Annotated in this window: 42 protein-coding genes; 29 read left to right on the forward strand and 13 right to left on the reverse strand. The window is 43.0% G+C overall.

Features of this window, described 5'->3' with window-relative positions; genetic code table 11:
- Window positions 1-135: 135 nt before the first annotated feature.
- On the reverse strand, window positions 136-1,569 hold the full coding sequence (locus FS666_RS09465) for a L,D-transpeptidase family protein (RefSeq protein WP_144460737.1): 1,434 nt from the start codon (window positions 1,567-1,569) through the stop codon (window positions 136-138).
- Window positions 1,570-1,814: 245 nt separating this feature from the next.
- On the opposite strand from FS666_RS09465, the gene FS666_RS09470 reads away from it, so the two are divergent.
- The 3 genes from FS666_RS09470 to FS666_RS09480 all read left to right on the forward strand — a co-directional run bounded on the left by FS666_RS09470 (window position 1,815) and on the right by FS666_RS09480 (window position 3,911).
- On the forward strand, window positions 1,815-2,705 hold the full coding sequence (locus tag FS666_RS09470; RefSeq protein ID WP_144460738.1) for a hypothetical protein: 891 nt from the start codon (window positions 1,815-1,817) through the stop codon (window positions 2,703-2,705).
- A gap of 178 nt (window positions 2,706-2,883) precedes the next feature.
- A complete protein-coding gene (locus tag FS666_RS09475; protein ID WP_144460739.1) occupies window positions 2,884-3,369 on the forward strand; it encodes a hypothetical protein in 486 nt (161 codons plus the stop codon).
- 26 nt (window positions 3,370-3,395) lie between these two features.
- Window positions 3,396-3,911 carry a hypothetical protein gene (locus FS666_RS09480; RefSeq protein WP_144460740.1) on the forward strand — a complete coding sequence of 172 codons (516 nt, stop codon included), beginning with the start codon at window positions 3,396-3,398 and terminating at the stop codon, window positions 3,909-3,911.
- A gap of 62 nt (window positions 3,912-3,973) precedes the next feature.
- Here the strand turns inward: FS666_RS09480 and FS666_RS09485 are convergent, their stop codons facing one another.
- The 3 genes from FS666_RS09485 to ahpC form a co-directional block, all read right to left on the reverse strand.
- Window positions 3,974-4,513 carry an ECF transporter S component gene (locus FS666_RS09485; RefSeq protein ID WP_144460741.1) on the reverse strand — a complete coding sequence of 180 codons (540 nt, stop codon included), beginning with the start codon at window positions 4,511-4,513 and terminating at the stop codon, window positions 3,974-3,976.
- A gap of 338 nt (window positions 4,514-4,851) precedes the next feature.
- Window positions 4,852-6,381, reverse strand: a complete 1,530-nt coding sequence (ahpF, locus tag FS666_RS09490) for an alkyl hydroperoxide reductase subunit F (RefSeq protein WP_144460742.1) — start codon at window positions 6,379-6,381, stop codon at window positions 4,852-4,854.
- A 12-nt stretch (window positions 6,382-6,393) separates the two neighbouring features.
- The gene (ahpC, locus tag FS666_RS09495) at window positions 6,394-6,957 is read right to left on the reverse strand and encodes an alkyl hydroperoxide reductase subunit C (RefSeq protein ID WP_144460743.1); all 564 of its coding nucleotides are present in this window, start codon (window positions 6,955-6,957) and stop codon (window positions 6,394-6,396) included.
- A 420-nt stretch (window positions 6,958-7,377) separates the two neighbouring features.
- Here ahpC and FS666_RS09500 point away from each other — a divergent pair, with 420 nt between their 5' ends.
- A complete protein-coding gene (locus FS666_RS09500) occupies window positions 7,378-8,553 on the forward strand; it encodes a DUF4317 domain-containing protein (RefSeq protein ID WP_144460744.1) in 1,176 nt (391 codons plus the stop codon).
- Between the two features lie 622 nt (window positions 8,554-9,175).
- Window positions 9,176-10,201: an NADP-dependent oxidoreductase gene (locus tag FS666_RS09505; protein ID WP_144460745.1), complete on the forward strand. Its 1,026-nt coding sequence runs from the start codon at window positions 9,176-9,178 to the stop codon at window positions 10,199-10,201.
- Between the two features lie 177 nt (window positions 10,202-10,378).
- Here FS666_RS09505 and FS666_RS09510 read toward each other — a convergent pair whose 3' ends face one another.
- From FS666_RS09510 to FS666_RS09520, 3 genes are read right to left on the reverse strand one after another with little or no spacing between them, the layout of a single operon-like run.
- A complete protein-coding gene (locus FS666_RS09510) occupies window positions 10,379-12,604 on the reverse strand; it encodes a carboxypeptidase regulatory-like domain-containing protein (protein WP_144460746.1) in 2,226 nt (741 codons plus the stop codon).
- A complete protein-coding gene (locus FS666_RS09515; protein WP_120071516.1) occupies window positions 12,594-12,926 on the reverse strand; it encodes a hypothetical protein in 333 nt (110 codons plus the stop codon). The genes FS666_RS09510 and FS666_RS09515 overlap by 11 nt, the downstream gene beginning before the upstream one ends.
- Window positions 12,901-13,467: a sigma-70 family RNA polymerase sigma factor gene (locus tag FS666_RS09520; RefSeq protein WP_144460747.1), complete on the reverse strand. Its 567-nt coding sequence runs from the start codon at window positions 13,465-13,467 to the stop codon at window positions 12,901-12,903. Before FS666_RS09520 ends, FS666_RS09515 begins: the two co-directional genes overlap by 26 nt.
- A 349-nt stretch (window positions 13,468-13,816) precedes the next feature.
- Here FS666_RS09520 and FS666_RS09525 point away from each other — a divergent pair, with 349 nt between their 5' ends.
- A complete protein-coding gene (locus FS666_RS09525; RefSeq protein WP_144460748.1) occupies window positions 13,817-14,392 on the forward strand; it encodes a TetR/AcrR family transcriptional regulator in 576 nt (191 codons plus the stop codon).
- 110 nt (window positions 14,393-14,502) lie between these two features.
- A complete protein-coding gene (locus FS666_RS09530) occupies window positions 14,503-16,965 on the forward strand; it encodes a YhgE/Pip domain-containing protein (protein ID WP_144460749.1) in 2,463 nt (820 codons plus the stop codon).
- Between the two features lie 179 nt (window positions 16,966-17,144).
- Here the strand turns inward: FS666_RS09530 and FS666_RS09535 are convergent, their stop codons facing one another.
- Window positions 17,145-17,933 (reverse strand): HAD family hydrolase, encoded by a 789-nt coding sequence (locus tag FS666_RS09535; protein WP_120071507.1) that lies wholly within the window; start codon window positions 17,931-17,933, stop codon window positions 17,145-17,147.
- Between the two features lie 336 nt (window positions 17,934-18,269).
- Here FS666_RS09535 and FS666_RS09540 point away from each other — a divergent pair, with 336 nt between their 5' ends.
- From FS666_RS09540 to FS666_RS09585, 10 genes are all read left to right on the forward strand, one after another.
- Window positions 18,270-19,706, forward strand: a complete 1,437-nt coding sequence (locus FS666_RS09540; RefSeq protein ID WP_144460750.1) for a sodium:solute symporter family protein — start codon at window positions 18,270-18,272, stop codon at window positions 19,704-19,706.
- A 206-nt stretch (window positions 19,707-19,912) separates the two neighbouring features.
- Entirely contained in the window at window positions 19,913-21,097 is a 1,185-nt protein-coding gene (locus tag FS666_RS09545; RefSeq protein WP_186306520.1) for an NAD(P)/FAD-dependent oxidoreductase, read from the forward strand.
- A complete protein-coding gene (locus FS666_RS09550; protein WP_244943886.1) occupies window positions 21,082-21,387 on the forward strand; it encodes a (2Fe-2S)-binding protein in 306 nt (101 codons plus the stop codon). The genes FS666_RS09545 and FS666_RS09550 overlap by 16 nt, the downstream gene beginning before the upstream one ends.
- Window positions 21,377-22,588: an NAD(P)/FAD-dependent oxidoreductase gene (locus FS666_RS09555; protein ID WP_144460753.1), complete on the forward strand. Its 1,212-nt coding sequence runs from the start codon at window positions 21,377-21,379 to the stop codon at window positions 22,586-22,588. The genes FS666_RS09550 and FS666_RS09555 overlap by 11 nt, the downstream gene beginning before the upstream one ends.
- Window positions 22,585-22,839 (forward strand): (2Fe-2S)-binding protein, encoded by a 255-nt coding sequence (locus FS666_RS09560; protein ID WP_144460754.1) that lies wholly within the window; start codon window positions 22,585-22,587, stop codon window positions 22,837-22,839. Before FS666_RS09555 ends, FS666_RS09560 begins: the two co-directional genes overlap by 4 nt.
- Window positions 22,840-22,862: 23 nt before the next feature.
- Window positions 22,863-24,182, forward strand: coding sequence for a diaminopimelate decarboxylase (gene lysA / locus FS666_RS09565; protein WP_144460755.1), 1,320 nt, complete (start codon window positions 22,863-22,865; stop codon window positions 24,180-24,182).
- An 85-nt stretch (window positions 24,183-24,267) separates the two neighbouring features.
- Window positions 24,268-25,983: a sigma-54 interaction domain-containing protein gene (locus FS666_RS09570; RefSeq protein WP_186306521.1), complete on the forward strand. Its 1,716-nt coding sequence runs from the start codon at window positions 24,268-24,270 to the stop codon at window positions 25,981-25,983.
- Between the two features lie 30 nt (window positions 25,984-26,013).
- Window positions 26,014-26,895: a dipicolinic acid synthetase subunit A gene (gene dpaA, locus FS666_RS09575; RefSeq protein WP_244943887.1), complete on the forward strand. Its 882-nt coding sequence runs from the start codon at window positions 26,014-26,016 to the stop codon at window positions 26,893-26,895.
- A 491-nt stretch (window positions 26,896-27,386) separates the two neighbouring features.
- A complete protein-coding gene (locus FS666_RS09580) occupies window positions 27,387-28,040 on the forward strand; it encodes a helix-turn-helix domain-containing protein (protein ID WP_120071505.1) in 654 nt (217 codons plus the stop codon).
- Complete coding sequence (locus tag FS666_RS09585; protein WP_164876300.1) at window positions 28,027-28,593, forward strand: PIN domain-containing protein; 567 nt, start codon at window positions 28,027-28,029, stop codon at window positions 28,591-28,593. Before FS666_RS09580 ends, FS666_RS09585 begins: the two co-directional genes overlap by 14 nt.
- Before the next feature lie 36 nt (window positions 28,594-28,629).
- On the opposite strand, the gene FS666_RS09590 is transcribed toward FS666_RS09585, so the two are convergent.
- From FS666_RS09590 to FS666_RS09600, 3 genes are all read right to left on the reverse strand, one after another.
- Entirely contained in the window at window positions 28,630-29,052 is a 423-nt protein-coding gene (locus FS666_RS09590) for a hypothetical protein (protein ID WP_120071501.1), read from the reverse strand.
- Window positions 29,049-29,258, reverse strand: a complete 210-nt coding sequence (locus FS666_RS09595; RefSeq protein WP_120071499.1) for a helix-turn-helix transcriptional regulator — start codon at window positions 29,256-29,258, stop codon at window positions 29,049-29,051. The genes FS666_RS09590 and FS666_RS09595 overlap by 4 nt, the downstream gene beginning before the upstream one ends.
- Window positions 29,259-29,421: 163 nt before the next feature.
- Window positions 29,422-30,246, reverse strand: coding sequence for a TetR/AcrR family transcriptional regulator (locus FS666_RS09600; RefSeq protein WP_120071497.1), 825 nt, complete (start codon window positions 30,244-30,246; stop codon window positions 29,422-29,424).
- 98 nt (window positions 30,247-30,344) lie between these two features.
- On the opposite strand from FS666_RS09600, the gene FS666_RS09605 reads away from it, so the two are divergent.
- From FS666_RS09605 to FS666_RS09615, 3 genes are all read left to right on the forward strand, one after another.
- A complete protein-coding gene (locus tag FS666_RS09605) occupies window positions 30,345-33,428 on the forward strand; it encodes an efflux RND transporter permease subunit (protein ID WP_120071494.1) in 3,084 nt (1,027 codons plus the stop codon).
- Window positions 33,429-33,700: 272 nt separating this feature from the next.
- Window positions 33,701-34,279, forward strand: a complete 579-nt coding sequence (locus FS666_RS09610) for a uracil-DNA glycosylase (protein WP_120071492.1) — start codon at window positions 33,701-33,703, stop codon at window positions 34,277-34,279.
- Window positions 34,280-34,494: 215 nt separating this feature from the next.
- On the forward strand, window positions 34,495-35,952 hold the full coding sequence (locus FS666_RS09615; RefSeq protein ID WP_120071490.1) for a protein adenylyltransferase SelO: 1,458 nt from the start codon (window positions 34,495-34,497) through the stop codon (window positions 35,950-35,952).
- A gap of 102 nt (window positions 35,953-36,054) precedes the next feature.
- Here FS666_RS09615 and pgeF read toward each other — a convergent pair whose 3' ends face one another.
- A complete protein-coding gene (gene pgeF / locus FS666_RS09620) occupies window positions 36,055-36,819 on the reverse strand; it encodes a peptidoglycan editing factor PgeF (RefSeq protein ID WP_144460758.1) in 765 nt (254 codons plus the stop codon).
- 181 nt (window positions 36,820-37,000) lie between these two features.
- Between pgeF and FS666_RS09625 the strand changes: the two genes are divergently transcribed.
- The 4 genes from FS666_RS09625 (at window position 37,001) to FS666_RS09640 (ending at window position 40,806) form a co-directional block, all read left to right on the forward strand.
- Window positions 37,001-39,097, forward strand: coding sequence for a GAF domain-containing protein (locus tag FS666_RS09625; RefSeq protein ID WP_144460759.1), 2,097 nt, complete (start codon window positions 37,001-37,003; stop codon window positions 39,095-39,097).
- Between the two features lie 31 nt (window positions 39,098-39,128).
- Window positions 39,129-39,509, forward strand: coding sequence for a VOC family protein (locus FS666_RS09630; protein ID WP_120071582.1), 381 nt, complete (start codon window positions 39,129-39,131; stop codon window positions 39,507-39,509).
- Window positions 39,510-39,729: 220 nt separating this feature from the next.
- A complete protein-coding gene (locus FS666_RS09635) occupies window positions 39,730-40,206 on the forward strand; it encodes a hypothetical protein (protein ID WP_120071484.1) in 477 nt (158 codons plus the stop codon).
- A 105-nt stretch (window positions 40,207-40,311) separates the two neighbouring features.
- Complete coding sequence (locus tag FS666_RS09640; protein WP_306463592.1) at window positions 40,312-40,806, forward strand: metallophosphoesterase family protein; 495 nt, start codon at window positions 40,312-40,314, stop codon at window positions 40,804-40,806.
- An 87-nt stretch (window positions 40,807-40,893) separates the two neighbouring features.
- Here FS666_RS09640 and FS666_RS09645 read toward each other — a convergent pair whose 3' ends face one another.
- Window positions 40,894-42,525, reverse strand: coding sequence for an FMN-binding glutamate synthase family protein (locus tag FS666_RS09645; RefSeq protein ID WP_144460760.1), 1,632 nt, complete (start codon window positions 42,523-42,525; stop codon window positions 40,894-40,896).
- Between the two features lie 162 nt (window positions 42,526-42,687).
- Here FS666_RS09645 and FS666_RS09650 point away from each other — a divergent pair, with 162 nt between their 5' ends.
- The 5 genes from FS666_RS09650 to FS666_RS09670 all read left to right on the forward strand — a co-directional run bounded on the left by FS666_RS09650 (window position 42,688) and on the right by FS666_RS09670 (window position 49,651).
- Window positions 42,688-44,520, forward strand: a complete 1,833-nt coding sequence (locus FS666_RS09650; RefSeq protein WP_244943888.1) for a DUF4153 domain-containing protein — start codon at window positions 42,688-42,690, stop codon at window positions 44,518-44,520.
- A gap of 111 nt (window positions 44,521-44,631) precedes the next feature.
- Window positions 44,632-45,681 carry an LLM class flavin-dependent oxidoreductase gene (locus FS666_RS09655; RefSeq protein WP_144460761.1) on the forward strand — a complete coding sequence of 350 codons (1,050 nt, stop codon included), beginning with the start codon at window positions 44,632-44,634 and terminating at the stop codon, window positions 45,679-45,681.
- 389 nt (window positions 45,682-46,070) lie between these two features.
- Window positions 46,071-46,277, forward strand: coding sequence for a copper chaperone CopZ (gene copZ, locus FS666_RS09660; RefSeq protein WP_144460762.1), 207 nt, complete (start codon window positions 46,071-46,073; stop codon window positions 46,275-46,277).
- Window positions 46,278-46,388: 111 nt separating this feature from the next.
- Window positions 46,389-48,806, forward strand: coding sequence for a heavy metal translocating P-type ATPase (locus tag FS666_RS09665; protein WP_144460763.1), 2,418 nt, complete (start codon window positions 46,389-46,391; stop codon window positions 48,804-48,806).
- 14 nt (window positions 48,807-48,820) lie between these two features.
- Window positions 48,821-49,651 (forward strand): DUF8832 domain-containing protein, encoded by an 831-nt coding sequence (locus FS666_RS09670; RefSeq protein WP_144460764.1) that lies wholly within the window; start codon window positions 48,821-48,823, stop codon window positions 49,649-49,651.
- Window positions 49,652-49,921 lie beyond the last annotated feature (270 nt).

The following is a 49,921-nucleotide window of genomic DNA, read 5'->3' on the forward strand; positions in this document are numbered from 1 at the left end:
CGCTGGGCGCTGGAGCTGGACAAAGAAAGGCTTCTTTTGAAAAAAATTTTCATATCAGCTTATACTTTCTTTTACTTTAAAAGAAAAGGGCGGTTTCTGCACTTCCTTCCAAGGCAGTGCAGGAACCGTCCTTATTTAATAGACAACAACCGGATCGTAAGTGCTGAGATTGTCGTACACAATTTTCATTACATCAGGAGGCGTGTTGACGCATCCGGCCGAACCTTCCGTAAGATAGGCATTACTTGCCCAGTTTTTTCGCCAGTCAGCATCGTGAAATCCTTGTCCGTCGTTTGTGAATGGAACCCAGTATTTTACATCAACAGAGTAATTGGGATTGCCTACTGCGCTTCCCCTAAGTGTATAGGGAGAGGCTTTGTAAAGAACATACCAAACACCTGGATGAGTTCCTTCATTGGTGCTCATTTTGCCGGTCACGACATTCGTAGTGACTGCCAACTTTCCATTTTTATAAATCCAAATGCGCTGTTCTGCAATGGATACTTCAGCGTATGTGTCCCCAATCCCGTTGTTTGTTGTTGTTTCATAGCCGATCGCATCATAGTCCCAGCCATTCCCATAAATATTGGAAGCAGAAATAGATTCCTTCCCTTTTTCAAAAGCCTTCACGAGCATTGCCGTTTCTTTCTCGGCATCGATTGCCCAGCCATAGCCCTGGCCTCTTACTGAGATGACCTTTCCAGAATGGGTTTTGAATTTAAAATCTTTATTCAATGTTGATTGGGCGCTGTTAATTTCGTCTATTTTTTTCTGAATGTCACTTTCAGTGATAGAAACCTTCCCGTCATTTGAGATGGAGGCCTTTTTAACCAATTCATCCGCTTTTAAAGTGTACACTTTGTCCTGCACTTTATAGTCGATGGTTCGCTGCATGAAATCCTGCAGCTTTTTCTCATTTTCTTTTATAATCGGGCTGTCCTCTTTGATTGGCTGTATGAAAACAGGCTTCAAGTGGATATCGCTTGTGTAGACTTGTTTATCATAATCTTTTAATAAAGCGGCGATATCATATTGTTCTCCATCAATACTTTCAGAGATGACAATTTTGTCTTGTTCCCACTTCACCTGGGCATCTTGGGGTGCTTTTAAACTCTTATTCAATGATTGGAGCTTTTCTTCTACTTGTTTTTTCATCGTTTCGCTTCGAAACTGATCCGTCTTTTTGGGTGCCAGGGAATAATTTTTCTCCTTTGTGGAAGGAAAAAACGTCCACTGGCTTTTCAATAATTTTTTAACTTCGGACATATCTTGATCTGTGAATGCCATCTGCGTATCTTTTTCATCCAAAATCAGTTCTTTTCCTATATAGACCCTGTTTTTTAAAGTGGATGTTTTTAATTTATCCATCACCTGATCAGCGGTGAGGCCGCCGACTTTGATGCCGTTAATCATAATGTTCGGATTGAACCGGGTAGCCTGATAATAGCTCAATCCCGCAAATATTAAAGCGATAATAATGATAGTGCCAATGATAATAAAATTGCGCTTTGCGGGTTTTTTGGATCGATTGCCCCGCCCAACATCAATTGGTTCATTTACCGCACTCATAAACATTCCCTCCGTTACTGGTAATCCGGCAATTGGTCATATTACAATTCTATTACAATTATACTACAATATGTTTGGCGAGGAGTTTGTCACATTTTGTAAGGTGTGAAATTTTTAAAAACCTTTAATGAAAGTTGCATAAGGAAAAGAGGATTTTAATGCAGGTTTGATAAAATTAAGCTATCCATATGTTTAAAATAAAATTGATTTCATGAAAAAATATACCTAAGATCAAGGAGACCAATATGAACTATCTTGGAAAGTACTCGCAAATGCCGCCGACATTTGAAAAATTAAAAAAGTTAGAGCTGATTCTTGAAAAAGAAGGATATTTCCTTGAAAGGGATTTAGGCCTTATCTTTCAGTCCGACTACTTTGCATATGATGTTACCCCCTATGATGTCATTACATTTGCAAGTACTGGTTGTGATGGAATACATTTCGGATTGTTAACTGACTTTGGAACAGTATCTGATTTAGAGGATGCTTTTGTTGTATGCATCAGTCCCATGGATTTCGGTTCACATATAAAGATTGTTGCCAGAAATATAAGGGAGTTTGTTGGTTTAATCTGTACAATGAAAGATGCAGTAACGGTTTCCAACTTTAATCATATGAAAGAAGAGGAAGAGTATCTGCGTTTGCTCAAAAAACTAAAACAAGAAGACAGTGAAAATGAGGAATACATAGAGAGAGCTAATTATGTAGCAGAAAAGATAAAATCCGCTATCGGATGTGAAATAATTGAGGATGTATATCATTATGTAGAAAGAAAAGTATTGGCAGAAAGAGAGAAACAAATAATTATATCAACCCTTGACGGTATAGGAATAATAACCTTTGAAAATGTTAATAGCAGCCATACTATCTACAAACTTGAAGAGGATGTGAATATTGACCTGAATGAAATAAAATCTTTTTTTAATAATGCAACGACAGAAAGCAAGCTGGCTTTCATACGAGATGCCCAATTTACTCTCTTGATCTCAAATGAAATAGAGTTAAAAGAATTAGTCATGAATGAAATGATTCAATTAGGTTTAAATGATGAAGTGGATAGATTAAGGAATATAGACCAGAGTAATCTCCCAGAGAGTAATAGTTTTTCTACGAGTGCTTTTTTGGAATTAGACTAGATTATTAATGTTCTTTGGTGATATATAGAGAGCCGCTCCAGCGATGGACTTACGGCTTTTCTTGTTTATGTCGAAACAGATTTTCCCCCGGGATTTTCCGAAATTAATCATAAGGACAGAGCAGGCTCGAATATTTTACTTTGAGGGAAGTTCTGTAAAAAGGGGAGTTTTTTAAAAAATGGGGAGATCTCAGTGGAGTGGTTACCTTGATGCTATAGATGCTGCTTTAGACCAAGGAATGGCAGCGAAGGAAGTGGTTTGCTCCATTACGACTGGTTTTCGCCAGATTCCTTCGCTGCGGAATGCTCCGGGGTTGAATCCGTATCATGCGACTGTGGCTGATATTGGCTACGGTTTTGATGCAGTCAGAGGGACGATTAAACGGCTTCGCAGTGGCGAAACGATTTCCCTTGGAAAAGAGATGCTTGTTTTTGACCTGGATACATTGCGAATTAGCGAAAAACAAATGAGCCCTAATTTTGAGCTGGTAGCAAAAGAAGCGACATTGGAAACTCAATATTTAATCGACCAAAGCCGGCTTTTAAACAGGCAGATTGCCCAAAAAATTCATGAGGCAAATCGGTACGGCAAGGCTCTTTTGGGAACGGAATGGAATGTGATTCTGAAACGCATCCAAAATGTTCAGGCCATTCCGCGGCTTTAGCAGATTATTGAAAGGGTGAGAAGGGCATGCCGCATCAAACTTCCGTTCATATGAATGCAGAGGAACAACAGCGCTTATTGGAATGGTGGGGAGCGACTGAGCGGGGAACAGCAGTGGTGAAGCGGCTGGTTTCATATATTACGGAACTCAGGTTGAATCCTGAATCAAGCCACGCTGATGGGATGGTTTTATTTTACCGTGCTGCATCGGAGGTTTCCTATGGTTATGCCGGGATGAGGGGCTGTATCCGCCGTGCTTTCACACCTGAATATTCCGGGTTTCTTCGGAATAATATTGTCAGGTGCCACAGTTTTGCGCGAAAATATTCTGTTGATACGAAGGTTCTTCTGGAACGGGTCGCCAAGCAAATCAGTGGGGCAGAGGCGCTGCAGATTGTAGAAAGAATCCGGGAAACACTTATTGAAAATGATGCGGCTCTAACAGAAATAGAGAACAAAGCGGATGCATTTTTTGGCAAAGAAACCTTTGAAAAATTGCAAACCAGCCTGAAGAAATCTATTACCTTGCCTCCTTCCCAATAAAAAACTCAAAAAATCAGCTATAACCGTAACATAACGTCCGGTTATAGCTGATTTTACATTCTCTATTTAAAAGCAGGTATTTTTTTCAATACGATACAAATCGGAATGGCGACAGCGATGCCGATGACACTTTGCACGATATCCCCGGGAATGGAGGTTAATGGTACGATCCAGTTGCCATATATTAAGCTTTCCCAAAGATAATAGCCGGCGATCATCGGAGGTACTGAAATGATGATTCCCAATAGGTTGTATGCGATGCTGTTTCCTTTGCGGCCACCCGCCCAGGCAATTTTTCCAACGATATAGCCCTGTAATGCGCGTGTTAAAAAGGTGATGGGCGACCACAATGCCCAGCCTGAGACAAGGTCAAACAAACCCATGCCGACAGACCCGGCGAACGCGCCTTTTTTGGGGCCAAATACGATGGCTGAAATAAAAAGCATGGCCGAACCAAGATGAACCAGGCCTCCATTTATCGAAATAGGCAGTTTAATATTTAAGAGCATGGTGGACACAAATACGAGTGCCGTCAACATGGCTGTCAGGATGAGATCAAAAGTTTTAGTTTTAGAGCTGGAATAGCTTGCTGTTCTTTCCATCTTGCAGACCTTCTTTCATGATATATAAGTTAATAAAATAATTGCTCCTGGTTGTCTGTTTCTTTGGATTTATTAATAATTTAGCAAAGAAGTGATCTCTTTGAAAGTGTCACTTTTACAAAAAGTGTGAGGGTCAGTTTGTGTTGAGGGTCAATATTGTAGAGAAAAGAAAATCACTATCCTGCCGGTTGGGAGGATAGTGATTTTCTGAAATAAAGATTTATATCAAATAAGTCGGGTGCCATGGTTTAACAGTTTTGTGATGGTAGGTTGATTTCTGTTTCATTGGAAGGATTCCAATTTTCGGCAGTCCTGTTAGACCGAAGGCACTGCTTATATTAATTTCGAACAAGATAATCAAATGCACCCAAAGCAGCTGTAGCACCTGATCCCATGGAAATGATGATTTGCTTATAGGCACTGTCGGTGCAGTCACCCGCAGCAAATACACCAGGCAGTGTAGTGGCACCTTTTTTGTCCACCACAATTTCTCCCATTTTTGTGCGTTCAATTGTATCGTCCAGCCAATCGGTGTTTGGCACAAGGCCGATCTGGACGAATACACCTTGCAATTCTATGTGATGCTCTTCTCCGGTTTCGCGGTCAACGTAGGTGATGCCATTTACTTTGTCGGTACCGGTAATTTCCTTGGTTTGTGCGTTTTTGATCACTGTCACATTTGGAAGGCTGTAAAGGCGGTCTTGCAAGACAGAGTCAGCTTTCAACTCTGGAGCAAATTCAAGGACCGTTACATGCTTCACAATACCTGCGAGATCAATGGCCGCTTCAATACCGGAATTACCTCCGCCAATGACGGCTACGTCTTTTCCTTCAAATAATGGGCCATCACAGTGAGGGCAGTAGGCGACACCTTTGTTTTTGAATTCCGCTTCGCCCGGAACGCCGACATTGCGCCAGCGGGCGCCTGTTGAAAGGATCACCGTTTTGCTCTTAAGAACAGCTCCGTTCTCCAGTTCAATCTCAATGAGATCTTTCTTTTGCAGGCCTGTCGCGCGCTGTGAGCTCATAATATCCACATCATACTGCTTCACATGCTCCTCAAGGCTTGCCGCAAGCTTAGGACCTTCCGTGCGCTTCACGCTGATAAAGTTCTCAATGCCGACAGTGTCCATAATCTGGCCGCCAAAGCGTTCAGCCACTACACCTGTCCGAATGCCTTTGCGTGCGGCATAGACGGCTGCACTGGCGCCGGCAGGACCGCCGCCGACAACGAGGACATCAAAAGGTTCCTTAGCGGAAAGCTCGGCAGGATCTACACTGCTGCCCAACTTCGCAAGGATTTCTTCAAGGCTCATACGGCCGCTGCCAAATTCCTCTCCATTTAGGAAGACTGTTGGAACAGCCATGACGCCTTTGCTTTCCACTTCTTCTTTAAAAGCAGCACCGTCTATCATTGTGTGGCTGATGTCAGGATTCAGAACGCTCATCACGTTCAGTGCCTGAACAACATCAGGACAGTTGTTGCAGCTCAGGCTCACGTAAGTTTCAAAGTGATAATCGCCTTGCAGGCTCTTCACTTGGTCGATGACATCCTGTTCGACTTTTGGAGCCCGTCCACTCACCTGAAGCAAAGCCAAAACGAAGGAAGTGAATTCATGACCGAGAGGGATACCGGCGAAAGTGATCCCGGTATCTTCTCCCATGCGATTGACACTGAAGCTTGGCGTCCTGTCCAAGGTTGTTTTTTCTACTTTTATTTTGGAAGACATCTCTGTCAACTCATCCATCAAAGCCAGCATATCTTTTGATACATCATCGGCTCCTGCACTGACTTTTAACAGTACGTCGCCTTCCATCAATTGTAGATATTGTCTAAGTTGTTCCTTAATATCTGCATCCAGTATCATTGATAGCACTCCTTAAATTTTACCTACAAGGTCAAGGCTTGGTTTAAGAGTTTCAGAGCCTTCTTTCCATTTTGCAGGGCAAACTTCGCCAGGATTGTTGCGTACATATTGTGCAGCTTTAATTTTGTCGATAAGAGTACTTGCGTCACGGCCGATGCCTTCAGCGTTGATTTCAACTGCTTGGATGACGCCGTCCGGGTCGATGATAAACGTACCGCGGTCTGCGCGGCCTTCTTCTGGAACAAACACTTCGAACATTTGAGAAAGTTTGTGTGCAGGGTCGCCAATCATCGTATAAGTAATTTTGCCGATGGCATCAGATGTATCGTGCCATGCTTTATGTGTAAAATGGGAATCTCTTGAAACAGAGAAAACTTCCACTCCAAGTTCCTGAAGGGCAGGATATTGATCTTGCAAGTCTTCAAGTTCAGTTGGGCAGACGAAAGTGAAGTCTGCTGGGTAGAAACAAACGACGCTCCAATGGCCTTTGAAATCTTCATCGGTGACATCGAGAAACTCACCGTTTTTGTAGGCTTGTGCTGTGAATGGTTCTACTTCTTTTCCAATTAGGGACATAATGAAAATTCCTCCTTGATGTATTTTTATAGATAGCAAGTTTATGGGCGCTATCTATATTGTTTTCTTTTTTACAATGATTATTATATAGGACAAATTATTAATGTCAAGGAATAAATTAAAATTATTTTAATTAGATATAGGTTATCGATTATGAAAACGCAATCATATAAATGGCCAGAAAGATCAAGTTTTAGGTGCCTTTAGAGAATATAACGGCTGTTCACCTGATTGCCTGAAAGCAATCTTATCATCCGTAAATGAGATTTTATACCTTTAAATGAAAAGAGAAACTACTTCTAGCAAATTATAAAGTTGGCTTTCGACATTGTTGTTATAATAAGAGAGTGTCAAAACTAAAAGGGGACTATTTCATACAAATAGACCTTTCGACAAAATGCGGGGAGTGACAGGCACTGTATGAATAAGAAGGACATAGCCAATATTCGTAAACAATTCAAGCTTGATAATGATTTGTTGACTATCACCAATATTTTTAATGTCTACATAAGGAAAGAGAGCAGCGACATTTATCATCAGGAAAGCCGTCCGTTTCCGATGTTGGACAGGGAACAGCAAGAGTTGTTCATGAATAACTTTAAGAAGGTGCTGACAGGCCAGCTTGATGTGAAGTTATTTGAAGTGAAGTTTCAGGACCAGGCGGAGGATCACACTCGTATTATTCTTCATGAAGGTTTGCAAGCAGATGATGTAGAAGAATGGAAAGAGCAAATGCTTCTTCTCGTTGATAAAATGTTTAAGGATGTTCAGTACGAGAAGGACATGGTCGTCACTTTCATTCGCGGAGAATATTTTAAACCGACAAAAAGAAGTAGTGAGGAAGCGGAAGAGAGCGATCGGGATGAGGTGTATTCGCATCCTTTTATTCTCTGCAGCATCAACCAGACGGAGCAGCCGAAAAGATCTTTGGTGTTTGATTATGTTGAGAAGGAATTCAAATCGAGCGTTGAGGTTGATTCGATTATCAATCTTGCATCTCCTGTCGCAGGATTTTTATTCCCAAGTTTTACAGATAATTCCGCTGATGTAAACCGAGTGTTGTACTCGGCGGGCAAAGCGAATAAACCTGATTATCACTTTATCGAAGATGTTTTGAATGGCGAAGAGATCATGACTGCCCAGGAAGACAAGGCTGTTTTTGAATTTGTCGTAAATGAAGTGGTGGGAGGCCAGGTGGATACGCATACGCTTGCCAATGTATACGAAGAAATAAACCGGATGATGGATGAAGAGGAAGAAGAGGAGGAAGTCACTCCTACATTGGATTATAAAGATGTGGAACGTGTGTTAAAAGTGAGCGGTGTGGAAGATGTCGATGCAGATAAGGTGGAAATGGCATTCCAAAAAGTCGTTGATGATGAAAAATACGAGCTGAAAGCAAGCAGCATTGTCCCGAAATATACATCGAAATCGATCAAAATCGAAACGAAAGTCGCAAATATTTCTATCAGCCCCAAAGACTTGAAATATGTCAGGCAGGTTAATTTTAACGGCAAGCGCTGCTTGATGATCGAGGTTGATGAAGATGCCATGATTGAAGGCTTTAAATTGATTCCGGAGGCATCGCTGGGCTAAAGCTATAAAAACTTGGGTGTTAATTATAAGATAAACGGAATTACGACCGCATCTTTGGTAGCCAAGCGGCCGCTATGCCTCCCGTTTTTTTGGTTTCACTGCCTTTCGGTAGTCATACGGTCGCTATGCCTCCCGTGTTTTCAGTTTCACTGCCTCTTCGGTAGCCAAACGGCCGCTATGCCTCCCGTGTTTTGAGTTTCGCCGCCTCTTCGGTAGTCATACGGTTGCTATGCCTCCCGTGTTCTTAGTTTCACTACTTCTTCGGTAGCCAAGCGGCCGCTATGATTGCATTTTCCCGAGTTTTTCCTTCGGGGGCAGGTCGTTTTCTAATAAACCCTTTGAATAGCCGAACGCTTTTTTAGTGAGGTTTACTAACTCAAGTTTCGGACATGATAAATAAATCTCAACACTTGGCATTAAAGGGATAGTACAGATTTTATTATCACTAGTATTAAGCAACTAAATTTGTGTGCTTTTAGGCAATCCTCTACATCATTGCCATTGTTGCGGGTAACCTTATCATAAAGTCTCTTTGCTAGCCGGAACATTGCATTTCGATTAACATGATAGGCGAAGCATAATTGAGGATTTAACCAATTTTTTAAAAAAAGGAGAAATTCACATGGCGCTTGTCAATCATCAAATTATTTTAGCTGAAAGACCAAAAGGCATGCCGGATAGCGGCACATTTAAATTTGTAAAAAAAGATGTAGAAGAACTGAAAGAAGGCCAGATACTTGTTCGAACCCTGTTTGTATCTGTTGATCCTTACATGAGAGGCAGGATGCAGGACGCTGAATCATATGTGGAGCCTTTTAAAGTAAATGAAGTGATTGAAGGCGGGGCCATTGGCGAGGTGATGGAATCAAAATCCGGGAGCTTCAAGCAAGGCGATGTTGTTATTGGTATGTTTGGCTGGCAGGAGTACTATGTTGCAAATGAGAAGGAAATTAGAAAAATTGATCCATCACTTGCTCCCATATCAACACATTTAGGCATATTGGGGATGACGGGTTTGACGGCATATTTTGGCTTGCTTGATATTGGACAGCCGAAGGAAGGGGAGACGGTTGTCGTGTCGGGAGCAGCAGGCGCTGTTGGATCTGCAGTTGGGCAAATAGCGAAAATAAAAGGTGCACGTGTCGTGGGCATAGCTGGTTCCGATGAAAAAATCAATTTCTTGAAAGAAGAATGGGGCTTTGATGAAGGCATCAACTACCGAACTGCGAAAGATCTTGAAAGTGAAGTAAAGCGTGCCTGTCCGGACGGTGTGGATGTGTATTTCGATAATGTCGGCGGAGAGATTTCTGATGCTGTATTTACCCAATTAAATCGATATGCGCGCATTCCGGTTTGTGGAGCTATTTCTACCTATAACCTTGAAGAAGTTGATATCGGACCACGCGTACAGCCGACGCTGATTAAGAAAAGTGCATTGATGCAAGGTTTCACTGTAGGAAATTATTCGGAACGTTTCAATGAAGGGGCAATGCAGCTCGGCCAATGGCTGCAAGAAGGGAAACTCAAATATCGTGAAACCATAAAAGAAGGATTTGAAAATATCCCCAATGCGTTTCTTGACCTCTTCAAGGGAAATAATATTGGTAAGCTTTTGGTGAAAGTTGCTGAGCGTAAGTATGTGGAATAAGAAAAAGGGCTGGTCAGGCCCTTTTTCAAAAACAAATATTATCTTACAAAAGAAATGCCAGCCCTTGGAATAGGGTCGCAATGCCTCCCGAGTTTTCAAATTCTCGGTTTCTTCGGCAGCCATACGGTCGCAATCCCTCCCGTTTATATAAAATAGGGAACCCGCAGGCGGGGTTCCCTAGCTCACATCCTTCACCGCCCGAATAAATTCCTTCATCGCCGGTTTATCGGCAGTTTTCATCCAATTGGACAGCTCTTGATCTTTGTTTTTAAAATAGAGGCCGAGTACCTCTTTCAGTTCCTCTCGATAATGGGAATCTGTTTCACTCTCCTCTTGAAGTGCCTGCACCATGTAAAACCAATCCCTTTTTTCGTCGGCAAAAGGCCGTTCCGGATACTCCTTGGCAATGGCCAGAGCATGTTCGAAGGTTTTTCCTTCATACAATTCCACCGCTAGCCAGCTTCCGATAAAGCGATGGCTGTTATCCAGCTTCATCACCTGTTTAAATTGTTCGCTTGCTTCTTTTAATTTGCCTTGTTTCATTAACGCACTGGCATAAATGGCCTGATCGTAGCTTTCAAGATGGCCGTCAGCCGCCGCTTCATACTGATTAAACCATCTGTTGAAGGCCCCCCATTGCTGTTTCTCATAATAGTATTCAACAAGCCTGAATATGGCTTGCGGGGAGTTTGTCTTTTCCGCATAGGCTTGCAAATAGGGAATGCTTTTTTCATTCTCGGTCGCATGCTTGTCGGATGATTCAGCATCCATCAGCCTGACAATCATACGCAAACTGTGAATATCGTCCGGATCTTTTTCGTAATTAGATTGATAGGCTGCCAACGCTTTTTTTAGTTTTTTGTCAACCAGCAATTGGTCGGCCTTCGTCATGCTGCGTTCCTTTAAATAAAAGAAAGGCAAGTTTCCCATCGTATCCTGATCCAGCCGATAGCCGTTGCTGCGTGTAATCAGCTCTCCATCAGCGCGGTAGGCTTCAACAGACCATGAAAATCTATTATCCGTATTTGTAAATGCCAACAATGACTTTGGGCTTACCGTAGACAGATCATCACCGGGGAATATTACTCCAAGCGGATGATCATATACCTCTTCGGCCGGCACTTTGATTTGATTGTCCGTGATGTATGATTTAAATACCGTACTGATCGAGCCGGAATCAATATCCGCCCCCAGGTTAAGCTGGTAATAGTCTGCACCTTCGATCTTCTCCCAGGAAAAGAGAATATGTTTATCTGTTATTTTTTGCTGGTTGACCGGAGATTTTATATCTATTAATTTTTGCAAAGTGATATCATAAGTGAATGTCTTTTTTTCCCCGACATCAATCCATTCATCCATAGTAACCGGCCATGTCCAGCCATCGATTTGGTCAAAGCTTAATCCTATAGTAATTTGATAGCTTCCGGGCAATACTCCCGAAATATTGAAATATCCATCTGCATCTGTTGTTTGTTGGTAAGGCTCATCCGGAGTAATACTGCTGCCTGCGTCTTCTTCTGCCTGTAAAAAGACGCCTGCATTTGCTACGGGTGTGCCATCGCTGTATACAATTCTTCCTTTGACTGTATTATTGATATGGCTTTGTTGTGCTAAAGCAGTTTGCAAACTTTTTTTCAAAGATAGAAGTTCTTCATAACCGGCGGGTATTTCATCAGCCTCCCGAGAATCTTTTTCCGCCGGTATTTCCTCATATTGCGCTAAGGCATTTTGAACCTCCTTATAAGCATCCTGTACATGACCTTGACGGAGTTTGATTTCTGCTTTCTTCTGGGCGATTTTTGCTTGGAAATAATCATTTTCCGGGTCATTGCTTTTACTCATTTCTTGTAAAAGCTGTTTGGCTGCCGAATAATCAGCTTGTTCAATCAAGATTTGCGTTTGTTCTAATTGAAGCTCCTGACCTACCCAAGAATCGCTGCTGCCGGCTGTTCGTTCGATGGCTTTTTGCAGGATGTCCTGCGCTTTATCAACTTGGCCAATGGTCTTATAATGAACCGCAAGCTGTTTTGCCGCAGAAGCGAAATACTCATCTATCGGACCTTTTGTCACATACATGTTCAGATAAGGATACATTTCATCCCAGGTAAATGTAACATCACGGTCAGGATGGCTGACTTGGGAAAACGCCGGCCCAATGTATACATCAAATTGGCCTGCCATATAATCATCCAGCATATAGTTCTGGATGATTTTCCATTTTTGCGAGTCCAAAATCATGCTGCTATCGAGTGATTGCAATAGCTTTGTCTTGGCTGCTGCCTGGCCGTACTCCACTTGCTTTTTCGCTATATATATTTGAAGTTGCGGCCCAATGACAAAAACGATCAATGGAATACTTATCAAAATAAGGGCAGCATGCTTCACTTTTATTTTAATCTTCATACCGCATCACCGTCTTTTCCAGGTCTTCTTTCCAATAGACATACCCATCGATCTCAACCAGTTCGTCCGCCTTCGCTGTCATGGGATCGGAAATGTAATCGTAGTTGGTGAAATATTTAACTCCGAGTGATAAACATATCACCGTACAAATCGCAGCCAATGGAAGGAGAGGGAGTTCAATTTCTTTATTCCAAATCAGCCTGGCTTTTTCCTTCCAAGTAATTTGACGGAGACGGTCTATGACTTCCCGCTGTTTGGTAAACTTGATATCGTCCATCTCGTTATCGAGCTGCTTTTTAAATGCTTCCCGTTGTATTTTCATTGAGGTCCTCTCCTTTCGTCAATAGATCTTTCAATAGCAGCCGGGCTCGTTTTAGTCTTGATTTCACTGTGTTTTCATTTGTTTTGGTTTGTGCTGCAATTTCCGAGATTTTCATTTCATTAAAATAATATAATGTAATCACTTCGCGGTATTTATAATCCAACTGCTGAATGGCTTCACTTATATTGTGATCCAATGCCATATCAACGATTGCTTCTTCGGGACTTTGAGCGGTTTCATCACCATTGATACGTTCCACAGCATCAAAGTGAAGAAAGATATTTTTCCATTGCCATTTTCGCATCCGGGAGCGGCACTGGTTAAGGACAATGGCGGTAAGCCAGCTCTTTAGTTTTTCGGGATTCTCCAGCTGATGAATTTTTTCAAAAGCAGTAATAAAAGTATCCTGAACAGCTTCTTCAGCTGTTTGATAATCTTTCACGAGCAAATAAGCGGTGCGTAATAAGTAATCCCCGTATTGATGCATTACTTCCATTAAGGCGTGCTCATCTTTTTCTTTGAGTTTGTGAATGAAATCCAACGGCCGGCCCCCCTTTCTGAACGGGTATAATACATAGATGCAATTGGCGGTGAAATAGTTGCAAAAAGTAAAAAATATCTTTAATTCAACTATACAGGGATGTACCATTTTAGAGGATATTTTATTTTCCGTCTGTCATCATATATTTAATATTGCTTGAGGAACACTCAAAAAGAACCATTTTGAAAAACAAACAAAGAATTTGTGTTGCGTCCTTTGCATCTATGTGTTAGTATGATGGCTGTACATATGACCAAAACGTTCAAATGGTCACTTCTGTTGTATAAGTTCATTTCATCATATTTCGGGGAGTGACAGGCACCTCCCAAAAAAAGAAGGTGAAAAATAATTGTCTATTGACCGGAAGCAGCAAATCATAGGGGCAGCAACAAATTCTTTTTCCTTATTCGGCTACAAAGCTACGACAATGGATCAAATAGCCAAATTGGCCAATGTCGGCAAGGGAACGATTTACACATTTTACAAAAATAAAGAAGAATTGTTTCATGAAATCATTTCTTCCTTAATTCATGAAATGAAAGTATCTGTGGAAAATATCATACATGAAGATTTATCTTTTTATGAAAAGGTGGATCGTGCGCTTTTTAAATTACTGGAATACCGAACAGATCATCAACTGATGATAAAGCTCATCCAGGAAGAAAAAGAAATGGGAACCCCGGCTGTTAAAGATGTCGTCCAAAAGATAGAAAATACGATTGTCCAGTATGTTGGAAGAATTGTCCAAAAAGGAATAGAAAAGGGCGAAATTAAACCGTGCGATCCCGAAATCACAGCTTTTGTTATTTTAAAGCTCTATATTGCACTCATCTTCGACTGGGAGAAAGTCCATAAGCCGCTGGAGAAAGATGAAATATCGAAGCTGTTTAAATTGTATTTGTTAAATGGGTTATCCAAAAGATAATCCTTTATTTAAAGCGTATATGACCAAGTGAATGAAGTGGTCATAATTTATTTTCGTGAAATGACTAAATGAATATAATGGTCACTTGTTTGAAGGGAGAATAATGGTGTATGCAGAAATCAAGCTTTTTATCTGAATGGAAGCAAATTCTGGCAAATAAAAAGGTGCTTATCCCTATCATTGCAGTTGTCTTTGTTCCGTTGATGTATGCAGGGATGTTTCTTTGGGCTTTCTGGGATCCCTACGATTATTTGAGGGATTTGCCTGTTGCTGTCGTGAATGAGGATGCGGGGGCCGACTATGAAGGCGAGAATTTGGAACTGGGAAAGGAATTGGTTGATAAGCTAAAGGATAATGATCAATTTCAATTCCATTTTGCCACGAAAAAAGATGGTTATCGGGATTTGGAGAATCGGAAATATTATATGTTGATCGAAATTCCGAAGAATTTTTCGGAAAATGCAACTACCCTGATGGATGAAAAACCGAAGAAATTGGAACTGAAATATGTACCGAACGAGGCATATAATTTCCTTTCCTCTCAGATCGGGGAAACGGCGGCAAAAGAAATCAGGGCCGAAGTTGCCAAGGCCGTTACATCCACTTACGCTGAAACGATGTTTGATAAAGTAGGAGATGTGGCAGATGGCCTTGAAAAAGCCAGCGACGGCAGCGGGAAATTGGATAAGGGGGCAAAAGAGCTGGCAGACGGCTCCAAAGAGCTCAAGGACAATTTGGAGGTTCTGGCATCGAGTTCGATTGAATTTGAAAATGGAGTAACAAAAGCACGTTCCGGAACAGATGAACTGGCCGATGGTTCGAGGACTCTTGCCGGCGGAATGGATCAATTATCAGATGCCAGCAACAAGCTTGCCAGTGCATCCAAAGATGTTGAAAAAGGATCCAAGGCCCTAAATGGCGGCATTTCACAGGTTGAAAACGGTTTGCAAGAGGTCAACGGGAAAATGCCGGATTTAGTGGCGGGTACAGGAAAAGTCCAAGATGGTTTAAAACAGCTCCAGAATCAGTTGCCAAAACAGATGGCTGACGCTATCGGTGCAAAAATCAATGCAAGCAGCGGAGAGATGAATGCCGGCTTGGATCAACTGAATCAGGGAATCAAAGGCAAGCTGGAAAATGACCTTGTGAACGAATTATCAGGGCAGCTTTCTGCAGGGGTTGCAAAGGGAGCTGCCAACAACATTGAAAACATGCAAAAAGAACAGATGAATAAACTTTCTCAGGCGCTATTGGATAATGGAATTCCACAAGAAAAAGTCCAGGGAATCATTTCTCAAGTAACTGCTTCTTCCCCTTCGAAAGAACAAATTGAGCAATCAATGGCGAATCAACTTAAGCCGCAGGTAGAGGCAGGCATTAAGCAAGGAATGAGTCAAGCTACTGCAGGAATTGATAATGCTTTTAGCCTGTATAAGGGTGAAGTAAATAAGAAGCTCGGCGGATCTACTGCAGGTCTGGACAAAGAAATCCAAAAAGCGATTGATCCGGTGTTTGATCAATTGTCAAATGGTCTTGGAACCATCCAATCCGGCCAGGTTGCCCTTCAAAAAGGCGTCAGCCAATTATCGAATGGGGCAAAAGAACTTAGCGATGGATCTTCCAAGTTAAGCAGCGGCCAACAAGAGTATGTTAAGAACATGGAATTATTCAGACAAAAAATGAGAGAAGCAAATTCCGGTGCACACCAATTGTCAGATGGTGCCAATGAGTTAAGCAACGGAATGGGGCAGTTGGCGGACGGTTCATCCAAAATCAAAGACGGATCACAAAAACTGGCCGATGGTTCCGGGAAGCTTTCAGATGGGACATCTGAACTGCATGATGGAACTGCGGAGCTGCATGAGAAATTGAGTGATGCGGCAGAGGAAGCAAGCTCAGTAGAAGCCAATGATGATACGTATGATATGATGGGAAACCCCGTTAAGGTGGATAAGGAAGAAGTAAACCCGGTTCCTAACTACGGTACAGGTTTTGCGCCATATTTTATATCATTGGGATTATTTGTTGGTGCTTTATTGATGACGATTGTCTTTAATTTAAGGGAACCTGCCATAAAACCACGCAATGGCATTGCCTGGTTCCTGGGCAAATTCGGAGTCGTGGCTGTCACAGGAATAATACAGGCACTTTTGGTAGATGCTGTCTTAATATTTGGATTGGGGATTGAAGTGAAAAGTGTTCCATTGTTCATTTTCGTATCCATCATTACAAGTATAACCTTTATGACAATGATACAGCTCCTCGTCACAACACTGGGAGATCCGGGGCGGTTCATAGCGATTGTCATTCTTATTTTGCAGCTGACAACAAGCGCAGGTACATTCCCGCTGGAATTAATTCCAAAGATGCTGCAGCCATTCAATAACCTATTGCCGATGACCTATACTGTCCAGGCATTTAAAGCGGTCATTTCAAGCGGGGATTACTCATTTATGTGGCATAACATCGGAATACTGGCACTATACATTCTTGTCTGCACCGCGTTGACTGTCACATACTTTATTATCAAAAATAAAAAAACAAACAACCAGCATGCAGAAACTGCGGCATAAGCAAAATCGAAGACAGGGCTGTCCGAAAAGTGGAAATCCCCTAATACTCAATAATTAAAAATGCTGGTATATCAAGGTTTTTAGAACATGAAAAGGGGTGTCCAAAAGTCAAAAAAAATGACTTTCTGGACAGCCCCGTCTTTTTTGGTGTATGCAAAAAACTGACAAGCACAGGCTTGTCAGTCGTTTATTTTGTCTAAAAGTTCATAAAGGTCGCTCAGCTGCTGGATTTCATAGGAGGGCTCTACTTCGCTCCGCTCTTTTTCCTCTCTGTTAATCCAGACAGACTTGATACCCGCACGATTGGCTCCAAGGATATCCGTATTTAAGTTGTCGCCTACCATGATTACTTTGTTTTTTTCTAAAGAGACCAGAGACAGGGCATGTTCGAATATACCTTTGTCAGGCTTTCCTTTTCCGTAGCCGCCGGAAATGACGATATGGTCAAAGTATGGAGCGAGCTCCGGGGTGATGGCCAGCTTAGTATTCTGCAAATCTGGTGATCCGTTTGTAATAAGCACGAGAAGGTAATCCTTTTTCAATTCGTCGAGTACCTGGAATGTGTCCTCATATACGAATGGAACTTTCCTTCGGTTTTTTGGAAAAAGTTCGCCCAGCTCGGCGCCCAAATCCGGATCATCTACGCCCAATTGCTTTAATCCCAATGTCCAGGCATTTTTGCGATATTCCGGAACAATTTTGCTCAGCTTTTGAAAATCCTCTGTCTCGTCGCGGAAGTCCCCCCACAAGCCTTCAAACGGATTGATGCCGATCATTTGGGTAAAAGGATAAGTTTCATAGGAAGAATAGAGTTCTCTTGCCTTCTCCCGAACCGCTTCTTCCAATTCATCCGGATTTAATCCGCACCGTTCTTCAGCCGCTCTGCACGTTGCGGCAAATGCTTCTTTTACACTTCTTTTATCCCATAAAAGTGTATCGTCCAAATCAAAAAAAATTGCCTTAATCATTATTTTCCCCACTTTGAATTATAATTAAATCTACCACCATTTTACCTATAGAACAGATAAAAGTCATTGGCTAAAAAATTGCAGAATTTATTAACTATACATTTCCAAATTATATAATCTGAAATAAATTTCATATGATTAAATATGATTAATATAAAATCTTTACCAAATTTCGTAATATATCTGGAGGCTCATACATAAGAATGTTGCTTGAGGTTAATATGGGCATGAATTTTGCATATAAAAATAAGAAGGCATGAAATGCAACTTCTTTACTAAAAATTTGGAATTATCAGTCTGTAATTATGCGGAAAATATTAATAAAGGAGAAATCATATGAGCCTACTATCTTTAACTTGGACAGCTACCATTGTTCTCAGTGTTTTCTTTATTTGCATGTCGTTAATTTTTACAAAGAAAGCCAGCACAAGTTTCACGAACTTCGCCATCGCGGGAGGAACATTGCCTTTCATTTTGCTCTTATTTACTGATATTGCAACCATTATGGGTGTAGGAAACTTTGTCGGGCATTCTTCGAAGGGGTATGAAATCGGTTTGGCCAACATCCCTTTTGTTGTTGGGGAGCAGGGGGCAAAAGTCCTTTTTGCCCTCGTGTTTGCGGGCTTTGCTGCCAAATTTACTTATAAGACGCTTGCGGAATTAATGAATGACCTGCTGTTGCGGGACAGAATTTCTCGTGCGTTGGTTGGCCTGTTGACTTCATCCATTATGATTGCATGGGTTGGAGGCCAGGCAAAAGGGATGGGCGACTTGTTTTCTGTCTTCACGGGAACAGACCCAATTCCTATGATTGTGGTATTTTCGGCGGTATTCATTCTTTATACATTAATCGGAGGAATGTACTCAGTTGTATGGACCGATTTGATCCAGGGAGCATTGCTTATTGCCATTGCCATTTGGATTTATATAAAAGTTTTTGCCAAAGTCAATTTCAGCTTCTCTGAATTGAAAACAAGCTTAGGGGACGCAGGTGCAGGTCAATTGGCGGAAATGACATTGTCATTTGGAGAGGTATTTACGTTGTTTTTGACCGGAACTCTAGGAGTGCTTGCCGCACAGGTGTATTGGCAGCGCTGCTTTGCAGCCAAAAAACCGAAAGATGCCAGCCGGGCAATGTTTTACAGTGGAATCGTAGCCATTATTTTTACTTGTTTGGCAACTGTTTCCGGTTTGGTGGTCAAAGCGACGAACCCGGATCTTGATCCGAGCCAGGCAATCTCTTGGCTGATTTTGGAAGAGATGACACAACTTGTGGCATTAGGTTTCTTTATTCTTATTTATCTCGCTGCCATATCCAGTGCATCATCCCTGCTGCATTCGGCTGCAGTAGTCATTACAAATGATTTAGTCATCCCTAATACAAAAGGAAGAACAGATGATTTTTACATTAAATTTACTCGCTGGTGCATTTTGCTTGTTGGGATTTTCTCGGTAGGAGCCGCGGTTTGGGCGCAGTCAATCATTGGCCTGTTCAGTTTGGCATACACAATGGCCGGCGGCGGTGTCATACCTGTTCTAATCATTGGATTGCTGTGGAAACGCAGAAAACAGGAATCCTTTGATATGGGTACACAAAATAGCGGGGTATCAGTATGGGGCGGCCGAATTGGTTTGGTTTCCGGAGCCGCTGCATCCTTGGCTTTCGGAATTTTATGGGGAGTACTTATTTCATCGATACTAACGATCGTTCTGTCCCTTTTGTTGCCGACGGATCGTGATTCTCAACTGCCAAAAGAATCTGCAGTGCAATAATTTAAATAATCCTGGAGTGATGAAAGCCCTGTTACCTTTGTTCGCAGGAGGATAGGGGCTTTTATTTTTAAAAAAGGCTGCTGGTTGTTTTTATAAAATTTATAAAAAGGGATGTTAAAACCCTTTTTTAAGTCCGCCAATCACTAGGTATGATTTTTGCATAAATAGACTTTACATCTTACAAACGATTTTGGAGGAGGCAGTCAGTGAGCTATAAGATCATTGTTGCAGGCGGTGGGCTGATTGGAACTTCGACAGCCTACTACCTTGCAAAATCAGGTGCGGATGTGACCCTGCTTGAATCGAAAGATATTGCATCCGGGACATCCGGAGCTTGCGACCGGGCCATCATGCTCCAATCAAAAAAACCCGGTCCAACCCTGGATTTGGCAAAAGAAAGCGCAAAACTGTATGAGAATCTTGAAGATGAACTGGAAGCCGACCTTGAATATAGAAAAGGCGGCGGAATGATCATTATTGAAACGATGGAAGAAATGAAGGCTATGGAGGATATGATCAGGCGGCAACAAAAAGCAGGGATAGATGTACGGCTAATATCCGGTGACGAAGCCCGGGAACGCCAGCCGGGCTTATCAAAAGAGCTGCTTGGTTCGACTTGGTGGGAGCATGATGCGGAAGTCAATCCATTAAATGTCTCATTCGCTATGGCAAGAGCTGCCCAAAGGTTGGGGGCCAAAGTTAAATTGCAGTCCCCTGTCACAGGGTTGATAGTCGAAAAAAACCGTATCATCGGAGTCGAGGTATCGGGAGAAAAACTCTACGCTGATGCGGTTGTAATGGCCGGGGGCGTATGGACGCCTATGCTGTTTAAGCAGATAGGGGTAGACGTTCCCATTATCCCAAGACGCGGCCAGATCCTTGTGTCCGAAAGACTGGACCCATTTTTACACTGCAATATTCTCAGTGCATCTTATATTGCAAACAAATTAAAAGAATCTGCCGATCCTTTTGGGATTGGTTTAGCTATCGGGCAAACCCGCAGCGGGACGTTGTTAATCGGCGGTTCCCGCCAGTTTGCCGGATATAATACGAAACCATCTTCCGAGATTACCCAGAAAATTGGCGAAGCAGCAGTACGCGCTTTTCCCGAATTGGCAAATGTAAGGATTATCAGGGCATTTGCCGGTCTCCGCCCTTATACGCCTGATGGCATGCCTGTTCTTGGTTCCATCGATGGTATGGACGGTATTTATATAGCCGCCGGGCATGAGGGAGATGGTGTTGCACTTGCCCCGATTACCGGAAAAATAATGGCACAGGTTGTATGCGGAGCAGATCCCGGAATAGACATTCGGCCGTTTTCATTGAGCCGTTTCAATCAGCACGGCACTGGTACAGAGGGAGTGAATACAAATTGTCTGGTTCCTTAAGAATAAACACCTTTAAAAAACCAAAAGAAATTGAATTCTATTTTAACAATGAAAAATTAACCGGCTATGAAGGGGAGCCGATTGCCGCTTCTTTGCTTGCCCATGGCATTAAAACGATCCGGGTATGTGAGGTTACAGGTGAAAGCCGCGGAATATTTTGCGGAATCGGCCATTGCTATGAATGTCGGGCAGATGTCGACGGCATCCCTAATGTCCGTACTTGTTTGACTCCAAACAAGCAAGGAACGAGGGTTTTTTCACCGAAGGAGAATTCAAGAGATGAAAGTTGACGCTGCCATCATCGGGGCCGGGCCCTCGGGTCTTGCCGCGGCGATAGAATTGGTCCAAAACGGCTTATCTGTTGCTGTCATTGATGAGTATTACCGGGCGGGCGGGAGATTGCTTGGACAGCATTATGAAGATCGCAAAGCTCCGCCTGATGAAAGGATTTGGAATGGAAAAGAAATTGCTGAAAAACTGGAGGAGAAAGCACGCAATCTAGGGGTTCATATTTTTACTGGTGTGACAGCGTGGTCTGTCAGCGGAAAATGGAAGATAGATGTAACCGGAGAGAAAGTAAACGCGATTATCTCAAAAGTATTGTTGTTAGCCACGGGTTCGATTGAGAAAGCTTTGCCCATTCCCGGGTGGACGCTTCCCGGAGCCGTCAGCATAGGTGCTGCCCAGACGTTTACCAATCTGCATCATGTAGCGGTTGGAAAAAAAGTGATGATTGTTGGGATTGACCCGCTCTCATTGTCAGTCATGATAGAGATGAAAAATGCCGGCATCGATGTGGCAGGCATGGCCTTGCCGCCTCTGTCACCGGCAACCGGCCAAAATCATTCGCCTAGACAAACGCTGGAGCGGCTTAAGGATGTGGCGGGCCTTGCTCCTAATCCTCTTATGCGAATGGCAGGCACATTTGCTTTAGGCCGGTTCCCCAATCTGGCAGCCCGGGCATTAAAATTCAATTTTCTTAAGGTGAATGGTGTCCCCATTTATTTACGTAAATCGGTTGCAAAAATTGAAGGGGAAAAGAAGGTTGAAGCTGTTACTCTACAATCTGTTTCCGTTGATGGGCGCCCTGCCGGGAAAATTGAACAAATAGAAGTCGATACAGTTTGTCTATCCGCGGGCCTTTACCCAATGGCCGATCTCGCCCAGGTAGCGGGATGCCCGATTATTGATATCCCCGAATTGGGAGGGATGGTACCATTGCATGGGCCTGATATGTCCACCTCTGTAAAAGGATTATATGTAGCGGGAAATATTACCGGGATTGAAGGAGCAAAAGTCGCTATGGCGCAAGGGAATCTGGCGGCATCATCCATTTTGAAATCCATGGGAAGGAAAAGTTCGATTTCAGTCAATGAAGCAATGATGAAGGTGAAGAAAGCAAGGGAAATCTCTCCGCTCCGTTTTCTTCCCAAAATCGAAGAAGGGCGTTCGAAGATGAATGAGATATGGAAGAAGGAAGGCATTGTATGAGTGACATGATTATTTGCCGGTGTGAAGGTGTCTGTTTATCGGAAATTTTGAATGCAATGGATGAAGGAGCCGATAGTGTACCCGGGATTAAAAAAAGGGTGAGGGTCGGAATGGGCTATTGTCAGGGCAGGGTTTGCCAGCCGATTGTCCGTGAGATCATAGAATCCAAAAAGGGCAAACAAGCCCCTCCCCTGCAGCATGCGCAGGCTCCGGTCCGTCCTGTCCTTTTAAGTGATATCATTAGAAAATAAAGCTTTGATTTGGAGGTAAATTGATGTACTTACATGGAACCGCATCAATCAATGATGAAGGCCATCTTGAAATTGGCGGATGCGATACAGTGGAATTAGTTGAAGAATACGGCACCCCATTATATGTGTATGATGTGGAATTAATCAGGACTCGTGCACGTTCTTTTAAAAAGATGTTTGAAAAATATGGAGTGAAATCGCAGGTTGCGTATGCCAGCAAAGCCTTCTCGTCCATCGCGATGCTTCAGCTTGTCCATGAAGAGGGCCTCTCCCTGGATGTAGTTTCCGGCGGGGAGCTGTATACGGCTATTGCTGCTAAATTTCCTGTAGAAAAAATTCATTTTCACGGAAACAACAAAAGTGAAGAGGAACTGGAAATGGCGTTGGACCAAAGAATCGGCTGCATTGTTGTCGATAATTTTCATGAGCTTCACATGCTCCGCCATTTGTGTCGGGAAAGAAAACAAGCAGTCAATATATTGCTTCGCGTGACGCCGGGGATTGAGGCCCATACGCATGACTATATCACCACTGGACAGGAGGATTCGAAATTCGGATTTGACTTGGAGAACGGACAGGCGGAAACAGCGCTGGCCATCTCTTTGGAAAGCGGGTATTTGAATCCGCTTGGGCTGCATTGCCATATCGGATCGCAAATTTTTGAAACAGCCGGATTTGTGATGGCCGCCAAAAAAGTATTGGGAAAATTAAGTGAATGGAACAGAGAGTATGGTTTCCTGCCGGAGGTACTGAATCTTGGGGGCGGCTTTGGCATCCGCTATACAGATGAGGATACGCCGCTTTCTCCGGAGCAGTATGTTGAAAAAGTGATTATCGAAGTGAGAAAAGAAACTGAGCGTCTGTCGCTTTCGATGCCGGAAATATGGATTGAGCCGGGCCGCTCGCTTGTCGGGGACGCAGGCACGACTCTTTATTCAATCGGTTCCAGAAAAGACGTGCCGAATATTAGGAAATATGTGGCCATTGACGGCGGGATGAGCGACAATATCAGACCTGCTTTATATGACGCCAAATATGAAGCCATACTGGCCAATAGGGCGCATGACAAGCAGGACGAAGTGGTGTCAATTGCGGGGAAGTGCTGTGAATCCGGTGATATGCTCATTTGGGACCTCCCTCTTCCCGCCCCGGATAAAGATGATATTTTGGCGGTTTTCTGCACGGGTGCATATGGATATGCCATGGCCAACAATTACAACCGTATTCCCAGGCCGCCGGTCGTTTTTGTGGAAAATGGAGAAAGCAGGCTTGTCATCAAGCGTGAGTCCTACGAGGATCTCGTCAGATTGGATGTGCCAATCGTGGAAAAATCCTCCATTTAAAGTGGTTAATCGGTTTCCCTCCCTGTGTGTTAATATGATATAAATTATAAAATTTGTAATGTTGCACAGTTTAGGGGGAAATAGGATGGCTGCACATGATCCAATTTCAGTTTTAGTTATTGGCTATCGAAAAGACCTATTGGATAAAATGACGGATTGGTTTGGTCTGGGAGTTGTTTCCCTCGTTGCCGTGGTTGATCCGCTTGCAGACAAAAACCCTAAGGATATTCCATTTTTTCATTCTGCCGAAAAGTTGAATGAACAAGAAATCCATATCATTTTGGTCGCCGGAAATGAAGAGGTTTATCGGAAAGAAGCGGAAAAGCTTGCCGGGAAAAATAGAGTGGTGGTTACGCCGGAAACATTTTGGATCCTTGAAAAATTGGCTCAGGAAGCAAGTAAAATTCAATCGCTGACCGAAAAGCAACAGTTTTATCAAACCATTTTAATGCACTCACATGAAGGTGTGCAATTTGTTGATTCTGACGGCATAATTCGCTTCATTAACCCTTCTTTTTCGAGAATTACTAATGTTTCGCCTGAAGAAAGGCTTGGGAAGCACATTGGAGAGGTATCTCCGGATGGATCATTGAACAAAGCTTTTAAAACGAGAGCACCTGTTTTCGGATATAAGTCTTCCAGTATGGGCTCTAATGTTGAAACAGTCGCCAATGCTGCTCCCATTTTTGTGGAAGGCAAGTTCATAGGGGCCGTTGCGACTTTCCAAGATGTGACTGAAGTAAAATACTTGACGGAAAAGCTGATGGAACACGAACAAGAACAGAGAATGATCAGTCAGCAATCAAGTGACAAATATGAATCCAAATATTCACTTCATCATATTATCGGTGAAAGTGATGAAATCACAGAAACTATAAACATGGCCAAAAAGGCAGCGCGTACCCGTTCTACCGTTTTAATTACCGGCGAAAGCGGGACCGGAAAGGAATTATTTGCCCATGCCATTCATACAGAAAGCAAGCTTAGTGACAAACCATTTGTCACTGTCAACTGTGCAGCGATTCCGGAGGATTTACTGGAAAGCGAGCTGTTCGGCTATGAAAAAGGTGCGTTTACGCACGCCATAAAGCAAAAGGCCGGCAAAATTGAATTGGCCAATGGCGGGTCTTTGTTTTTAGATGAAATTGGTGAGATGAGCCTCTCCTTGCAGGTGAAACTATTAAGGGTTTTACAACATAGGGAGTTTGAGAGAATAGGCGGCGTGAAGAAAATTCATGTTGATTTTCGTATCATTGCTGCAACAAATGCTGATTTGGAAACATTGGTTTCAGAAGGAAAGTTTCGTGAAGATTTATATTATCGGTTGAATGTCATCCGCCTTGAAGTGCCTCCTTTGAGAAAAAGAAAACAGGATATACCTTTGCTGGTGCAGGAGTTGTTGAATGGGATATCACAGAGAATCGGGCTGAATCCAATGCAGCTTACAAACAGAGGAATTTCCATTTTATCTGAACACAATTGGCCGGGAAACATTCGGGAACTGGAGAATGTTTTAGAAAGACTGATGAATGAGAGCCCTTCATCTGTCATACCGGATGCCTTGGTATTGAAACAGATCAAAAGAATAATAGGCACTTCTTCTGCCCCAAAGGGGATAGAACATGATGTATCTTCATCCGCACCGTCGATTTTGCCTTTAAAGGATGTCGAAAAAGAACATATTCAACAGACTTTACAGCATTTCGGGAGTTCATTGGAAAGTAAAAAGCAGGCGGCCCGTTCTTTGGGAATCTCTATTTCAACCCTCTATAATAAGATCAGGGATTATCAACTGGAATGATACGTGATTACGGGAAAGGCGGTATTGTCAGTGGGGAAAAAGAAAAATTTGAATCTTTTAATTATCGGAGGCGATCAGCGGTACTTGGAAGTCATTGATCAATTGGCTTCAAAGGGGCTCCGCATTTTTTTAGCAGGATTTAATCAAATAAGTTTCTCCCATTCCAATATATACAACAAAATGCTGGATCAGGTGAATTTCGAGCAAGTTGATGCTATTTTGCTGCCGTTGAACGGAACAAGTGCCGATGGCGAGGTCGAAGCCGTTTATTCGGATGAATCTTTAAAGCTGATGCCCGAAATGTTGAAGCTTACGCCGAGTCATTGCATAGTGTACACAGGAATTTCCAATGATTATTTGGATGGAGCTGCAAAGCAGGCCGGCAGAGATCTCGTTCGTCTGACCGACCGCGATGACGTAGCCGTTTTAAACTCGATCCCAACAGCCGAAGCAGCGTTAAAGATCGCCATTGAGGAGACAGATCATACAATTCATGGTTCCAAGGTGATGGTGCTGGGATTTGGCAGAACGGGTGTAACGTTAGCAAGGCTATTCTCATCCGTAGGTGCTCAAGTCAGCGTGGCTGCCAGAAAAGATTCCGACTTTGCGCGAATTATTGAAATGGGGCTGCGTCCTGTTCATTTGGATCATTTGGCTGATTATATTTCTGAAATTGATATTTGTATGAATACGGTTCCTCATATGCTTTTGGATGCGGCCATTCTTTCAAAAATGGCGAAGTCTTCCTTGATTATTGATATTGCTTCCAAGCCGGGAGGTACTGACTTTGCATTTGCCAAGGAAAAAGGTTTAAAGGCTGTCCATGCCCTTGGATTGCCTGGAAAGACTGCGCCGAAAACGGCAGGGGGTATAATTAGCGAGGTATTGTACAAGCTGTTGATTGCAGATTAGTGTTTCAGAAATTGCAGATCAAAAAGCGGCAGGGGAGCCGCCTAATCATATTGAACTGAATAACGCTATACCTGTCATTACATTATGGCAGGTTTTTTTATAAGGAAAAAAGTATATGTTTTTAAGAATGACTGACTAGCTCCGGCGCCTAACCCCGCAAGGATCAAGCCACTTCCCTGTTCTCTTACGAACTACCCCCTTTTTCCGTCTCATCTGCGACACTGGTGAATGTCCTTTCAAGACAATGGCACTCCTTTTAAAATATATGGAAAACTTTTGTTTAATACACTCTCTCTATGGAGGGCTTATGTAAAGGTGATCATTCCAAACCCCAGGCAGTAAAGATTTATGGAATTCTCTTTTGCAGGCAAATATTACTGCATGTGAGGAACTAACGGAGAACTCGTATGTTGTGAGTGTTGGATATGTTGAAAACTCGTTGATTACCCAACATGAAATTGTATATACTGTAAGCAGGAGGTGGGATTCTCATGTCTCAAGAACATGAAGAAGAAGTATTATGGGAAACAGTCGCCATTTTAAAAGAGCAAAACCATTCTGAAAACGCCTTGGTTTTATTCAAAAGACTGATTGAAGGAACATTATCAAAATTAGGGCTCCCAACAGCATTTTTAGATGAAGTGAAAATAGATCTGCCCTCCAACGAGTTCATAATTCGCATTCGTGCACAAGATAAAAAAATTTACGAATCCCTAAAAAGTAAAGACACTACGGCAGCTTACGAAAACCTGGTGGATTACGTTGAAAAACTTTCCGAAGTGATTCCTGAGTTAGACCGAAAGGGAATTCTGGCCAAAATTATAGCCGGACAAACGCAGATGCGGGTGTCTGTTATGCCAAGTTCGGCTACAACTATACCACTGCAGGAAGAAGTGGACTATGCGAATAGTTATAGTACGCTTGAAGCTGCTAAAATTATCGGCGTATCTGATCAAACGATTCGGCGTTGGTGCGAAAAAGGGAAATATCCGGATGCTAAAAAAACAGAAGGCAATCGTTGGCGTATTCCAAAAAAATATTTCAAAATCACTCTTGAAGAAGCAAGAAAGCGGAAAGCCTTTGAACATCAGCTAAATGAATTCAATGCCCAATATGGGGAGGTTAATGACGATGACTTCCTATAATTCATCCTCCCCAATTGTTTTGCTTGATACAACTGTACTTTGTGGAGCCATTCGAGGAGAAGGAATCAACCGTCAAATACTAACCATGGCAGCTCAGACCATTGATTATCGAGTGGTTATCTCAAGAGTATGTTTAATGGAATTCCTGCGAAATGCAACACATGATGGAATCGGTGGGGCTATTTATCCAATTGAAATAGTTGAAGGTTTCTTGAATCATTTCGTTTATCCCATCCTGGAAAATTCCCCTGCTGTAAATAGCAGGGTTGGTCGTCACCATTGGGAAATTGTCAGGCGAAACGAGATGAAAATTGGAAAGGCCCTTGCAGAAATCAGTGAACTTTCAACTGAAAAGGCTGTTCTTTTAGCCGAAGAAAACGGATTGCAGAAGCCGTTACGTCAGTATGATGAACAAGATGTTCATGTCTGGGTAACGGCTATTCAAGAGAACTGTTCATACATAGTGACGAATAATACTAGACGCTTTCCTGAAACGATTGGAAAGATTAAACGAATAAAACCTGGTGAATTTTACAATATGGTGATAGATTAATATGTTCTTAGTTAAAATCGGGTTTTTTAATCATATTTACCTTCTTTTAATGATAAGGGCACCGATCCCTACTATCCAAATATACGAAAAGAAAAATATCCATAGATAAAGAATTGAAATAGACTCGTATCCTAATAGCGTAAAAACTGCTAAAGCCACAAATAAAGATGCTAAGGAAATATGTGATGAATATGCAAAAAAACGGAAAACATTGTGGATGACTCGTTCATCTGCTTCGGGCAAATTATCTTTTTTTCGTTTTTGTTTAATTACTTGAATTACTGTCAAAATAATAGTTGCTACAAAACCACCTGTAAGTACCTCATACGGAAATTCACCTTGAAAAAAATAGAAAAGAAATGAACCCAGAACAGCACCTATAAAAGTACAAGTTATAATAAAGAATGGCGTCCATTTTTCTAAAATTCTTCTCCGTTTTTTTCTGTCTTTTACACTCATTTGTCATCCTCCTCTAAAGTAAATATTTCATCGATTGGCATATCAAAATATGCAACTATTTTTAATGCTAATTCAAGACTGGGATTATACTTGTTTTTTTCAATTGCATTTATAGTTTGACGAGTGACTTGCAGATCCTCAGCCATTTTAATTTGAGTTATCCCCTTCTTTTTGCGGATTTCTCTAATATGGTTAACTACTGTCATTAATCAAACCTCCATATAAAGTAAAGATACCTTTACATTTATATTGGCAAAAAACCGAGTGAATGTAAAGATACCTTTACGTTCACTCGGTTTTTTGCCACACAATTATCCGATTTATAATACAGTAATCATTGTCCTTTTTAGGGTATTTTCACTGAAAAACTCACATTTCCCAATAACGCCGAAGCAAATAGGAGATCCATTTACAATGAGGGTGGTGGCGGATATTCTCCAGCAAGCCTTTCACGATGGCGGGGCTGAGGGCCGGCTTCAGCAAATGTTCTTTTAACAGGACAAGTGATTCTTTTTCGATTGAATCTTCCATTTCCTCCATCTTTTCTTGAATCAGTTCAAGAATTTGTTCTTTCGTTGCTTTTTCGCTTGCCGGACAAACCTGCGCTATTTCTTTTGTAATAAAGGGAATGGTCGTATGCCTTGCCAGTATATTGGTTTTTTCCACAAGCGATTGGGAAAGCAATTCTAAATCAACCGGTGCATCACTGAATAAAAGAATCTGTGAATAAGTATTCAAAAATCCCTTGATGCAATAGATTAAATCATATTTGGCTTCTTTGATTTCCTCGCGGTACAACCGTTCCACTATGGTTAAAATTACTTCCTCGAATGATTTTTCATAGGTGCGCATTTTATTTACAAACTTTTCATCAAGTGTATGCATCTGCTCCTTAAGAAATATTTTGGCGAAGTCCGAGTGCTTTTGAAAAGAATCAAACGTTGCCTGATAAAAATCATATAAGAGAGTCTCATTTTCTGTATTTCTGACCAAGTAGTCAATTTCTAATAAATCCTGCATCGTAAAATGATCAAGCAACTCTAATATCAATTCGTCCTTCGACTTGAAGGACAGGTAGAATGCACCTTTGGAAATGCCGCAATGTTCTGTTATTTGCTGAACAGACGTAGATTCAAATCCTTGCTTGGCAAAAAGCTCCAATGCCTTCTCCATGATTAACTGTTTTTTTGCCATTTTAATCGATCGCTCCCCGGGTATTCATTGACAAATGACCAACCGGTCATTATTATAGGAAACGGTAAGGAAAAAGTCAATTTTGGGCAGGTGTAATTGTGAACGGGTTAGTCAATTTTGTCTTAAAGAATAAACTTGCGGTATGGCTGTTAACAATCATCATTACGGTATCCGGTATTTACTCGGGGACACGAATGAAAACGGAGACGATCCCGGATATCTCCATTCCTTTTTTAATGGTAACGGGTGTATATCCAGGAGCGACTCCTGAACAGGTAATGGAAGAAGTCTCCATGCCGATAGAAAAAGCGACAGAAGGCCTGGACCATGTGAAAGCTGTTTATTCCAATTCCTATTCCAATATGGCGAGCATCCAGGTGGAGTATGAATATGGGATCGATATGGATGAGGCGAAAAGGGAATTAAAATCGGCTTTGGATAATGTTGAATTGCCGGAAGGGGCAGAGGAGCCGACAACATCCGCCATCAGCATGAACATGATGCCGGTTATTGCCCTGAGTGTCAGCAGCTCAAAAGAAGATATTGTTGAATTAACGTCAACAGTAGAAGAAGGTTTGCTGCCGAAAATCGAAAAGCTTGATGGAGTGGCCTCCGCTACCATCACCGGCCAGCATATCGAAGAAGTGGACCTCACGTACGATAAAGCGAAATTGGATGAATTGGATTTGACGGAAGATAAAGTCAAAGAAATGATCCAAGCCAGCAACATGGACGTTTCATTAGGACTTTATGAGTTTAAGGAAGGCGAGCAGGCTGTTGAAATTGACGGCAAATTCATGACTGTCAAAGAATTGAAGGATATGTTAATTCCTGTCACGCCGTCTGCTGCCAATCCATCGCCATTTGTGAAGCTTGGCGACATCGCAAAAGTCAAGACAGTCGGGAAGGTTGAATCGGTTTCCCGTACAAACGGAAAAGATGCCATTGCAATTCAAATTGTCAAAGATCAGCAGGCGAACACGGTTGATGTTGTCAATAAAGTAAAGAAATTAATTAAAGAAGAAAAGTCGAAGTATGATGGCCTTTCCATTGATGTAACGCTTGACCAGGGAGAACCGATCGAGGATTCCGTGGCAACGATGATTGAAAAAGCGTTATTTGGCGGATTGATCGCTATACTAATCATCCTTCTTTTCCTCCGGGATTTTAAATCAACGCTTATTTCGATCATATCAATTCCAGTATCAATTTTCATGGCATTAATGCTATTGAACTGGTTGGATATCACGTTGAATATTATGACGCTCGGTGCGGTTACGGTTGCGATTGGCCGGGTCATCGATGATTCGATTGTCGTTGTTGAAAATATTTACCGGCGCTTGCATTTGAAAGAGGAAAAACTAAACGGCCGCGCACTTATACGCGAAGCGACCATCGAAATGTTCAAACCGATTATGTCATCGACATTAGTGACGGTTGCTGTCTTTGCTCCGATGATTTTTGTCGGCGGAATGGTCGGCGAATTGTTCATGCCGTTCGCCTTGACAATGGCCTTTGCGCTTGGGGCCTCGTTGCTTGTGGCGATTACCATTGTGCCAGCTCTTTCGCATTTCTTGTTTAAAAAGAAGTTGTATGGCGAAAAAACCGAAAAAAGCCACAAAGGTCCCGGGAAACTGGCAAATGGGTATAAGAGATTTCTTAATGGGGTTCTTAACCATAAAATCATTGCGTCAGTGCTTGCGATTGCTTTACTTGCGGGCAGCTTGGCGTTAACGCCGCTTATTGGTTTCAGCTTTTTGGGCAGCGACGAAGAAAAAGTGATGTATTTAACGTACACGCCAAAAGCAGGGGAACTGCGTGAGGACACCCTGGAAAATGTTAAAGTTGTTGAAGATAAAATGCTGAAGCGTGATGATATTGACATTGTGCAAGTGTCTGTCACAGAAGCGGGGGATCCTTCCGCTGCCATGATGGGCGGAGGCGCCGGCGGAGCCTTAATGTTTTTGATTTTTGACCCGGATATGGAGAACTTCCCAGAGGCAAGGGAAAAAATAGAAAAGTATGTAACGACGCTTGATCAATCAGGAACTTGGAAAAACCAGGACTTCTCGTCAATGTCAGGCACCACCAATGAGGTGAGTTACACACTTTACAGCGAAAACTTAAATAAACTGAACGAATCGGTTGAACGGGTAGAAGACATCATGAAGAAAAATGATGGACTTAAAGATGTTTCTTCCAGTGCCGAGGAGGCTTTTGTCAAATATACATTTAGGGTGGAACAGGCTGAATTGCTGAAATACGGATTGACAACAGGGCAGCTCGCAATGATGTTAAATCCGCAAAAAACTAAAGATGTCTTGACGACAGTGGAAAAGGATGGAAATTCTTTAGATGTCATTGTTCAGCAAGAACAAGCGGATCAGCCGGATACTGTAGATGAACTTCTGGATAAGAAAATTCCAACAGCGCTTGGTGATACAGTGCCGCTTTCAGATCTCGTCAAAGTGAAGAAAGGATCCACGTACAATACACTTGACCGCAGTAAAGGCGAATATTATGCAACGGTTTCAGGGAAAGTGAAAGGCGATGACATTTCTAAAGTTACTTCACAAATTGGTAAAAAAGTAGATCAATTGGATCTGCCAAAAGGCGTGACTGTCGAAACTGCAGGCGTGCAGGCAGATATGGATGAAACATTTACACAGCTTGGCATGGCCATGCTGGCAGCGGTCGCCATTGTATATTTCATCCTTGTTGTTACCTTCCATGAAGGTGTTGCGCCATTTGCTATTCTTTTCTCACTGCCATTTACCGTAATCGGAGCTTTTGCCGGCTTGTTCCTTGCCGGTGAAACCATCTCAGTCTCCGTTATGATGGGGTTATTGATGCTGATCGGTATTGTTGTGACGAACGCCATCGTTCTGGTTGACCGGATTGTCCGAATGGAACGGGCCGGATTGACAATGCGCCAGGCGGTATTGGAAGCCGGGGCAACGCGTCTCCGCCCAATCCTGATGACCGCAATTGCTACAATTGGCGCGCTGATTCCATTGGCGCTTGGCAATGGCGGAGGAGGGTTGATTTCAAGAGGTCTTGGAATCACCGTCATCGGCGGTTTGGCAAGTTCGACATTACTCACTCTGATCATTGTGCCAATCGTATATGAAGTATTGTCTAAGTTATTCAAGAAAAACCGCAGAGAAATAGAAGAGAATTAATAAGAAAAGCGCAAGGCGCGCAGCCTTAGGCGACAAGCATAAGACAAGCGCTGAAGAAGGCGTAGTTTGTCTTCATCAGCGATTGACTTATGACCTCGAACCGATGGCGCCTGAAGCTGGACATATCATATCTCATTCTATATAGAAGATTCAGCCAAAATTTTATACCTTCTTAATGGGCCCTGCAGGTGAATGCCACTTGCGGGGCTTATTTTTAATGTGCCTGTGAACATAAATTTAGGGTATCCTATGCAAAAAGGAGCGTGAAAAGCATGACTTCATTTTGCCCGGAAATCTGGCCGGAGGATCCTGCGCCCGAATCTCAAAAAGACTGCCGTGAATGCGGGTTGTACCAGCAGGGATCACGGATGGTTTGGGGTGAGGGAAACGCAAAGGCACCCATTATGATTATCCTCGACAATCCCGGCGCCCGCGAAGACCGCGAAGGGAATCCGATGGTCTGCGGGACGAGGCAGACACTGCAGAAAGCGGCACATGAAGCCGGTTTGGATAAAGACGAGCTATACGTTACATATATTTTAAAAAGAAAGCCCGTACGCGCTTACGACAAGGAGAAGACACGTACAATCTGCATGCGCCATCTGGACGAACAGATTTTTAAACACAAGCCTGAACTCATTGTCTGTTTGGGGAACGTAGCAGTACAGTGCTTCTTCCGAAATCCCGAGCTCGATGTTAAGGGGTTGCGGGGAAGCTGGTATGAGGTCGACGGCTATCAAACAACCGTCGCTTACCATCCTCTTGCAGCCAGGCGTCGTCCCAATCTATATCCGCTGCTTCTGGAAGACCTGCAGCTTGTAGCCGCGAAGCATCATGGTCCTGCGGGTTAGCAGGGCTATGTTAATTTGTCGTGCAGGCAAGGATTCGTTTTGAATAAGGGTTAAGGAGAAAGAGGCGGTTTCGTGTAAATGGTCCCGCTTCTTTTTTAGGAAATTCACACGTAACTTATTGTTTAAAGGGTATAATACAAGGACAAAGACAGATGCTGGATCTTATGGATGTCTATATAAAAGTGCAGTTAATATTACATTGGAAAGGAGAAGCTATGAAAAAGGAAATAGGATGGAATTTTGACAATAGTTATGCCCGCTTGCCGAAAATGTTTTTTTCCAGCATTAATCCGACTCCTGTAAAATCGCCGGAATTAGTAATATTGAACGATCCATTGGCAGAATCATTAGGGCTGAATCCGGAAGCGCTAAAAGGTGAAGACGGCGCAGCGGTTTTTGCCGGAAATGAGATTCCGGAAGGGGCGGAGCCGCTGGCCCAAGCTTATGCCGGGCACCAATTCGGGCAATTTACAATGTTGGGTGACGGCCGTGCGGTACTGTTGGGAGAGCAGGTGACGCCAAAAGGCGAAAGGTTTGATATTCAACTGAAGGGTTCTGGCCGGACGCCATATTCTCGCGGAGGTGATGGCCGTGCGGCGCTGGGTCCGATGCTGCGTGAATGTATCATCAGCGAAGCCATGTATGCATTAGGGATTCCCACTACCCGTAGCTTGGCGGTTGTGACAACAGGTGAACCGGTATTTCGTGAAACGAGGCTGGAAGGCGCCATCTTAACACGTGTGGCGGCGAGTCATTTGCGTGTCGGCACTTTCGAGTATGTGGTCAGATGGGGCGGCGTTGAAAACCTGCAAATTTTAGCGGATTACGCAATTAAGCGCCATTATCCGGAGATTGATGATGATGAAAATAAATATCTTTCTTTTCTGCAGGAAGTAATCAACCGCCAGGCCGCGCTTATTGCGAAATGGCAGCTAGTTGGTTTTATCCATGGGGTGATGAATACTGATAACATGGCCATCAGCGGAGAAACAATCGATTATGGTCCTTGTGCCTTCATGGATACCTATGACCCGAAAACAGTATTCAGTTCGATTGACTATCAAGGCCGCTACGCATATGAAAATCAGCCATTGATTGGCGGATGGAATCTGGCGAGGTTTGCTGAAACGCTGCTTCCGCTATTGCATGATGACAAAGAAGAAGCTGTAAAACTGGCACAGGAAAAGGTTTCCGGTTTTAATGAAATCTTTCAATCACACTGGCTTGCAGGAATGAGAGCGAAGCTCGGCCTGTTTAATGTTGAGGAGAAGGATGAAGAGTTGATCAAAGATCTCCTCAGCTTAATGGAAAAGCACCGTGCAGACTTTACGAACACTTTTCTTGCTTTAACCCGCAATAAATTTGATGAGTCGAGCCTTTTTAAGACGGGTGAATTTGCACAATGGAAAAAGCGTTGGGAGGCAAGGTTGGAAAATCAAGAAGAATCGAAGGCTGATTCACATAAGTTAATGCAAAACAGCAACCCTGCCGTGGTCCCTCGCAACCATCGCGTGGAAGAGGCGCTGGAAGCCGCGGTGGAAGAAGGGGATTTAACTATAATGGAGCGGCTTATGGAGGTACTGTCCGATCCTTATGAGTATTCCGCGGAAAAGGCTGAATACACAAAGGTACCGGAAACGAACATCCCTTATCAGACATTTTGTGGCACTTGAATAAGGGGCCTGTCCCCCACCGCATTAACGCGTTAACGTACTGGGGGCCTGTCCCCCACCGCGTTAGTGCGTTAATGCAAAAAAGGGGAGGTCGGTCCCCGCTCAATCTCCTTTTCTCATCACAAAACTCATATGCCTTCCGCACTTTTTATCTTGCCGATAAGAAAAACCATCCGGGCTCAAATAGGTGCAGGTTCGGTCTACGGAAATCTGATCCCCCGGAACTCCCGCCAGCTCACATTGCTTTTTCACTGTTAACTGATTATCGATATGGTATTTTCGGGTCTCGCCATTAAAATAAATGAAGTCATCAGCGTAGCCCAGGTCCCTGAATTTCGCGAATACATCCTCATCAACTTCAAATTTTTCCTGGCTCAATGCTGCCCCGATTTGAATATGAAAATCTTCCAGCTCACATTGTTCCGTCTCTATTAAGTGCTGAAATAATTTCAAGGTGATTTCTTTCACGGTTCCTTGCCATCCCGAGTGGATCACACCAATGAGTCCATTCGCTTCATTATAGAAAATCACCGGTACGCAATCCGCCGTAAAGCAGCATAATAGCAGATTTGGCTCATATGTGTACAGGGCATCCGTATCGGCGATGGCCGTGTCTAATCCATCTGCGCCGCGTCCTTTTTCAGAAAGCGTCACCTTGTGAAAATTGGAGGAATGGGTTTGATTGGCGCAAACGAAATCACTCAGTTCGCAATTAAGAAATTTGGCCAGGTCTTTTCGGTTTTCTACCACATCGGCAGTATTTTCACAAACATGCAGAGCCATATTGTTTTTTTCAGGTTCCTTCAGATCCTTCATGGTCATTCCTGCTATGAACTTCCCAGTATCCATATATAGTTTGGTTTTCATATCATCACCTGATTTTAATATATGTGAAAGGAAAGTTGTTGTATAGGGGATTCATAATTAACCGACTTTATTTTTCTAAATGTGCTTACAACGTCATGAAATCCATGTAAAATATAGGTAACATTACAAGACTTTTGTATGATTGGTAGAGTGTTTTGAACTTATGATTGGAGACTGGAAAATGGTAAGGGAACAGACGAGTTATTCTCGACTTGCACACATAACAAAAATCATCAACACCAAATCGAATCTCCAGGAAGTGTTGATGCACGTAACTAAAGCGATTTCTGAAGAAATTGTTCAATGTGATGCTGTAGGGATCTATTTGCCTCAGGAAGATGGAACGTTCAGGGGAGTTGCAGGAAAGCCCCAAACATTTGATGGTATGGCAATCGATACTGTGGTCATTGACCCAAAAGAAAACAAGCTGGCCAAAGAACTGATTGAGTCGAGAAAAACGATTTATATTCCGGAAGTATCCAAGGATGACAGGCCGGATCCAAAATTGATTAAAGCTTTTCAAATCAAATCATTGCTGGCGTTGCCAATCACTTTCGAGCAGGAGGTATTTGGCCTTATTTTTTTACATAATCACGGGGTTTCAATGAGTTTAACAGGTTTAGAGATAAAAAGTGTCGAAGCCTATGTGAATATGGCTGCGGTTGCCATTCAAAATGCGAAATATTTGAAGCTGAAGGAGGACCTGCTTCTTGAAAAGCAGCTGATGCTTGGTATGTCACGCGATCTGACCAAGTGTTCCTCGATGGAAGAATGTATTGATATCTGTTTTTCATACTTAAAAAGGATCTTGGACAACAATACTATCATCGCGGCTTTTCTTCTGGATTCTACGGACAAAAAGGTGCCTTCTTTTATCATTAATAAGGGGACGGGAACCGATTATATCCGAATGGAACAAAGCTTTAAAGAAATTATTCAAGATGTTATTCGTACCAAAAATACGATCTATGTTCCGGATGTTCACAAAGATGAGAGAATAGACTGCAAAGATTGCCGGAATTTTAATATAAAGTCGTTGCTGGCCTTTCCCTTTGTTTCATTGGGAGAAGTGCTGGGGGTTATCATTGTTGCCGTACAAGAGGAAAATAATTTCAAGTACTGTGATTGCCTTATTCAATTTGCACAATCAATTGTTGACTGGACTGCTCCGGTTTTTTCAAACCTGAAATATGTAGGCAGGCTTGAAAGGATGGTCGAAGAACGAACGAGGGAATTGGCTGTGGCCAATGAAAAGGTGGTCAGCGTAATCGAAGGGATTACAGGCGGGTTCTTTGCAGTGGACAGGGATTGGAAAATTACGTACGTCAATCAACATCAAGTTTTACCGAATAATAAAACGGCAAAGGATGTACTTGGAAAAAGCCTGTGGGAGGTCTTCCCCGAAAGAATCAATACGGTCATGTATAAGGAGCTTCACCGGGCGATGTCCGGGCGGATTGCTGTACAATTCGAAATACTCTCGGCTTATGGAGAACACTGGTATGACATATCTGCCTACCCTTATGAGGATGGAATCTGCTGCCTTTTAAAAAACATAACGGAAAAGAAAAGGTATGAAAACGAATTTAAACGGTTATCGAGTTTGGATCTGATCGGACAAATGGCGGCAGGGATCAGTCATGAAATCAGAAATCCGATGGCAACGGTGAGGGGGTTCCTGCAATTATTAAAGATGGATAATGATTTTGGCAGACATGATCATTATTTAGAAATCATGATCGAAGAGCTGGACCGCGCCAACTCAATAATTACGGAATTCCTCTCCATAGGCAATACAAAGACCTCTGATATGAAAATGATGGATTTAAATACAATTATTTTTGATATGACCCCATTGATGAAGGTCGATGCGGTTACCCAAAACAAAATGATCGAAGTGGAAACGGAAGAGGTCCCGGAGCTGCTTTTAAATCATAATGAGATACGTCAATTAATCATGAATATATACCGAAACGGCCTGGAAGCGATGGAAGAAGGGAAAACGCTATGGGTCAGAACATACAAAGAAAAGGATTCTGTCGTTCTTGCTATTCAGGATCAAGGGATGGGAATCAGTTCAGAAGTGATGGAAAAACTGGGCACTCCATTCTTCACGACCAAAGACAACGGGACAGGTTTGGGACTGGGTATATGTTATGCCATCGCCGCCCGACACAATGCAAAGATTGAAATTGAAACAGGGAAGGAAGGCACGACGTTTTTTATAAAATTTCAAATGGTACAAAGGCATGATGGAAGCGGTCATAATTCGGAGTAAAATAAAAAAACGAATGGAAGGAAGGGAAAAAATGATTAACAAAGTTGGCCAGATTATGTTGTATGTGAATGATCAGGATGAGGTATTACGATTCTGGACGGAGAAAGCTGGTTTCGTTGTAATTTCCGAAGAAAATAATGGCCAAGGGATGAGATGGATTGAAATTGCTCCCACAAAGGATGCAGAAACAAGTCTTATTCTGCATAATAAGGAGTTAATCGCAAAAATGGAGCCAGAGTTAAACTTGGGCACTCCTTCGTTGATGTTTTTCTCCGAGAACGTTGAAGAATTGTATCAAGACTTTCTGGATAAAAATATAACAGTTGGTGAAATGGTTGATATGCCTTCCGGGAAAGTGTTCAATTTTGCTGATAACGAAGGAAACTATTTTGCAGTCATGGAAAAAAGTTGAAAATAAAGTGATATTCTGCAGCATTTTCCTTGAGGTCAAAAAATGACCTCTGGAAATGCTTTTTTAATGGCTAAGGAGCTGAACGCCCGGGAAATCGTCTTGCGCTTGTCGGGCTAACTGGGCACTTCTGCTTTTGCAGCCCTTCTTTAACCAATCGAAAGTGTGGGCATATATTGTAAACATCAGGATTGAATCTTAAATCTTATAGGGGAGACTGATCATGTTCCCATTCCAATTTTTAAAAGGCACACTGCCGAAATGGTTAAGCGAGAATTATTTAAACAATGATATACAAAAATATGTTCAGGAATTAATGGAGCAGTCCATTTCTTCTTCCATCAAAAATGCCAAAATGATGGGCTCCATGGATTCGGACAGCGAACGCGGACAGGAGATGCAGGTGTCGGCTGAGGGGCCGCTGCAGGCAACGACTTTTGAGAGCCTTGATCATGTCTATGTGAAAATCCTGATTACGGATGAAAGCCAATTATCCCGAATGAAGGTCTACCATAATTCCAATCAGATGTTTATTGAGGGCATTCCCTCTTCAGGCCACCGGTCTGTCATCACCCTTCCTACAGCGGTAAAAATGAAAGATTCCGTTTCGGAGTACCGCGATTCGTATTTCCAGATAAAAATGAAAAAACGGGATGATCTTCAATACGCGGAGATTGCTGTCCCGCCGTTGGAACCATGATCCGTCAAGCCGGAAACTTGAAGAAATGGATCATTTCACGGATGCTGTTTTTAAATGAAAAATCGGCATCTTGATTTTTTAATCTGAAAAATGGACAAAGGGGCGGTGAAATTGAAAATTGTAGTGACATCTGATACACATATCTCCGGCAGGGCAAAGCGGCTGCCGGCACCTCTTTTAAAAGAATGCGAATCCGCGGACTTGATTATCCATGCGGGTGATTGGGTTGAAATGGGGGTTTACAGGGAGCTTTCAGAGTATGCCAAGGTTGTCGGCGTATATGGAAATATAGATGGCGAAGGGATACAGCAACACTTCAAAGCAAAGGAACTCATTGAAGTGAACGGCTTTAAAATTGGAGTCGTGCATGGACATGGTGAAAGCAAGACGACCGAAAAACGTGCATTAGAAGCTTTTGAAGAGGAAGGGGCAGACATCATCATTTTTGGCCACTCCCATATTCCGACGATTCAATATTATTACAAAGTCATGCTGATGAACCCCGGCTCTCCTACAGACAAGCGGAGGATGCCTTATTACTCATATGGAATTTTACATATTGATGAGGCTTTCCGGGCTGAAATCGTGATGTTTAAGTAAAAAACAATGGGGAATTGCCACCCCATTGTTTTTACCTTAACTGTTGTTTGAAAAAAATATGTTTACATACTACAGCAAATGCTGGTATTACTTCATCAAAGTTGAGAGATTCGCCGCTTCATCACATTCTATTTGCTGTTCTATTTCGTGTATGATGCTTTCAAGTGAATGGGCGATCCCTTTATCATCCTTGAACATGACGTTTTTAGAGGAAAAGTGGACCGGCGAATTCAGGCCGGCTGCAGCGGAAATTCGGAATAATGCTTTCCGTAATGTGATGACATAATTTGCTGCACGATGCTTTTTCTCATCAACGACAAGGGCTTTTTGCAGGTGTGGATCCGTTGTGGCCACTCCGACTGGACATATATTGGATTGGCACTTTAACGTTTGAATGCATCCGACAGATATCATGAACCCTCTGCCAATCTGGACAAGGTCGGCCCCCATGGCCAAAGCGACGGCAATCCGGTCTGGTGAAAAAAGTTTCCCGGACGCAATAATTTTCACCCGGTTCCGGACACCGTATTTTTTGAGGGTAGAGACTAAAATGAGCAGCCCGGATTTAATCGGCAGGCCGACGCTGTCCGCCAGTTCTTGATAGGAGGCTCCTGTTCCTCCCTCTGCGCCGTCAATCGTAATAAAATCGGGGCCTCTGCCGGTTTCGCTCATATACTTTGCCAATTCCTTGGCACTGTCATTTCCGCCAATTACAATCTTGATGCCAACAGGCTTACCGGTCGTTTCCCGAATTTTGTCTATAAAATCAAACATTGTCGGCACGTCATGAAACTGCCGGAAGCGGTTGGGGCTGTCCACCGCTTTGTAAGGCTCAACTTTCCGGATTTCGGCCACTTCCGGATTCACTTTTTCTGCATCAATATGGCCGCCGCGGACTTTCGCCCCTTGGGCTAGCTTAATTTCAAATGCCCTAACTTGGGGGATTTCACTTTTCCTTTTCAGCTCGTCCCAATCCACCTCTCCGTCTTTATCCCGGATGCCGAACAGGCCCGGCCCGATTTGCATAATAATATCGACGCCGCCTTCAAGATGGTATGGGGACAAGCCGCCTTCGCCGGTGTTCATCCAAGTCCCTTTTGCCATCGCAAGCCCCTTGGATAAGGCGGTTATCGCATTTTTTCCCAAAGCTCCGTAGCTCATAGCGGACATGCCGATCTGGCCTTTAAGGATAAAAGGGTGCTCCAGATGAGGGCCGATTACGATAGCGTCATCTTCATGGAGCAAGTAGGCGGAAGACTCGTCATCCTCAACCTTCTCAATCCTTTGAGTGAACAGGGGGTCTTTGATAAGCAGATATTTTTTTGTCAAAGCTATTGTTTCCTGGTCGACTTTCAGTTCTTCCGTCAGCTTTGGAAACATGTCATTGCGGATGTAAAATCCTTCTACCTCAAAATCCCGTCTGGAACCGAAACCGATTACATCCCGTTTGTATTTCGCACTCCTCACAATATTTTCATAATCAGCCCTGGAGAATGGTTTTCCTTCCGTATCGCTGTTAAACCAGTACTGGCGCATTTCCGGTCCGATTTTTTCAAAAAAATAGCGGACCCTTCCAAGCAAGGGGTAATTTCTTAATATGGCATGCATTTTCTGATTCCGGTCGAACAATATCAAATATATGAAAAAAATGATGAGTGCCGCCAAAACAAGGGCGCCGGTTGTAAAGGCGATGATGATCAATATGTCTGAGAGATTCATGGTGTCCTCCGTTTAAGTCCGATTTTCATTGTATTTTGTCCGAAAATGTTTTTTCTTATCAATTAGTGAAAGAAACTATATACAGTTGACCTAAATCGTAGTACCATCAAGGAAACCAGTTCAGTATTGTTATTTTTATCCGGACGGGCTTAGGTGAATAAAATGAAAAAAAGGAAAAAGGTGATGTTGATGAACGTGGTCAAAGGCTTGAGGAATAAGCTGATTGGCCTGATAGAGGCTGTCAACCGTTACCCGTTAACGATGCTTTTCTTGCTGGCTGCCGCTACTGTGAATATGAATATGATCAATAATGAAACGGAAAGTTATACAAAATATCTTTTCACCTTCGTGATTGGCGCCCTTCTGAGCGCAGTTGCCCAGCAAACGTTCGAACGCTTTTTTACAAAGGTAAGTGAACGGCTTCTGCTCATGGGGGGAGCGGCGGTTTTAACAGCCGGATATTTCTTTGCCATTCGATCAGCATCCACCTTTAATATGGAAATTGGAACCAAAACGGGCGTTGCCATATTTGCGCTGGTCATGGCGTTTATATGGGTTCAGTCCATTAAAAGCAAGATAACATTTAATGAGAGCTTCATGTCCGTGTTTAAGGCGTTTTTTATCACGGTTCTTTTTTCAGCGGTTATTTCGATCGGGCTTGACGCCATCTTGCTGGCTGTTGACCAGCTTTTATTTTCATTGGACTATAAAGCGTACTGGCATGTCCTGAATATTGTTTTCTCATTGTTTGCACCGACTTTCTTCCTGTCCTTTACTCCTCCTTACCCCGGTAAAAAAGATGCCGGCAGGTTGGGTGGGAACAAGGCCCTGCAAGAGCGGAAGGTGGCAAAAGCAGTCGATACCCCGAAATTGTTGGGGATTCTGATTTCGTATATCATCATTCCGTTGACGGCTGTATATACGGTGATTCTTCTGGCGTATGTGTTGTTAAATATCCGCGGAGATTTCTGGACGAACAATCTGTTGGAACCGATGCTTGTTTCATATGCCATCACTGTTATTTTGGTGTATATTTTAGCAAGTAATTTGGAGAATCAATTTGCAGTCCTGTTCAGAAAAATTTTTCCGAAAGTGTTAATTCCGATCGTATTGTTCCAAACGATTGCTTCCGTTTTGAGAATCGGGGAAATGGGCCTTACACATGGACGCTACTATGTCATCCTGTTTGGAATTTTTGCTATTATCGCAGGGGTGATATTCAGCTTTTTCCCAATCAGGAAAAACGGATTAATAGCAGCTGTCTTAATTGTCTTTTCGGCTATTTCCATCATCCCGCCGGTTGATGCTTTTACAGTGAGCCGGGTAAATCAGATCAACCTGCTTAAAAGTACACTGACGGAAAACGGTATGCTCGAAGACGGGAAAGTCGTTCCAAATGCGGACATATCCACCAAAGATAAGAAAACCATCACGAGAACGGTCAGTTATTTGGACAGTATGGATTATATTGATGACATAAACTGGCTGCCGGATAATGTTTTTTATTACGGTAACTTTAAAGACACCTTCGGATTTGAAGAAGTGTATGATGAAGAGGGCAGGAGGCAGGATGACAGCCGATTCGCTTATCTTGACTGGGATCGCAGCCCTATGGTAAATATCGAAAATTACGACCGGATGGTCCACCTGTATATCGACCCTTATGAAAAGAAACAAGATGCCGCGGCAGGCATTCCGGTGGAAATAGATAACCAGACTTACAAACTGAAGAAAGTGATTGACGGGAAGGATATTTACTTGATCCTCGTTGATGGCGAGAATCAGGAGCTCATTCGGTTTGATGCGAAGAAAGCCTTCGACCAGATTCTTGAAAACCAAAAGGAACTTAAAGGGGACAATGATAATTTGACCGTTGAAAAGGCAACAGTAACGGAAGAAAACGATGCGGTCCGAATGAGTATCGTTGCAAATTCCGTTGATTATTCCAATTCCAGGTATAATGCCGATTTGTATGCGTTCATTCAAATAAAATAGGAAAAGGTATAGGTGTGGTTGATGGTCTATTTTCCTTGCAGCCATATTGTAAAATAAAAGTATTAACTTTAAAATAAGTATATTACTTTTTGTAACCTGGAGGAATGGCTAATGGAAATAGGCATAACTACATTTGTAGAAACAACACCCGATCCCAAGACAGGACATGTGATCAGCCATGCACAGAGATTGCGCGAAGTGGTCGAAGAGATTGTTTTAGCCGATGAAGTTGGCTTGGATGTATTCGGTGTAGGGGAGCATCACCGGAAAGATTTTGCTGCATCATCGCCAGCTGTCTTGCTGGCGGCCGCCGCGTCGCGGACAAAAAGGATCCGGCTCACAAGTGCGGTTACTGTGCTTTCTTCCGACGATCCGGTTCGCGTTTTTCAGGACTTTTCCATGCTTGATGGGATTTCGAACGGGCGCGCAGAGATTATGGCAGGGCGGGGATCGTTTATCGAATCCTTTCCGTTGTTCGGCTACGATCTGAAAGATTACGACGAGCTGTTTGAGGAAAAGCTTGAGCTGTTGTTGAAAATACGTGAGTCCGAGAAGGTAACATGGAAGGGCGGGCACCGTCCGGCCATCGACAATCTCGGAGTATATCCGCGGCCGGTACAGGATCCGCTTCCTGTATGGATCGGAAGCGGCGGAAATACCCAATCTGTCATCAGGGCAGGCTTGTTAGGGCTGCCGCTTGCTCTTGCGATTATCGGGGGCAGGCCGGTACAGTTTGCGCCGCTTGTGGAAATATATAAAAGAGCGGCCGCCAAGGCGGGGTATGATCCGTCCAAGCTGCCGGTGGCTTCGCACTCGCATGGGTTTGTTGCGGAATCGGCTGAAGAGGCGGCGGACAAGTTTTTCCCTTCCACCCAGCAGGTGATGAATGTGCTTGGCCGGGAAAGAGGCTGGGGACATTATAGCCGGGCAAGCTTTGACGCGGCCAGAAGCTTTGAAGGAGCGCTGTACGTAGGTGATCCGGAAACCGTAGCCCAAAAAATCATCCATCTTCGTAAGGAAGTGGGTATTACCCGCTTCATGATGCATGTTCCATTAGGCACGATGCCTCATGATCAGGTCATGAGAGCCATTGAACTGCTTGGAACAGAAGTTGCGCCGCGTGTCCGCGAGGAAGTCTCCAGGTGGGAAGCGGAGCAGTAGACAAACAAACTGAAAAGGCAGTTCCTATATGTTGAGGGATCTGCCTTATTGGAAATGTTCATACGGTTTTCAAAATAATTATAGAAGGAACCCCTGTGCCGCTGTAACGGCATTTTATTTTTATTGTTTGACATACCCAACAGGGGTATGGTAAATTTGTTTTGTGATCGAATATGAAAAAAATTAGGGGGAGGCAGGTTAAATGGTATAGTTGAATTCGGCAATCTCATTGGAACACTGTCTAATTCAGCATGTGAATAAAACTTTAAATGATGAGAAAAGCTTATAGCGAGGATTTTAGGACGTTTTTAAAAAACGGCAAGTTTAACTTATTACCCTACAAGGGTAGCGTAAATTATAGAAAAAATATTACCGGGAGGAATTACTTTATGGAACAGGTAACATTAAATGTACAAGGAATGTCTTGCGGTCATTGTGTGAATTCAATTGAAGGGGAAGTCGGGAAACTAAAAGGTGTTCAATCCGTCAAAGTGCATCTTGACCAGGGGAAAGTGGATGTTATTTTTGATTCCAATGCGATGAATTTGAAAGAGATTAAAGATGTTATAGAAGATCAAGGATACGATGTAGAGTAAACCGAACAGGACCAAAACGGACAAAAATAAATCGTGCAATTTCCTTTGCACGATTTATTTATCGAATAAAACATACCCCTATATAGTATATGCGGTTGGGAGTGATAAAATATGAGCCAGAAGGAAGCAACCCTCCAAATATCAGGGATGACCTGTGCAGCCTGTGCAAACAGAATTGAAAAAGGGTTGAAAAAAATCGAAGGCGTAGAAGAGGCAAACGTGAATTTTGCGCTTGAGAAAACACAAATAAAATACGATCCGGAAAAAACGGAAGTAACGCAATTTAAGGAGAAGGTCCAGTCTCTGGGATATGATGTCGTAAGCGAAAAAGCAGAATTTGATATTTCCGGGATGACCTGTGCTGCTTGCGCCAATAAAATTGAAAAAAGGCTCAATAAGATGGATGGCGTAGATAAGGCTACGGTCCATTTCGCGCTGGAGACAGTTCTTGTGGAATATAACCCCGACCAGGTATCCGTCTCCGACATGAAAGAGGCAATTAAAAAGTTTGGCTACACTTTAGAGCAAAAACAGGAAAATGCAGAAGGCCAAGTTGATCATAGGCAAAAGGAAATTGGAAAACAGCAAGGGAAGTTTCTATTTTCAGCTATTCTGTCTTTTCCACTGCTGTGGGCTATGGTCAGCCACTTTGAATTTACTTCTTTTATCTGGCTGCCTGATATGTTTATGAACCCGTGGATCCAATTCGCACTCGCCACACCTGTACAATTTATTGTAGGCGGACAGTTCTACGTTGGAGCCTTTAAAGCACTGCGAAATAAAAGTGCGAATATGGACGTACTTGTTGCATTGGGTACATCGGCCGCCTATTTCTATAGCCTATATCTAAGTATCAGATCGATTGGTTCGAATGCCCATATGGTCGAGCTCTACTATGAAACGAGTGCGGTTCTTATTACGTTGATTATTTTGGGCAAACTTTTTGAAGCGAAGGCTAAAGGCCGCTCATCTGAAGCCATTAAAAAGCTTATGGGACTACAAGCAAAAAATGCCACAGTTGTTCGTAATGGCCAAGAGATGATCATTCCGATTGAAGAAGTTTTACAAGGCGATATTGTTTATATAAAACCGGGCGAAAAGGTGCCGGTTGATGGAGAAATTGTGGAAGGCAGTTCCGCGCTTGACGAATCCATGCTGACAGGGGAAAGTGTCCCGATCGATAAAACGATTGGGGACAGCGTGATTGGATCAACCATTAATAAAAACGGCTTCCTAAAGATTAAAGCAACAAAGGTCGGGAAAGATACGGCCTTGGCGCAAATTATCAAGGTGGTTGAGGAAGCTCAGGGCTCCAAAGCGCCCATTCAACGTCTGGCCGACGTTATTTCGGGCATTTTTGTACCGATTGTGGTTGGAATCGCGATAATCACCTTCCTTGTTTGGTACTTTGCCGTAAGCCCCGGAGAATTTGCGGAGGCCCTTGAAAAATTCATTGCCGTATTGGTGATTGCCTGTCCTTGTGCACTTGGTTTGGCAACACCAACTTCCATTATGGCTGGCTCAGGCCGTGCCGCAGAATTTGGAATTCTTTTTAAAGGCGGGGAGCATCTTGAAACTACTCACCGGTTGGATACGATTATTTTGGATAAAACCGGTACAGTAACCAATGGGAAACCTTCGTTGACGGATGTCATTTTAGCAGAAGGTATGAATGAAACCAAATTTCTAACACTTATCGGATCTGCAGAGAAAAATTCGGAACATCCACTCGCTCAAGCGATCGTTGAAGGAATTCAAGATAAAGGAATTGAACTGGCCTCACCGGAAACATTTGAAGCTATCCCCGGTTTCGGAGTACAGGCGACGGTTAACGGTAAAGATTTACTGATCGGTACGCGCAGGCTCATGGCAAAGGACAATATTCACGTGCAAGCTGAGCTGACAAAAATGGAGGAATTAGAGAAGCAGGGGAAAACGGCCATGTTGGCTGCCATTGACGGCCGCTTTGCTGGAATTGTCGCAGTCGCTGACACGATCAAAGAAACTTCAAAAGAAGCTATTGCGCGTTTGCGGGATATGGATTTAGATGTGGTCATGATCACAGGCGACAATACCCAAACGGCTCAAGCGATTGCCAAACAAGTTGGCATCAAGCACGTCATTGCTGAAGTTTTGCCGGAGGGTAAGGCGGCAGAAGTGAAGAAGCTGCAACAGGCCGGAAAGAAAGTTGCCATGGTAGGGGATGGAATCAATGACGCCCCGGCATTGGCAACAGCGGATATAGGGATGGCGATCGGTACAGGTACGGATGTCGCGATGGAAGCGGCGGATATCACTCTTATTCGCGGTGATTTAAATGCAATCGCCGATTCAATTTTCATGAGCAAAAAGACCATCACCAATATTAAGCAAAATCTTTTCTGGGCACTTGCATACAATAGCTTGGGCATTCCAGTTGCCGCAGCAGGCTTCTTGGCGCCGTGGTTAGCGGGAGCCGCGATGGCTTTTAGTTCCGTATCAGTTGTATTAAATGCCCTAAGACTCCAAAGAGTGAGGTTGAGGGGTTGAAAGGAAGGGTTAATATGAAACGAAATATTTGGATCTGGGTCGTTTCGGCTGTTGTATACCTGGTAATCGTCATCGCGGGCTACAGTGTATACGCAAGTGTGAATGCTAAAGCGGATGGACAAACTAATCACGCAGATGTAGAGCAGGAGGAAGAAAATATGGATCATCAACATAGTCACCATGAACACGGAGACCATGGTACAAACACTGCCAGTGAAGTTACCCCCAAAGTGTCTTACGCGAACGGAGAAATCACTATTGAGTTAAAAGATAAAAATGGTCATGTTCCTGAACTGGAAGTTTCACATGATAAGCATATGCATCTCATTGTCGTCAGTTCAGACCTGAAAGAGTATTATCATGTACATCCTGAAAAGAAGGCGGAAGGAATCTATCAACAGCCCATCAGGTTAGCTGATCAATCTTATAAAGTGTTCGTTGATATCAAACCAAAAGGTCTGCAATATTCAATCAAACCGATCGAATTGCATGTTGGTGAATCGCATAAGCAACATCAAGACAATGATCTTGTTGCAGATACGGATTTTACAAAAACAATCAATGGCCAAACGGTTGAACTAACCACTACACCCTTAGAAGTTAACAAAGAGGTTACCTTTAATTTTGATGTGAAAGATGCCCAGCCAGAGCCCTATTTGGGTGCTTTGGGTCATGTGGTCATTTTGGATGAGGATGGAGAACAGTTTATCCATGTTCACCCGGTTTCAAATAATCAAACAGTCTTCCAAACCCAGTTTGACCAGCCAGGCATCTATAAACTTTGGGCTGAATTCAAATTCGGGGAACGAGTCAATGCTTACCCATTTGTCATTGAAGTTCAATAATGACTGTATTTGTATGAGAGGGGTTCAAAAACTGGATCGATTGTTCTGGAAGATACAGGTTGGGACCCTTTCCCCTCTTTTAAGAGTGAGGAGGGTATGAACATTATTGATCTATGTTCCGCTAGGTATTATCGTGCTTATCTTGTCTTTAAAGCTTTTACAGGCATTTTTCTGGGAGGTATAATAGCATTAGCATTTATCGAAAAGCGGATTAACCCCCGAATTTTGGACATAGTTACTCTTAATCTATCTTTTTCTTAAAATAGCTAC

The sequence above is a fragment of the Siminovitchia fortis genome (assembly GCF_007681465.1).
Taxonomy (GTDB): domain Bacteria; phylum Bacillota; class Bacilli; order Bacillales; family Bacillaceae_C; genus Siminovitchia; species Siminovitchia fortis.

Coding starts and splice junctions, on each gene's coding strand:
- FS666_RS09610 (WP_120071492.1), top strand. CDS start 33,701: ATGACTTCATTTTGCCCGGAAATCTGGCCGGAGGATCCTGCGCCCGAA.
- FS666_RS09510 (WP_144460746.1), bottom strand. CDS start 12,604: ATGAAGATTAAAATAAAAGTGAAGCATGCTGCCCTTATTTTGATAAGT.
- FS666_RS09670 (WP_144460764.1), top strand. CDS start 48,821: ATGAAACGAAATATTTGGATCTGGGTCGTTTCGGCTGTTGTATACCTG.
- copZ (WP_144460762.1), top strand. CDS start 46,071: ATGGAACAGGTAACATTAAATGTACAAGGAATGTCTTGCGGTCATTGT.
- FS666_RS09630 (WP_120071582.1), top strand. CDS start 39,129: ATGATTAACAAAGTTGGCCAGATTATGTTGTATGTGAATGATCAGGAT.
- FS666_RS09595 (WP_120071499.1), bottom strand. CDS start 29,258: ATGACAGTAGTTAACCATATTAGAGAAATCCGCAAAAAGAAGGGGATA.
- FS666_RS09635 (WP_120071484.1), top strand. CDS start 39,730: ATGTTCCCATTCCAATTTTTAAAAGGCACACTGCCGAAATGGTTAAGC.
- FS666_RS09600 (WP_120071497.1), bottom strand. CDS start 30,246: ATGGCAAAAAAACAGTTAATCATGGAGAAGGCATTGGAGCTTTTTGCC.
- FS666_RS09485 (WP_144460741.1), bottom strand. CDS start 4,513: ATGGAAAGAACAGCAAGCTATTCCAGCTCTAAAACTAAAACTTTTGAT.
- FS666_RS09645 (WP_144460760.1), bottom strand. CDS start 42,525: ATGAATCTCTCAGACATATTGATCATCATCGCCTTTACAACCGGCGCC.
- lysA (WP_144460755.1), top strand. CDS start 22,863: ATGTACTTACATGGAACCGCATCAATCAATGATGAAGGCCATCTTGAA.
- FS666_RS09650 (WP_244943888.1), top strand. CDS start 42,688: ATGAAAAAAAGGAAAAAGGTGATGTTGATGAACGTGGTCAAAGGCTTG.
- FS666_RS09555 (WP_144460753.1), top strand. CDS start 21,377: ATGAAAGTTGACGCTGCCATCATCGGGGCCGGGCCCTCGGGTCTTGCC.
- FS666_RS09590 (WP_120071501.1), bottom strand. CDS start 29,052: ATGAGTGTAAAAGACAGAAAAAAACGGAGAAGAATTTTAGAAAAATGG.
- FS666_RS09465 (WP_144460737.1), bottom strand. CDS start 1,569: ATGAGTGCGGTAAATGAACCAATTGATGTTGGGCGGGGCAATCGATCC.
- FS666_RS09655 (WP_144460761.1), top strand. CDS start 44,632: ATGGAAATAGGCATAACTACATTTGTAGAAACAACACCCGATCCCAAG.
- FS666_RS09570 (WP_186306521.1), top strand. CDS start 24,268: ATGGCTGCACATGATCCAATTTCAGTTTTAGTTATTGGCTATCGAAAA.
- FS666_RS09615 (WP_120071490.1), top strand. CDS start 34,495: ATGAAAAAGGAAATAGGATGGAATTTTGACAATAGTTATGCCCGCTTG.
- FS666_RS09580 (WP_120071505.1), top strand. CDS start 27,387: ATGTCTCAAGAACATGAAGAAGAAGTATTATGGGAAACAGTCGCCATT.
- FS666_RS09665 (WP_144460763.1), top strand. CDS start 46,389: ATGAGCCAGAAGGAAGCAACCCTCCAAATATCAGGGATGACCTGTGCA.
- FS666_RS09515 (WP_120071516.1), bottom strand. CDS start 12,926: ATGAAAATACAACGGGAAGCATTTAAAAAGCAGCTCGATAACGAGATG.
- FS666_RS09500 (WP_144460744.1), top strand. CDS start 7,378: ATGAATAAGAAGGACATAGCCAATATTCGTAAACAATTCAAGCTTGAT.
- FS666_RS09470 (WP_144460738.1), top strand. CDS start 1,815: ATGAACTATCTTGGAAAGTACTCGCAAATGCCGCCGACATTTGAAAAA.
- FS666_RS09530 (WP_144460749.1), top strand. CDS start 14,503: ATGCAGAAATCAAGCTTTTTATCTGAATGGAAGCAAATTCTGGCAAAT.
- FS666_RS09505 (WP_144460745.1), top strand. CDS start 9,176: ATGGCGCTTGTCAATCATCAAATTATTTTAGCTGAAAGACCAAAAGGC.
- FS666_RS09560 (WP_144460754.1), top strand. CDS start 22,585: ATGAGTGACATGATTATTTGCCGGTGTGAAGGTGTCTGTTTATCGGAA.
- ahpF (WP_144460742.1), bottom strand. CDS start 6,381: ATGATACTGGATGCAGATATTAAGGAACAACTTAGACAATATCTACAA.
- FS666_RS09625 (WP_144460759.1), top strand. CDS start 37,001: ATGGTAAGGGAACAGACGAGTTATTCTCGACTTGCACACATAACAAAA.
- FS666_RS09475 (WP_144460739.1), top strand. CDS start 2,884: ATGGGGAGATCTCAGTGGAGTGGTTACCTTGATGCTATAGATGCTGCT.
- FS666_RS09480 (WP_144460740.1), top strand. CDS start 3,396: ATGCCGCATCAAACTTCCGTTCATATGAATGCAGAGGAACAACAGCGC.
- FS666_RS09540 (WP_144460750.1), top strand. CDS start 18,270: ATGAGCCTACTATCTTTAACTTGGACAGCTACCATTGTTCTCAGTGTT.
- FS666_RS09535 (WP_120071507.1), bottom strand. CDS start 17,933: ATGATTAAGGCAATTTTTTTTGATTTGGACGATACACTTTTATGGGAT.
- FS666_RS09585 (WP_164876300.1), top strand. CDS start 28,027: ATGACTTCCTATAATTCATCCTCCCCAATTGTTTTGCTTGATACAACT.
- pgeF (WP_144460758.1), bottom strand. CDS start 36,819: ATGAAAACCAAACTATATATGGATACTGGGAAGTTCATAGCAGGAATG.
- ahpC (WP_144460743.1), bottom strand. CDS start 6,957: ATGTCCCTAATTGGAAAAGAAGTAGAACCATTCACAGCACAAGCCTAC.